The 54,772-nt window shown below is 66.5% G+C and carries 61 protein-coding genes (1 of these 61 cut by a window edge); 21 read left to right on the top strand and 40 right to left on the bottom strand.

Annotated elements, in window-relative coordinates; all coding sequences use genetic code 11:
• Both metW and ABIC17_RS00300 read left to right on the top strand, forming a co-directional pair.
• Nucleotides 1-124, top strand: partial view of a methionine biosynthesis protein MetW gene (gene metW, locus ABIC17_RS00305; RefSeq protein ID WP_354278678.1) — the final stretch only. 509 nt of this gene lie to the left of the window's left edge; 124 of the gene's 633 nt are visible here — the last part of the coding sequence; its start codon lies beyond the left edge, outside the window; the stop codon is at nt 122-124.
• A 28-nt stretch (nt 125-152) separates the two neighbouring features.
• A complete protein-coding gene (locus tag ABIC17_RS00300) occupies nt 153-551 on the top strand; it encodes a response regulator (RefSeq protein ID WP_354278677.1) in 399 nt (132 codons plus the stop codon).
• A 3-nt stretch (nt 552-554) separates the two neighbouring features.
• Here ABIC17_RS00300 and ABIC17_RS00295 read toward each other — a convergent pair whose 3' ends face one another.
• From ABIC17_RS00295 to ABIC17_RS00270, 6 genes are all read right to left on the bottom strand, one after another.
• Nucleotides 555-2,078, bottom strand: a complete 1,524-nt coding sequence (locus ABIC17_RS00295; protein ID WP_354278676.1) for a sensor histidine kinase — start codon at nt 2,076-2,078, stop codon at nt 555-557.
• Nucleotides 2,079-2,110: 32 nt separating this feature from the next.
• A complete protein-coding gene (ssb, locus tag ABIC17_RS00290) occupies nt 2,111-2,683 on the bottom strand; it encodes a single-stranded DNA-binding protein (protein WP_354278675.1) in 573 nt (190 codons plus the stop codon).
• Between the two features lie 29 nt (nt 2,684-2,712).
• Nucleotides 2,713-4,578, bottom strand: coding sequence for a ferrous iron transport protein B (gene feoB / locus ABIC17_RS00285; RefSeq protein WP_354278674.1), 1,866 nt, complete (start codon nt 4,576-4,578; stop codon nt 2,713-2,715).
• Nucleotides 4,579-4,592: 14 nt separating this feature from the next.
• Nucleotides 4,593-4,865: a FeoA family protein gene (locus tag ABIC17_RS00280; protein WP_354278673.1), complete on the bottom strand. Its 273-nt coding sequence runs from the start codon at nt 4,863-4,865 to the stop codon at nt 4,593-4,595.
• A gap of 272 nt (nt 4,866-5,137) precedes the next feature.
• Nucleotides 5,138-5,842, bottom strand: a complete 705-nt coding sequence (locus ABIC17_RS00275; RefSeq protein ID WP_354278672.1) for a COQ9 family protein — start codon at nt 5,840-5,842, stop codon at nt 5,138-5,140.
• A gap of 9 nt (nt 5,843-5,851) precedes the next feature.
• Nucleotides 5,852-6,805, bottom strand: coding sequence for a DMT family transporter (locus ABIC17_RS00270; protein WP_502958378.1), 954 nt, complete (start codon nt 6,803-6,805; stop codon nt 5,852-5,854).
• 53 nt (nt 6,806-6,858) lie between these two features.
• On the opposite strand from ABIC17_RS00270, the gene ABIC17_RS00265 reads away from it, so the two are divergent.
• On the top strand, nt 6,859-7,947 hold the full coding sequence (locus tag ABIC17_RS00265) for an alkene reductase (RefSeq protein ID WP_354278670.1): 1,089 nt from the start codon (nt 6,859-6,861) through the stop codon (nt 7,945-7,947).
• A gap of 301 nt (nt 7,948-8,248) precedes the next feature.
• Here ABIC17_RS00265 and ABIC17_RS00260 read toward each other — a convergent pair whose 3' ends face one another.
• The 11 genes from ABIC17_RS00260 to ABIC17_RS00210 all read right to left on the bottom strand — a co-directional run bounded on the left by ABIC17_RS00260 (nt 8,249) and on the right by ABIC17_RS00210 (nt 16,454).
• Nucleotides 8,249-9,622: a cytochrome P450 gene (locus ABIC17_RS00260; RefSeq protein WP_354278669.1), complete on the bottom strand. Its 1,374-nt coding sequence runs from the start codon at nt 9,620-9,622 to the stop codon at nt 8,249-8,251.
• A gap of 201 nt (nt 9,623-9,823) precedes the next feature.
• The gene (locus ABIC17_RS00255; protein ID WP_354278668.1) at nt 9,824-10,369 is read right to left on the bottom strand and encodes a GNAT family N-acetyltransferase; all 546 of its coding nucleotides are present in this window, start codon (nt 10,367-10,369) and stop codon (nt 9,824-9,826) included.
• Nucleotides 10,370-10,376: 7 nt separating this feature from the next.
• Nucleotides 10,377-10,796, bottom strand: a complete 420-nt coding sequence (ribH, locus tag ABIC17_RS00250; RefSeq protein WP_354278667.1) for a 6,7-dimethyl-8-ribityllumazine synthase — start codon at nt 10,794-10,796, stop codon at nt 10,377-10,379.
• Entirely contained in the window at nt 10,796-11,959 is a 1,164-nt protein-coding gene (ribB, locus tag ABIC17_RS00245; protein WP_354278666.1) for a 3,4-dihydroxy-2-butanone-4-phosphate synthase, read from the bottom strand. The genes ribH and ribB overlap by 1 nt, the downstream gene beginning before the upstream one ends.
• Nucleotides 11,949-12,569: a riboflavin synthase gene (locus ABIC17_RS00240; RefSeq protein WP_354278665.1), complete on the bottom strand. Its 621-nt coding sequence runs from the start codon at nt 12,567-12,569 to the stop codon at nt 11,949-11,951. Before ABIC17_RS00240 ends, ribB begins: the two co-directional genes overlap by 11 nt.
• Before the next feature lie 3 nt (nt 12,570-12,572).
• On the bottom strand, nt 12,573-13,589 hold the full coding sequence (ribD, locus tag ABIC17_RS00235; RefSeq protein ID WP_354278664.1) for a bifunctional diaminohydroxyphosphoribosylaminopyrimidine deaminase/5-amino-6-(5-phosphoribosylamino)uracil reductase RibD: 1,017 nt from the start codon (nt 13,587-13,589) through the stop codon (nt 12,573-12,575).
• A 2-nt stretch (nt 13,590-13,591) separates the two neighbouring features.
• The gene (locus ABIC17_RS00230; RefSeq protein WP_354278663.1) at nt 13,592-13,942 is read right to left on the bottom strand and encodes a hypothetical protein; all 351 of its coding nucleotides are present in this window, start codon (nt 13,940-13,942) and stop codon (nt 13,592-13,594) included.
• A 51-nt stretch (nt 13,943-13,993) separates the two neighbouring features.
• Nucleotides 13,994-14,668, bottom strand: a complete 675-nt coding sequence (locus ABIC17_RS00225; protein WP_354278662.1) for a TonB family protein — start codon at nt 14,666-14,668, stop codon at nt 13,994-13,996.
• Nucleotides 14,669-14,792: 124 nt separating this feature from the next.
• Nucleotides 14,793-15,443: a heme exporter protein CcmB gene (locus ABIC17_RS00220; RefSeq protein WP_354278661.1), complete on the bottom strand. Its 651-nt coding sequence runs from the start codon at nt 15,441-15,443 to the stop codon at nt 14,793-14,795.
• Nucleotides 15,444-15,450: 7 nt separating this feature from the next.
• A complete protein-coding gene (ccmA, locus tag ABIC17_RS00215) occupies nt 15,451-16,050 on the bottom strand; it encodes a heme ABC exporter ATP-binding protein CcmA (protein ID WP_354278660.1) in 600 nt (199 codons plus the stop codon).
• A complete protein-coding gene (locus tag ABIC17_RS00210; protein ID WP_354278659.1) occupies nt 16,047-16,454 on the bottom strand; it encodes a metallopeptidase family protein in 408 nt (135 codons plus the stop codon). Before ABIC17_RS00210 ends, ccmA begins: the two co-directional genes overlap by 4 nt.
• A 50-nt stretch (nt 16,455-16,504) precedes the next feature.
• Between ABIC17_RS00210 and ABIC17_RS00205 the strand changes: the two genes are divergently transcribed.
• Nucleotides 16,505-16,798 carry a 4a-hydroxytetrahydrobiopterin dehydratase gene (locus tag ABIC17_RS00205; protein WP_354278658.1) on the top strand — a complete coding sequence of 98 codons (294 nt, stop codon included), beginning with the start codon at nt 16,505-16,507 and terminating at the stop codon, nt 16,796-16,798.
• A gap of 28 nt (nt 16,799-16,826) precedes the next feature.
• On the opposite strand, the gene ABIC17_RS00200 is transcribed toward ABIC17_RS00205, so the two are convergent.
• Genes ABIC17_RS00200 through ispG form a run of 6 tightly spaced genes read right to left on the bottom strand, consistent with a single transcriptional unit; the run spans nt 16,827 to nt 20,401 of the window.
• Nucleotides 16,827-17,183, bottom strand: a complete 357-nt coding sequence (locus ABIC17_RS00200) for a TfoX/Sxy family protein (RefSeq protein ID WP_354278657.1) — start codon at nt 17,181-17,183, stop codon at nt 16,827-16,829.
• A complete protein-coding gene (locus ABIC17_RS00195; RefSeq protein ID WP_354278656.1) occupies nt 17,183-17,662 on the bottom strand; it encodes a GNAT family N-acetyltransferase in 480 nt (159 codons plus the stop codon). The genes ABIC17_RS00200 and ABIC17_RS00195 overlap by 1 nt, the downstream gene beginning before the upstream one ends.
• Entirely contained in the window at nt 17,659-18,510 is an 852-nt protein-coding gene (locus tag ABIC17_RS00190; protein WP_354279388.1) for a DMT family transporter, read from the bottom strand. Before ABIC17_RS00190 ends, ABIC17_RS00195 begins: the two co-directional genes overlap by 4 nt.
• A 38-nt stretch (nt 18,511-18,548) precedes the next feature.
• Entirely contained in the window at nt 18,549-18,947 is a 399-nt protein-coding gene (locus ABIC17_RS00185; RefSeq protein WP_354278655.1) for a type II toxin-antitoxin system VapC family toxin, read from the bottom strand.
• Nucleotides 18,926-19,222, bottom strand: coding sequence for an AbrB/MazE/SpoVT family DNA-binding domain-containing protein (locus ABIC17_RS00180; protein WP_354278654.1), 297 nt, complete (start codon nt 19,220-19,222; stop codon nt 18,926-18,928). Before ABIC17_RS00180 ends, ABIC17_RS00185 begins: the two co-directional genes overlap by 22 nt.
• A 36-nt stretch (nt 19,223-19,258) precedes the next feature.
• Nucleotides 19,259-20,401 carry a flavodoxin-dependent (E)-4-hydroxy-3-methylbut-2-enyl-diphosphate synthase gene (gene ispG / locus ABIC17_RS00175; RefSeq protein ID WP_242137921.1) on the bottom strand — a complete coding sequence of 381 codons (1,143 nt, stop codon included), beginning with the start codon at nt 20,399-20,401 and terminating at the stop codon, nt 19,259-19,261.
• 133 nt (nt 20,402-20,534) lie between these two features.
• Between ispG and ABIC17_RS00170 the strand changes: the two genes are divergently transcribed.
• The 4 genes from ABIC17_RS00170 (at nt 20,535) to ABIC17_RS00155 (ending at nt 24,768) form a co-directional block, all read left to right on the top strand.
• A complete protein-coding gene (locus ABIC17_RS00170) occupies nt 20,535-21,677 on the top strand; it encodes an acyltransferase family protein (RefSeq protein WP_354278653.1) in 1,143 nt (380 codons plus the stop codon).
• Entirely contained in the window at nt 21,674-22,585 is a 912-nt protein-coding gene (locus tag ABIC17_RS00165; protein WP_354278652.1) for an isoaspartyl peptidase/L-asparaginase family protein, read from the top strand. The genes ABIC17_RS00170 and ABIC17_RS00165 overlap by 4 nt, the downstream gene beginning before the upstream one ends.
• A gap of 70 nt (nt 22,586-22,655) precedes the next feature.
• Nucleotides 22,656-23,825: an ATP-binding protein gene (locus ABIC17_RS00160; protein WP_354278651.1), complete on the top strand. Its 1,170-nt coding sequence runs from the start codon at nt 22,656-22,658 to the stop codon at nt 23,823-23,825.
• A gap of 67 nt (nt 23,826-23,892) precedes the next feature.
• Nucleotides 23,893-24,768 (top strand): S1/P1 nuclease, encoded by an 876-nt coding sequence (locus ABIC17_RS00155; protein WP_354278650.1) that lies wholly within the window; start codon nt 23,893-23,895, stop codon nt 24,766-24,768.
• A gap of 29 nt (nt 24,769-24,797) precedes the next feature.
• Here the strand turns inward: ABIC17_RS00155 and ABIC17_RS00150 are convergent, their stop codons facing one another.
• The 9 genes from ABIC17_RS00150 to ABIC17_RS00110 all read right to left on the bottom strand — a co-directional run bounded on the left by ABIC17_RS00150 (nt 24,798) and on the right by ABIC17_RS00110 (nt 31,335).
• Nucleotides 24,798-25,043 (bottom strand): hypothetical protein, encoded by a 246-nt coding sequence (locus ABIC17_RS00150; protein ID WP_354278649.1) that lies wholly within the window; start codon nt 25,041-25,043, stop codon nt 24,798-24,800.
• Nucleotides 25,036-25,248: a type II toxin-antitoxin system antitoxin gene (locus ABIC17_RS00145; RefSeq protein WP_354278648.1), complete on the bottom strand. Its 213-nt coding sequence runs from the start codon at nt 25,246-25,248 to the stop codon at nt 25,036-25,038. The genes ABIC17_RS00150 and ABIC17_RS00145 overlap by 8 nt, the downstream gene beginning before the upstream one ends.
• Before the next feature lie 8 nt (nt 25,249-25,256).
• Nucleotides 25,257-26,156 carry an SPFH domain-containing protein gene (locus ABIC17_RS00140; protein WP_354278647.1) on the bottom strand — a complete coding sequence of 300 codons (900 nt, stop codon included), beginning with the start codon at nt 26,154-26,156 and terminating at the stop codon, nt 25,257-25,259.
• A gap of 387 nt (nt 26,157-26,543) precedes the next feature.
• On the bottom strand, nt 26,544-27,053 hold the full coding sequence (pal, locus tag ABIC17_RS00135; RefSeq protein WP_354278646.1) for a peptidoglycan-associated lipoprotein Pal: 510 nt from the start codon (nt 27,051-27,053) through the stop codon (nt 26,544-26,546).
• Nucleotides 27,054-27,141: 88 nt separating this feature from the next.
• Nucleotides 27,142-28,563, bottom strand: coding sequence for a Tol-Pal system beta propeller repeat protein TolB (tolB, locus tag ABIC17_RS00130; protein ID WP_354278645.1), 1,422 nt, complete (start codon nt 28,561-28,563; stop codon nt 27,142-27,144).
• A gap of 10 nt (nt 28,564-28,573) precedes the next feature.
• Nucleotides 28,574-29,671 carry a cell envelope integrity protein TolA gene (gene tolA, locus ABIC17_RS00125; RefSeq protein ID WP_354278644.1) on the bottom strand — a complete coding sequence of 366 codons (1,098 nt, stop codon included), beginning with the start codon at nt 29,669-29,671 and terminating at the stop codon, nt 28,574-28,576.
• A gap of 13 nt (nt 29,672-29,684) precedes the next feature.
• On the bottom strand, nt 29,685-30,122 hold the full coding sequence (gene tolR, locus ABIC17_RS00120) for a protein TolR (protein WP_354278643.1): 438 nt from the start codon (nt 30,120-30,122) through the stop codon (nt 29,685-29,687).
• Nucleotides 30,123-30,125: 3 nt separating this feature from the next.
• Nucleotides 30,126-30,818 carry a protein TolQ gene (tolQ, locus tag ABIC17_RS00115; protein WP_354279386.1) on the bottom strand — a complete coding sequence of 231 codons (693 nt, stop codon included), beginning with the start codon at nt 30,816-30,818 and terminating at the stop codon, nt 30,126-30,128.
• Between the two features lie 13 nt (nt 30,819-30,831).
• A complete protein-coding gene (locus ABIC17_RS00110) occupies nt 30,832-31,335 on the bottom strand; it encodes a YbgC/FadM family acyl-CoA thioesterase (protein WP_354278642.1) in 504 nt (167 codons plus the stop codon).
• 90 nt (nt 31,336-31,425) lie between these two features.
• On the opposite strand from ABIC17_RS00110, the gene ABIC17_RS00105 reads away from it, so the two are divergent.
• Together ABIC17_RS00105 and ABIC17_RS00100 are read left to right on the top strand one after the other, a co-directional pair.
• Nucleotides 31,426-32,184 (top strand): ABC transporter ATP-binding protein, encoded by a 759-nt coding sequence (locus tag ABIC17_RS00105; RefSeq protein WP_354278641.1) that lies wholly within the window; start codon nt 31,426-31,428, stop codon nt 32,182-32,184.
• Entirely contained in the window at nt 32,181-33,626 is a 1,446-nt protein-coding gene (locus ABIC17_RS00100) for a hypothetical protein (RefSeq protein ID WP_354278640.1), read from the top strand. Before ABIC17_RS00105 ends, ABIC17_RS00100 begins: the two co-directional genes overlap by 4 nt.
• Before the next feature lie 13 nt (nt 33,627-33,639).
• On the opposite strand, the gene ABIC17_RS00095 is transcribed toward ABIC17_RS00100, so the two are convergent.
• Nucleotides 33,640-35,421, bottom strand: a complete 1,782-nt coding sequence (locus ABIC17_RS00095; RefSeq protein ID WP_354278639.1) for a diguanylate cyclase — start codon at nt 35,419-35,421, stop codon at nt 33,640-33,642.
• A 157-nt stretch (nt 35,422-35,578) separates the two neighbouring features.
• Nucleotides 35,579-36,610, bottom strand: coding sequence for an NAD(P)H-dependent flavin oxidoreductase (locus ABIC17_RS00090; protein WP_354278638.1), 1,032 nt, complete (start codon nt 36,608-36,610; stop codon nt 35,579-35,581).
• 46 nt (nt 36,611-36,656) lie between these two features.
• Between ABIC17_RS00090 and ABIC17_RS00085 the strand changes: the two genes are divergently transcribed.
• The 5 genes from ABIC17_RS00085 (at nt 36,657) to ABIC17_RS00065 (ending at nt 40,572) form a co-directional block, all read left to right on the top strand.
• Nucleotides 36,657-37,073 carry a secondary thiamine-phosphate synthase enzyme YjbQ gene (locus ABIC17_RS00085; RefSeq protein WP_354278637.1) on the top strand — a complete coding sequence of 139 codons (417 nt, stop codon included), beginning with the start codon at nt 36,657-36,659 and terminating at the stop codon, nt 37,071-37,073.
• Between the two features lie 92 nt (nt 37,074-37,165).
• Nucleotides 37,166-38,023: an NAD(P)-dependent oxidoreductase gene (locus tag ABIC17_RS00080; RefSeq protein WP_354278636.1), complete on the top strand. Its 858-nt coding sequence runs from the start codon at nt 37,166-37,168 to the stop codon at nt 38,021-38,023.
• 103 nt (nt 38,024-38,126) lie between these two features.
• Nucleotides 38,127-38,510 carry a hypothetical protein gene (locus ABIC17_RS00075; protein WP_354278635.1) on the top strand — a complete coding sequence of 128 codons (384 nt, stop codon included), beginning with the start codon at nt 38,127-38,129 and terminating at the stop codon, nt 38,508-38,510.
• 312 nt (nt 38,511-38,822) lie between these two features.
• Nucleotides 38,823-39,863, top strand: a complete 1,041-nt coding sequence (locus ABIC17_RS00070) for a hypothetical protein (protein ID WP_354278634.1) — start codon at nt 38,823-38,825, stop codon at nt 39,861-39,863.
• 10 nt (nt 39,864-39,873) lie between these two features.
• Complete coding sequence (locus ABIC17_RS00065; RefSeq protein WP_354278633.1) at nt 39,874-40,572, top strand: hypothetical protein; 699 nt, start codon at nt 39,874-39,876, stop codon at nt 40,570-40,572.
• A gap of 14 nt (nt 40,573-40,586) precedes the next feature.
• Here the strand turns inward: ABIC17_RS00065 and ABIC17_RS00060 are convergent, their stop codons facing one another.
• On the bottom strand, nt 40,587-41,846 hold the full coding sequence (locus ABIC17_RS00060) for an aspartate kinase (RefSeq protein WP_354279384.1): 1,260 nt from the start codon (nt 41,844-41,846) through the stop codon (nt 40,587-40,589).
• Nucleotides 41,847-41,900: 54 nt separating this feature from the next.
• Between ABIC17_RS00060 and ubiG the strand changes: the two genes are divergently transcribed.
• Complete coding sequence (ubiG, locus tag ABIC17_RS00055; protein ID WP_354278632.1) at nt 41,901-42,641, top strand: bifunctional 2-polyprenyl-6-hydroxyphenol methylase/3-demethylubiquinol 3-O-methyltransferase UbiG; 741 nt, start codon at nt 41,901-41,903, stop codon at nt 42,639-42,641.
• 250 nt (nt 42,642-42,891) lie between these two features.
• Here ubiG and ABIC17_RS00050 read toward each other — a convergent pair whose 3' ends face one another.
• On the bottom strand, nt 42,892-44,433 hold the full coding sequence (locus ABIC17_RS00050) for an ABC transporter permease/substrate-binding protein (RefSeq protein ID WP_354278631.1): 1,542 nt from the start codon (nt 44,431-44,433) through the stop codon (nt 42,892-42,894).
• Entirely contained in the window at nt 44,430-45,227 is a 798-nt protein-coding gene (locus ABIC17_RS00045) for an ATP-binding cassette domain-containing protein (protein WP_354278630.1), read from the bottom strand. Before ABIC17_RS00045 ends, ABIC17_RS00050 begins: the two co-directional genes overlap by 4 nt.
• A 326-nt stretch (nt 45,228-45,553) precedes the next feature.
• Between ABIC17_RS00045 and ABIC17_RS00040 the strand changes: the two genes are divergently transcribed.
• The gene (locus tag ABIC17_RS00040) at nt 45,554-46,339 is read left to right on the top strand and encodes an SDR family oxidoreductase (RefSeq protein WP_354278629.1); all 786 of its coding nucleotides are present in this window, start codon (nt 45,554-45,556) and stop codon (nt 46,337-46,339) included.
• 67 nt (nt 46,340-46,406) lie between these two features.
• Here the strand turns inward: ABIC17_RS00040 and ppa are convergent, their stop codons facing one another.
• From ppa to ABIC17_RS00025, 3 genes are all read right to left on the bottom strand, one after another.
• Nucleotides 46,407-46,979, bottom strand: coding sequence for an inorganic diphosphatase (ppa, locus tag ABIC17_RS00035; RefSeq protein ID WP_354278628.1), 573 nt, complete (start codon nt 46,977-46,979; stop codon nt 46,407-46,409).
• 57 nt (nt 46,980-47,036) lie between these two features.
• Nucleotides 47,037-48,962 (bottom strand): M61 family metallopeptidase, encoded by a 1,926-nt coding sequence (locus tag ABIC17_RS00030; protein ID WP_354278627.1) that lies wholly within the window; start codon nt 48,960-48,962, stop codon nt 47,037-47,039.
• A 106-nt stretch (nt 48,963-49,068) separates the two neighbouring features.
• Nucleotides 49,069-49,719 (bottom strand): DUF1345 domain-containing protein, encoded by a 651-nt coding sequence (locus ABIC17_RS00025; RefSeq protein ID WP_354278626.1) that lies wholly within the window; start codon nt 49,717-49,719, stop codon nt 49,069-49,071.
• A 134-nt stretch (nt 49,720-49,853) separates the two neighbouring features.
• Between ABIC17_RS00025 and hisS the strand changes: the two genes are divergently transcribed.
• From hisS to ABIC17_RS00005, 4 genes are all read left to right on the top strand, one after another.
• On the top strand, nt 49,854-51,101 hold the full coding sequence (hisS, locus tag ABIC17_RS00020; protein ID WP_354278625.1) for a histidine--tRNA ligase: 1,248 nt from the start codon (nt 49,854-49,856) through the stop codon (nt 51,099-51,101).
• 43 nt (nt 51,102-51,144) lie between these two features.
• A complete protein-coding gene (gene prfA, locus ABIC17_RS00015) occupies nt 51,145-52,218 on the top strand; it encodes a peptide chain release factor 1 (RefSeq protein WP_354278624.1) in 1,074 nt (357 codons plus the stop codon).
• 244 nt (nt 52,219-52,462) lie between these two features.
• Entirely contained in the window at nt 52,463-53,281 is an 819-nt protein-coding gene (gene prmC / locus ABIC17_RS00010; protein ID WP_354279382.1) for a peptide chain release factor N(5)-glutamine methyltransferase, read from the top strand.
• A gap of 106 nt (nt 53,282-53,387) precedes the next feature.
• On the top strand, nt 53,388-54,772 hold a 1,385-nt coding region (locus ABIC17_RS00005; RefSeq protein WP_354278623.1), incomplete at its 3' end, for a DUF4167 domain-containing protein.

Here is a 54,772-nt window from a genome sequence, read left to right as displayed (position 1 = left end):
CCTGTCGGGTGACAAGCAGACGACCTCCGCGGCCGCGAACTTCCGTGCGGAACATGCTGTATTCTTACTTAGTTCTAAAGATTTTGCGGAACCAAAGCTTTCTGCGCGGGGTTCGCAACATTAACTTACATCATGCAGATCGTGTTCCTGTTATGTCCATCCCCACCGCGCTGATCGTCGAAGACGAGATTTTCGTCGCGCTCGATCTTGAGCGGATCCTGGTCGATGCGGGCTATGCGGTGAAGGCGATCGCGGCGGACAAGCTGGGCGCCCTCGATGCTGCCGAGAATTGCAGTTTCGCGCTGGTCGACATCAATCTGCGCGACGGTCCGACCGGACCCGAGCTCGCGCGGACGCTGGCGGAGAAATACGGGCTGAAGGTGGTATTTGTGACCGCCAACCCGAGTCAGATCGCGCACCCGAGCGGCGCGCTCGGCTATGTGCGCAAGCCGTTCAGCGAATCTGCGATCCTGTGCGCGGCGGCTGCGGCAACCGCGGGGGACACGCCGCGGCAGGAAGCCGTCAACGCCGACTTCGTCCTGCTCGCCTGACCGTCAACCGCGGCTCAGCGCCGCGTTCGATACCTTCAACACGACCCGCAGCCCGTCCTCCGCCCAATCGTGGACGACGGTACCGCCCAATTGCCGCGTCGCGCTCAGGTCGATCAGCTGCGCGCCAAACCCCACGGTTGCGGGATGCGACACCGCAGGTCCCCCATGCTCGTGCCAGGTCAGCGCGACCTGGTCGGCTTCGACATCGATCGTCACCGCGACATGGCCCGAATCGTTCGACAATGCGCCATATTTGACCGCGTTGGTGGCGAGTTCGTGGAACAGCAACGCAAGCGGTGTCGCCGACCGGTCATCGATCGCGACGTCAGTCCCGCTGACGCGGATTCGCGCGGCGTCAGCCGGCTGATACGGCAGGAACAGCGCCTCGAGCAGTCCGTGAAGGCTGTTCTGGTGCGCGTGCGGCCGTGAGTTCGCGCTGTGCGGGCGAACGAAGTCGTGCGCGCGGCCAAGCGCGGTGACACGCGAACGAAGATCGTCCGCGATCGGGCGGAAATCGGGATGCGATCGCGCGGCAAACGAGATCAGTCCCGAGATCACCGCAAAGATGTTCTTGATGCGGTGGCTCAATTCCTGCGCGATGACCTCGCGCTCTTCGCTCGCCAGTTTCTGTTCGTGGATGTCGGTGCAGGTGCCGATCCAGCGCAGGATCGCGCCGCTGTCGTCGGTCATCGGCAACGCGCGGCCGAGCGTCCAGCGATAGGTGCCGTCATGGTGTCGCAACCGATATTCGATCTGATACGGCTCCCCGGTCGCAAGCGAATGCTGCCACACGGCCCACGCACGATCCTGATCGTCGGGGTGGAAAATGTCGTTCCAGCCCGCGCCATCGGTCGATCCTGCGGGCACGCCCGTGAATTCGTACCAGCGCGCGTTGTAATAATCGTGGAAGCCGTCGGGCAGCGTCGACCACACCATCTGCGGCATGCTGTCCGCCAGCGTGCGGAACCGCCCTTCGCGATCCGCGATCACCGCGCGCGCGCTTTCCTTGTCGCGGCTGTCGGTGAGGCGGTTGAGCACGTCGTTCGCCAGAACCTTCAACCCGCGGCGTTGCAGCTGGGTCAGCCCTTCGCGCGTCTCGGTGTCGATGATGCACAGCGACCCCAGCGGAACGCCGTCGTCGCTCACCAGCGGGACACCGGCGTAGAAGCGGATCCCCATCTCGCCGGTGACGAGCGGATTGTCGGTAAAGCGCGGGTCCAACCGGGCATCGGGAACGACCATCACGTCGTCCCCGAGCATGGCATGCGCGCAGAACGACATCTCGCGCGGCGTCTCCGTCGCATCGAGTCCGGTGCGCGAGAGAAAGGTCTGCCGGCTCAGTTCGACAATGCTGACCAGCGCGATCGGCACGTCGCACAATTCTGCGGCGAAATCGGTGATCGTCTTCAGCGCCGCGTCGTCGCGCAGCGTGTCGATCCGGTGCTCGGCAATGGCTGCCGCACGCACGGTCTCATCGACGCGCCAGCCGTGGCCGATCGGCGCGTCGAACGAAAGGGCATTTATCATAGGTTAACCGAACGCCGCGGGACCGGTTCGGTTCAGAACGGAACGTCGTCGTCGAGATCGTCCGCGAACCCGCCGCGAGCCGCGCCGCCGCCGGACGAACCGCCGCCGGACGCGCCGCCGCGGCTTGCGCCACCACGGTTGCCGCCGCCGTAGCCACCACCGCCGCCGCCGCCCGAGCCGCCACCGAAGTCGTCGCCACCGCCGAAGTCGTCACGACCACCGCCGCCGCCGCCCGCACCGCCGCCCGCGCCCGGCGCACCGTCGAGCATCGTCAGCACGCCGTTGAAGCCCTGCAGCACGATCTCGGTCGAATAGCGGTCCTGCCCCTGCGCATCCTGCCATTTGCGCGTCTTGAGCGCGCCCTCGATATAGACCTTCGAGCCCTTGCGCAGATAGCGCTCCGCGACGCCGCCCAGCGCTTCGTTGAAAATCGCGACCGAATGCCATTCGGTCTGCTCTTTGCGCTCGCCGCTGTTCTTGTCTTTCCAACTTTCCGACGTGGCGATGCGCAGGTTGACGACCTTGCCGCCGTTCTGGAAACTCTTGCTTTCGGGATCGCGGCCGAGATTGCCGACGATGATCACCTTGTTGACGCTGCCCGCCATGTTTTTCGCATCCCGCTGCTAGGGGGCCGTTAAAGCCCGAGTCCGATTGCCGCCCAATAGGTGGCTCCTGCAGCGATGTAGGCGAGCGTGAACAAATAGCCAACCATGAAGGCGGGCCAGCGCCAACCGTTGGTCTCGCGCCGGGTGACGGCGATCGTGGAAATGCACTGCGGCGCGAAGACGAACCACATCAGGAAGGCGAGCGCGGTCGGCAGGCTCCAGCGGCCGCGGAGGTTGTCGATCATCTGCCGCCCGCCCGACGCGCTGTCGGGATTGTCGATGGCGTAGACCGTCCCGATCGCGGCGACCGCGACCTCGCGCGCCGCCATCGCCGGGATCAGCGCGAGCACGATGTCGCGATTGAAGCCGATCGGGCGGAACGCAGGCTCGATCGCATTGGCGATGCGGCCCGCGACCGAATAATTGACCGGCGACACGCCGCTCCCGGCAGGCGGCTTGGGGAAGCTCAGCAGCGCCCACAGGATCACGGTCGAGAACAGGATGATCGTGCCGGCGCGCTTGAGGAAGATCTCCGCGCGCGCCCACAGCCCGATCGCGACGTCGCGCAGCCGCGGCATCTGGTACTTGGGCATTTCCATCATGAAGCCCGACGACACGCCCTGCGTCACCGTCCGCCGCAGCACCAGCGCCACGACGAACGCGCCGACGACGCCGAGCAGATAGAGCGAGAACATCACCAGCCCCTGCAACCCGATGAAGGGCAGCACCTGCCGGTTGGGAATGAACGCGCCGATCACCAGCGTGTAGACCGGGAGGCGCGCCGAACAGGTCATCAGCGGCGCGATCAGGATCGTCGTCAGCCGGTCCTTCTCGTCCTCGATCGTGCGAGTCGCCATGATGCCGGGAATCGCGCAGGCGAAACTCGATAGTAACGGAATGAACGCGCGCCCCGACAGGCCGACGCTCGCCATGATCCGGTCCATCAGGAACGCCGCGCGGACCATATAGCCCGATGCTTCGAGCACGAGGATGAACAGGAACAGGATCAGGATCTGCGGCAGGAACACGATCACCGCGCCGACCCCTGCGATCACCCCGTCGGTGACGAGCGAGCGCAGGATCGAATCGGGCAGGTTCGCCTTGATCATGTCCTCGAGCGCCTTGAACCCCGCGTCGATCGCATCGGCGGGGACGGTCGCCCAGCTGAACACCGCCTGGAACATTACGAACAGGATCGTGGCCAGCATGATCAGCCCGAACACCGGATGCAGCGCGACCGCATCCAGCGCGTGCGTCCAGCGCCGCACCGGGGCTTCGGAAATGGTCGCCGCGGTCGCGATGTGGCGTGCGCGGCGTTGCAGCGTGACGATGTCCTCGCCGATCGCATGGTTGCTCGGGCGCAGCCGGATCGCGGCGTCCGCATCGACGATCCCGGCGAGCAGCGTCTTGAGCTCGTCCAGCCCGCGCCGCCGCACCGCGACGGTCGCCACGACCGGGACGCCGAGTTCGACCGCCAGTTTCTGCGGGTCGAGCGTCAGACCGTCGCGCTCGGCAAGATCGAACATGTTGAGCGCGACCACCACCGGGAGTCCCAAAGCGATCAGCTGGAGCGCAAAGCGCAGGTGGTTGTCGAGGTTGGACGCGTCGAGCACCACGACTAGCGCATCGGGCAGCCGCTCGCCGATCTGCGTGCCGGTGACCACGTCGCGCGTGACGCGCTCGTCGGGGCTGGAAGGATCGAGGCTGTACGCGCCGGGAAGATCGACCAGGTCGACGGTCCGGCCATCCGCCAGCACGAGCTTGCCCGAATGCCGCTCGACCGTGACGCCGGGATAATTGCCGACCTTCTGGCGCGCGCCGGTCAGCGCGTTAAACAGCGCGCTCTTGCCGGCATTGGGATTGCCGACCAGCGCCACGAGTGGCGTGGCGGTCATCGTTGAGGAATCACTTATTGCGTGACGGGCGAAACAAGGATCGCGCCCGCAACCGCGCGGCGCAGGGCAACGGTCATCCGCCCGATCCGGCACGCGATCGGCCCCTTGCCGAGGCTTGCGCGGTGCAGCACTTCGACCCCAACGCCTTCATCGAAGCCGAATTCGCGCAAGCGGCGCGCCTCCGGAGTCGACAGATGCGTCCAGTCGATCGCGGAAACGGTCGCGACCTGACGGTGCGGCAGCGATTCGAGGCTGAGGGAATGCTTCACGGGAGTGGACATATCCATGATGCGACTGATTATCAATAACGGGAGCGGATAGCCAGCGATATTTGCGATCGGTTCGCAGCTCGTCGCATTAACACCGCAGGATGGCGCGGTCGCTTTTCGTATCCGTGCGCGCCCCAAAAGCTGGCGTCATGCTGAACTTGTTTCAGCATCCACCATGCAACAAGGACGGACCGGACTCGCGGAGGGCTGGATCCTGAAACGAGTTCAGGATGACGGACGGTTTGGCGAAACGTACGTACCAGGTCGAACGACGCTTGCCCTCCCCGAAGTCACACTGCCGGATAGCGCAACCGCCCGACAAACCGCGAAAAACTCGGGCGCAGCTCCGACTGGCCGACCAGCCGCGCCTTGACGCGTTCGAACCGCATGATCCCCCAGATCCGCCGCGCGAGGAAGGCGCGCGTGTCGGCATGGCCGTCGCTCGCATCGTCCAGGAAAACGGTCACGGTCGCGCCGTAGACGCCTGCGAGCAGCGTCCGCTTGGTATAATGATTATAGTCGGTCGCGGTATCGCCCGCCGCGCGCCACATCACGTCGGCGGCGTGCCAGCCGAGCTTGACCCCGCGCAGTGCATTCTGCGGCAACGCCAGGATCGCCAGCGCGCGCCGCAATGCCTCGCGGTTGGGCGCGACGATATCGAGCCGCGCTTCGACCAGCGCGGTGATCCGGTCGCGGATCTTCATCGTCATCAGCCGTTCCTGCGGCAGCCGCGCGAGCATCTCCGCGTCGATCTGCCCGAACCACGCCTCGATCATGTCGACCGCACCGCCCGGAAAGGCGAGGCGGGCGACATCGCGGTCGACCTCGGCCTGATCCGCCGCCATGTCGCGCGCGGCATCGCCCCAGCCGTCGAACCCGGCATTGTCCGCGATCGACGGCGCGAGCGCGGCGCGGATCTCGTCGAGCGTCGCATCGGCGAGCCGATTGGCGGTGAGGGTGGCGGGGGCTACGGAGAGCGGGATCGGATCGGCCATCCGCCCTATCTAGTCGCGGGCGCGGCGGCTTACCAGCACCAGCGCGACCGCGACGAGCGACGCACCGAACAGGTCGGGCAGGCCGAGCTTCTCGCCGTAAACGGTCCAGCCGATCGTCGCGCCGACCACCGGCTGGACCAGCAGCGCAAGTCCGACGATCAACGGCGGCAGGCGGCCGAGCGCGAAGATCATCAGCCCCTGCCCGATGATCTGGCTGACCAGCGCGAGCCCGAGCAGCGGCCCCCACTGTGTCGGCCACATGCGCTCGCCGAGCAGCAGCGCGAAAATGAGGAGCGGCAGGATGCTGGCGAGCGTGGACAGCGCGAGCGCCGGGATCGGCGCCATCGTCGTGCGGGCGCGTGCCATCAGGATGAAATAGCCGGTGTAGAGCACGCCCGCGAGCAGGCAGAGCATGTCCCCCGCCAGATTGCGGGGATCGAGCTGATACGACCGCCCCATCAACAGAATCGCGCCGACGCCGGCGAGCAGCAGCGCGATTCCCTGGATCCGCGTCGGCCAGGCGCGCGCAACGAGGAAGCCGTAGATCGGGAACATCAGGATCGCGCAATTCCCGAACAGCGTCGCATTGGCGAGCGTGGTACGCAGGATGCCGAGATGCCAGCTCGCCAGATCCGCGGCGAAGCACACCCCCCCGAGTGCGATCACGAACCACAGCATCGGCGACAGGCCGACGTTCGCCGGCCGCGGCGTGCCGCCGCGCTCGCCTGCGCCCGTCGTCCACGGTCGCCAGCCGGTCGACAGCGCCGCCGCCATCAGCACCGGGGCCGCGAACGTGATTCGCCAGAAGGCGGAGGACACCGGCCCGACATCCGCCAGCCGCACGAACCACGGCCCGAACGCCAGCGCGACATTGGCGAGGATCACCGCCGCGATCGCGATCGCGGTCGGCTCGACCGGCATTTTGGACGAGACAGTTTTTCTTTCGGCGGCGCGGCGATGCATGGCGTGCTGTAGCGTCCTATCTGAGTGCGTCATAGCAAAAGGACCTTGCGCATATGCCCAGCCTGTTCGACCCCATCCAGCTTGGCGCCATCAACTCGCCCAACCGCATTCTCATGGCACCGCTGACGCGTGGCCGCTCGACCCGCGAGTTCGTGCCGACCGAGATCATGCAGACCTATTACGAACAGCGCGCGACTGCCGGGCTGATCATCACCGAAGCCACCGGCATCAGCCGTGAAGGGCTCGGCTGGCCGTTCGCGCCGGGCCTGTGGAACGACGAGCAGGTCGCGCAGTGGAAGCTGATCACCGATCGCGTCCATGCCGCCAGCGGCCGGATCATGGTCCAGCTGTGGCACATGGGCCGCCAGGTCCATTCCTCGGTGATCGGCATGCAGCCGGTCTCGTCCTCGGCAACCGCGACCGCGGGCCAGGCGCATACCTATGAGGGCAAGCAGGACTTCGAGACCGCACGTCCGCTCGAGCTGTCGGAAATCCCGCGGCTGATCGACGATTACGAACTGGCGACGCGCAACGCGATGGCGGCCGGGTTCGACGGCGTGCAGATTCATGCTGCAAACGGGTATCTGATCGACCAGTTCCTGCGCGATAACGCCAATTTCCGGGACGATTCCTACGGCGGATCGATCGAAAACCGCGTGCGTCTGCTGCGCGAAGTGACCCAGCGCGTCGTCAGCGTCGCAGGGGCCGACCGCACCGCAGTCCGCCTCTCGCCCAACGGCGACTCGCAAGGGGTCGACGACAGCAACGCGACCGCGCTGTTCACTGCGGCTGCCAAGGTGCTCGACGATCTCGGTATCGCCTTCCTCGAACTGCGCGAGCCCGGCCCCGACGGCACTTTCGGCAAGACCGACGTCCCCAAGCAGTCGCCTGAAATCCGCAAGGTTTTCAAGGGGCCGCTGGTGCTCAACTCGGACTACACGACAGTCGAGGAGGCGCAGGCCGCGCTGGATTCGGGCGTTGCCGACGCGATCGCGTTCGGGCGCACCTTCATCAGCAACCCCGATTTGCCCGAGCGCCTGCGCACCGGCGCGCCGCTTGCGAAGGACAACGCCAAGACCTGGTACAGCCAGGGGCCGGAAGGGTATATCGACTACCCCGCCCTGCAGACCGCCGACGCGTAACCTACAACAGCCGCCGTGCCAGTAATGGCGCGGCGGCCATCCCCCAGATCCGTCATCCGAGACGAAGCATTCCTGCCTGCGCGAAACCTTTGCATACCCACAGTCGGAGGTTTGATCGTAACCTCGCGCCCCAAACGCTACCGTCATGCTGAACTTGTTTCAGCATCCACCGCGCAACAGGCATAGTCCGAGCTCGCGGAGGGCTGGATCCTGAAACGAGTTCAGGATGACGGACGGTTTTGCAGACCTCTCGTCTGTGCGGGAATGACGGACTTGGGATGACGGCATTGCACTCAACCCCCTAACCCAGCGGCACGAACTGCAACGGCAACCCGTCCTTGGGCTGCGGAATCGGCCACGCCTGCCATTCCGCGCCGGACCCAGCATCGAGCTCGATCCGGTAGCGGCTCAGCAACTGCGTCATCAGGATCCTGATCTGCATCGTCGCGAAGTGCAGCCCCAGGCACATATGTGCGCCGCCGCCGAACGGCACCCACGCATATTTATGCCGCGCACGCACCGCATCGGGCAGAAAGCGCAGCGGATCGAACCGCGCCGGATCGGGCCATAGCTCGGGCATCATGTGCGTGTACGCCACGCTGACGCTGACCGTGCTCCCCGCGGGAATATGATAGCCCCCGAAGTCGAAATCCTTGACCGCGCGCCTGGGCAGCGACGGCACCGGCGGAATCATCCGCAGCGCCTCCTTGAACGCCATGTCGGTCAATTCCAGCCGATCGAGCTGGCCGTAAGGCAACGCGCCGCCGTCGTTGAGCCCGATCTCGGCGATCTCGGCACGAAGCTTCTCCTGCCATTCGGGGTTGCGCCCGAGCAACATGACGAGGCTCGTCGCCGAGGAGGTGATGGTATCGTGCGCCGCCATCATCAGGAAGTTCATATGGTCCGCGATGGCATCGGCGGACAGCGGTTGCCCGTCATCCCCGGTCGCGCGGCAGAATTGCGAGAAGAAGTCCTGCCCCTGCCCGGCCCGCCGCGCCGGGATCTCGCGTTTGAACAGGTCGATCAGATAGGCGCGCGCCTTGACGCCCTTGCGCATCTGCGTCCCCGGCAGCGGAATGCGGATCGGGGTGATCGACGCCTGCACCTCGTCGACGAACGCCTGGTTGATGCGGTTCGCTTCCGCGCCGAGCGGCATCCCGAGGAAGCTCTCGGCGGCGAGATCGAGCGTCAACTGCTTGATCGCATCATAGAAGCGCATCGGCCGGTCGCCCCAGGTCGCGACTTCGCGCGCGATTCCGGCGTTGAGCGTCTCGGCATAATGCCGCATCGGCTCGGGCTTGAACGCGACCGCCATCACCTTGCGGTCGGCGCGGTGCTTTTCGAAGTCCATCAGCATCAACCCGCGCGGGAACAGCAGGTTGAGCAGCGGCCCCCAGCCCTGTTCGGACGAGAACACGCGCTCCCGGTCGAACAGCACGAGTTCGTTCGCCTCCGGGCCGACCAGCGTCACGGTCGGGCCGCCGAACGCGTTGTTGCGGAACACCGGACCATATTGCGCGATCATCCGCCGCCCGAATGCACCCGGATCCCGCAGCATCCGGAAGGTGTTGCCGATGAAGGGAAGCCCGTCTTCGCCGGGAATGGCGCGGATCGCGGATTGTTTCTGGCGGGGCAGCCAGTGCGGGTTCGCCTTGAAACTGTGGGCGTAGGCCATCGTGTCGCTCTCCCGCTTATTGACACGAGTATAAGTAAGCGGGGGGATGGTGGGAAGGGGGCAGCCCCCTGTCATGCTTCCCCGGCGAAGGCCGGGGCCCAGTAGCGAGACCTGAGAAGTTCAGGCGCTGCGCTTGCTTACCAGCGCCTGCGCGACTGGGCCCCGGCCTTCGCCGGGGAAGCGCTTACCGTAAAAATCAGATTACCTGGATCGCGCCCGCGCACGCCATTCCGCTGCCGTCTGCCCCCACGCATCCACGGGCAAATGCGCAAGCGGCGCAGGCAATTGCGTTGGCCCGCGATTGACCGACTCAAGCCGAGCCGCCAGCGCGGCGGATTCAACGTTGTCCGGTGCGATCGTGTGGATCACTTCGTCCCAGCCGAGCACGTCGAACGCATAGTCGATCGTCGCCACCGCCGCCTCGCGCGCAAAACCCCGGCCGGCAAATTCCCGCGCGACGCCCCAGCCGACTTCGGTTCCCGGCCAGCCCTCGGGCATCCACGGCCCGACGCGCCCGACCCACCGCCCGGTGGCACGCTCGATCAGCGAGAACATCGAAAACCCGCGGATCTGCCACGCCCCCGCCATGATGCACAGCGAGCGCCACGCGGTCCCACGGTCCTGTACGCCGCCCAGGTGGCGCATCGTCACCGGGTCGGCATTGAAAGCATACCAGCCTTCCGCATCCTCCGCCGCGAGCGGGCGGAGGATCAGCCGTTCGGTAAACAGGATCGGCCCGTTTACCACGCGACGCTCAGCCGAACCGCGTCTTGAGCGTCATCATGGCGATCGCCGCCTTCGCCGCCTCGCCGCCCTTGTCCTTCTCGTCCCGCCGTGCGCGCGTCAGCGCCTGCGCTTCGTTCTCGGTCGTCAGGATGCCGTTGCCGATCGCGAGACCGTCCATCGACAGCGCCATCAGCCCGCGCGCGCTCTCGCCCGCGACGATCTCGAAATGATAGGTCTCGCCGCGGATCACCACACCCAGCGCGACGAACCCGTCATAGTCGCCGCTATCCGCTGCAAGCGCGACCGCGCCCGGAATCTCGAGCGCACCGGGGACGGTGATCGTCTCGTGGCTGTGCCCCGCCTCCTCGATCGCGGCGCGTGCGCCTTCGAGCAGCAGGTCGTTGAGATGGTCGTAAAACCGTGCTTCGACGATGAGGATCTTGGCCATTATTCTCCGCCCGTACCGGGGATGGAACGCTCGTCGACGATCGACAGGCCGTAACCTTCGAGCCCGACGAGCGCGTGATGCGTGTTGGTGAGCAGGATCATTTCCTCGACCCCGAGCTCGGCAAGGATCTGCGCGCCGACGCCGTAATCGCGGAGTTCCTCGACCTCGGGCGCGCCAGCGCCCTTGCCCTCGCCGCGCAGCTTGATGAAGCGCGTGAGCGAATCCTTCATCGGCCGGTTGATCACGACGATCACGCCTGCGCCTTCCTCGCCGATCAGCTCCATCGAGCGTGACAGCAGCCCCGAGCGTTCGTTTTCCTCGCCGAACACATCGACGAAGGTCGACATGGTGTGCATGCGCACCAGCGTGGGCTTGGCGGGGTCGATCCGGCCCTTGACCAGCGCGATCGTCTCGTCGCCGGTCGCCTTGTTGTGGAAGGTCATCGCCTTCCATTGGCCACCCCAGCGCGAGTCGAACGCCATTTCGGCGCGCTTCTCGACGAGATGGTCGTGGCGGCGGCGATAGGCGATCAGGTCGCGGATCGTCCCGATCTTGAGATTGTGGAGTTGTGCGAACGCCACGAGGTCGTCGAGCCGGCTCATCGTGCCGTCCTCGTTCATGATCTCGCAGATCACGCCCGAGGGATTGAGCCCCGCGAGCCGCGACACATCGACCGCCGCCTCGGTATGGCCCGCGCGCACCAGCACCCCGCCATCGCGCGCAACCAATGGGAAGACATGGCCGGGGGTGACGATCTCGTCCTTGCCCTTGGACGAATCGATCGCGACCGAGATGGTCCGCGCACGGTCGGCGGCGGAAATTCCGGTCGTCACGCCGTCCCGCGCCTCGATCGAAGTGGTGAAGGCGGTTTCGTGCCGCGTGCCATTGTGACGGCTCATCAGCCCGAGGCCGAGTTCTTCGACGCGCTTCTTCGTCATCGCGAGGCAGATCAGACCACGGCCGTGCTTGGCCATGAAGTTGATCTTCTCAGGCGTCGCCATCTGCGCGGGGATGACGAGGTCGCCCTCGTTCTCGCGGTCCTCGTCATCGACCAGGATGAACATCCGGCCGTTCTTGGCCTCGTCGATCAGTTCCTCTGGCGAGGACAGGAAGCCGTGGCGCAGCCGCGCGACTTCGGGACCGGAGGACGGGTTAGCGGCCACGATAATGCTCCATGCGCTTGAGATACCTGGCCAGCACGTCGATCTCGATATTGATCGGCGAACCGGCCTTAAGACTGCCGAGGGTGGTGACCGCGGCAGTGTGCGGGATCAGATTGACCCCGATCAGCACGCGTTCGGGCTCGTCGTCGACGCTGTTCACGGTGAGCGATACCCCGTCGAGCGTGATCGATCCCTTGGGCGCGACGAACGGTGCGATGTCCGGCCCCGCCGCGATCACGACACGGTGCGATCCGCCCTCGGCCGTGACCGAGACGATCTCGCCGATCCCGTCGACATGCCCCGTGACGATATGCCCGCCGAGTTCCTCGCCGAGTTTGAGCGCGCGTTCTAGGTTGAGCTTCGCGCCCGCGGTCCATTGCCCCGCGGCGGTGCGCGACAGCGTCTCGCCTGATACATCGGCCGCGAACCAGCCGCCCGCGCTGCCGCCCGCTCCCTTGTCGACGACCGTCAGGCACACGCCCGAACAGGCGATCGACGCGCCGAGATCGACCCCGCTCATGTCATAGCCGGTCGCGACGATGACGCGCAGGTCGCCGCGTTGCTCGACCCGGTCGATCGTGCCGACGTCGGTAATGATCCCGGTGAACATCGCTTATTCTCCTGCGCCCGGCGTTACCGTCCCGGCGCGCTCCCTTACGCATTCGTAAACCTCGAGCCGGTCGCTGCCAAGCGCGCGCGCATCGGTCAAGACCCAGCGGCCATGTGCCGCTGCCAGATCGGTCAGCCCGATGTCGGGCAAGGTGCGCCCCCCGCCGATCAGGATCGGCGCGCGGTACAGCAGCAGTCGGTCCACCAGATCGGCGGCGAGGAAGGCGGCAGCCGTCGTCGGCCCGCCTTCGATCAACAGATGATCGACTGCATCGAGCGCCCCGATCGCATCGGGCGCGGCAAGGTTTTCCCACGCTACCCCGGCATCGGGATGCGCGAACGCAGGCGTATGCGACAGGATCAACCGCCGTGGCGCACGCTCTGCAAGTCCGTCGAGCCGGACGTCGAGCGCTGGCGCATCCGCTTCGATCGTCGCGCGTCCGACCAGGATCGCTTCATGCCGCGCGCGTTCGAGATGCGCGTGCGCGCGCGCCTGCGGGCCGGTGATCCACTTGCTCACACCCGAACCCAGCGCCATCGCGCCGTCGAGCGACAGCGCCAATTTTAGCGTGACATGCGGCCGCTGCCGCGACTGGCGGGTCAGGAACCCCGCGATCTGCCGACGCGCAGCCGCGTCACCAATTCCAACGTCGACCGTGATTCCAGCCTCGCGCAACCGTGCGATCCCGGTGCCGTTCGTCCGGGCGTCCGGATCGCCCATCGCGACGACCACGCGCGCGACATTGGACAGGATCAACAGGTCCGCGCACGCAGGGCCACGCGGCGACAGATGCGCGCACGGTTCGAGTGTCACGTAAACAGTTGCGCCGCGCGACTTTTCGCCCGCCTGTGCGAGCGCCATCGCCTCGGCATGCGGACGCCCGCCCGGCTGCGTCCAGCCGCGCCCGACGACCTTGTGGTCCGCCACGATGATGCAGCCGACGTTGGGGTTGGGCGCAGTCCGCCCGCGCCCGCGCGACGCCAGCGCGAGCGCCGCGTCCATCCAGCGCTGGTTGCTCATGGCTAGATCCCCCAGGCCTTCAGCCCGTCGTTCACCTTCTTGAACTGTGCCTTGCGTTCGTCCTGGAGCCGCTTGAGTTCGGCGTCCTGCTTGGCCTTCTCCGCGCTGTCGATCTTCTGCTGCGCGATGATTTGCGCATCGGTGCGGTCGAGCCGCCAGTTCTGCACATAGATGATGTCGCGGTGATACGGCTTGGGCGGGATCCGCGATTCATAGATCACGCCCATGATCATCACATAGGTCAGCGCGAGCGCGACCCCCATGAAACCGAGCTGATGCGGCCGCCGCGTCGTCACATACGACTTCACATCGCGGAACGCCTGCTTGGGCGAGAGGTACTGCAGGAACTTCATCGCACAGAGATAGGCGTGGGCGGGGGGCTGCGCCAGCCCCGCCCGCGCACGCTATTCCTGCCCGAGCTGGAAGCGCACCGCCATCTGCTGCCATGCCTCGACCGCCACGCCGTCGCGCGTTGCGGGGGTGAAGCGCCATCTGGTCAGCGCCTGGCGGCGGGTGGCTTCAAGGAACGCCGGCGAGGCGGCGCTGATCGCCTCGACCTGCTTCACCCGACCGTCCGCACCAACGAGGACGCGCACGACCACGCGACCCTCATGTTCTGCGAGTCGTTCGTCGGCGGGATAGGCGGGCTGGAACGAGTCGCGATAGCGCGAGTCGATCCGGGGTGCGGTCAGGATCGGTACCGGCGGCAGCGGGATCGTGCCGACATCGCCGGTATCGCCCGTCGTAGCAGTACCCCCGATCGGCGGAAGGTCGACCTTTACCCCGGTGAAGCCGCTGGTGGTGATCGGGATCGGCGGATCGGTGACCTCGACATGGTCGATCGGCCGCGGCACCTGTGTCTTCGGCAGTGCGTTCTGCGGTTGCGGCTTGGGGTGCTCAGGCGGCGGTGGATCGGTCGGGAGCGGAATGTTGGTCGCGGCGATCGTCGGAACGACATTCCGCACGAAATGCGGAGCGGTCAGCGACAGCCCGAACAAAAGCACGCCGCTCGCGCCGAGCGCAAAGGCGAGGCCACCGGGGTTGAGTCCACCGGGCCGGGAATAGCGATCTGCAACCATGCGCTCATCTCCACCTAAGACCACCCGGTCTCTGCCGGGATTAGCGAGGATGTTACATCATAACCTGTCCGGTGCAAGAGACGTTGTCACATGTCATCGATCGGCGCATGTGCGCACGATTCTGTCACTCCATCGCCGAGCGCATCGCCGCACCCGCAACGAACGGTGCCCCCGCAAGCAACAGCAGGCTGACCGCGCCGAGCAGCTTGAGCGCACCCGTTCCCGCATCGCCCCCGACCCCCTCGATCGATCCCGCGCCGAAGATCAGCAGCGGCACCGCGAGCGGCAGCATCACCAGCCCCGCGACCGATCCCGCCCCGCGCAACCCCGTCACCAGCGCCGACGTTGCCACCGCCAGCGCTGCAAGGCCGGGGGTGCCGATCAGCAACCCGATCTCCACCGTCGTCAGCGTCGCAAGCGGCAGCCCGAGCAGCCCCGCCGCGATCACCGCAGCCAGCATCAGCGGCGGCCCAAAGCCGAGCCAGTGCGCGACGATCTTCGCCGCCGCGACCGACGCTAGGCTCATGCCGCGCACCGCCAGCTGATCGAGCACGCCGCTTTCGGTGTCGGGGCCGATCAGCCGCTCGACCGGCATCAGCGCGGCGAGCAGCGCCGCCGCCCAGATCACCCCGCCGCCGATCCGCGCGAGCAGCACCGTGTCGGGGCCAACCGCAAACGGGAACAGGATCGTGACGAGCAGGAAGAAGGCGAGCGCGTTGACGATCCCGCCGCTTCCCCAGCCGATCCGCAGGTCGCGCAGGATCAGCGTCAGCATGATGGCATCAGCATGGCAGGGTGATCCTCTGCGCGCCCGGCAGGTCGAGCGGCATGTGCGTCGCGACCAGCGCGATCCCGCCATTGGCACGGTGGCGCGCGATCAACCGTTCGAGCACCGCAACGCTCGCGACGTCGAGCCCGTTGGCGGGTTCGTCGAGCAGCCACAAGGTCGCGCCGCTGGCGACCACGCGTGCGAGCGCGGCGCGGCGGCGCTGCCCGGTGGACAACAGCCGCACCGGCACTTCGGCAATCGCGGACAGGTGCACCGCCGCCAGCGCATCGGTCGCCCGGTCGCGCGCGCGCGCAGGATCCGCATCGAGCGACGCCCAGAAGGTAAGCGCATCGATCAGCCGCCGGGCCGGATCGAACGCGTGCGTCTCCGCCATCAGCGCGCGCGTCGGCGGATGGGCGATCGTCCCTCCATCGGGACGCAGCAACCCGGCAGCAATGCGGATCAGGCTCGATTTGCCGACGCCATTCGGCCCCGCGACCAGTCCCGCCGCGCCTGCGGGCAGCGAGAAGGACAAGCCATCGAACAGCATTCGCCCGCCACGGACGCAGCGGACGTCCGAGAATGCGAGCGCAGATGGGGTGGGATCGCTCACTGGTCCGACACCGTCGCTTCCAGCGCGTGCATGTCGGCATCCGACAGACCGAAATGATGCCCGATCTCGTGGATCGTGACATGCCGCACCAATTCGGTGAGCCCGACCCCGGTCGCGATCCATTCGTCGAGGATCGCGCGCCGATACAGATGGATCCGGTCTGGCAGCGCGCCCGTCTCCATCGACGATTTCTCCCCGATCGGGTGGCCGTGATAGAGCCCCGTCAGGTCGTACGGATCGTCGATCCCGAGCGCGTCAAGCGTCTCGTCGTCGGCAAAGTCCTCGACCAGCAGCACGACCTCGCCGAGATGATCGAGAAACGCGCGTGGCAGGCCCGCGATGGTCGCGCGGGCGATCGTTTCGATCGTCTCGGCATCGGGCGGGAGTTGATCGGGCGGCTCCATGCGGTAAGCCTTACGGTGATGGCGCACGGTGCGCCAGCGGGAGAGCATGTGTGACGGTGGAGCCGCTCAACGACGAAGACCGGGCAGCAGCGCTCGATACGCTCGACGAATGGGATTATGACGAATCGCGCGACGCAATCACGCGGCGCTTCACCTTCGCCGATTTCAGCGAGGCGTTCGCGTTCATGACCCGCGTCGCGCTGCTGGCGGAGAAAGCGGACCATCATCCCGAATGGTCGAACGTGTGGAACCGCGTCGACATCGCGCTCACCACGCATGATGCAGGCGGACTGTCGCACAAGGACGTCGCGATGGCGGAGGCGATCGAAGCGCTCGCGGAATAGGGGATATCCCGGCGCGTCGGGCGCGGCGTTATTTGGGCGGCTTCTTCCGCTTGACCGGCGCCCGCGCTCCCGCTGCAACGCCCAGCAGCGCCCATTCGCGCAAGGCATCGGCGTCGTCATACACGTCATCCGGCGCGCGGCGGTAGTTCATCGTGCCCGTCCGCCCCTCGCCCATCTCATAGGTGAAGCGCGCACAGCCAGCGTCATCCCAGGCTGCGTCGCTTGTCGCATCCGCCTTGAACCACAGCAGGTCGTCATCGACGATCGCGAAGATCGTGCCGTCGAGATAGAGCGTCGCACCGCCCATCATCGCGCGCTTCGTGACGGTTCCGACCGGAGCGAGCGCTTCCTCGACCCAGGCGAGCAATCCCGGGTCGACCGCCATCAGTTCTTGTCCGCAAGCTTCGCGAGCGCGTCGCCGGTGACGCGGTAGACGGTCCATTCCTCCATCGGCAGCGCGCCGACCGAGCGGTAGAAGGCGATCGCCTTCTCGTTCCAGTCGAGCACCGACCATTCGAACCGCGTGCAGCCGCGCTCGACCGCAAGACCCGCGAGATGCTGGAGCAACGCCTTGCCGACTCCGCTGCCGCGCGCCTCGGGGGTGACGTAGAGATCCTCGAGATACAGTCCGCGCCACCCGGTCCAGGTCGAGAAATTGTGGAAGAACAGCGCCATCCCGACCGGCTTGCCGTCGAGCAGCGCGATCGCCGCTTCCGCCGCCGGATGCGCGCCGAACAGTGCGTCGTGAAGCAACGGCTCGGTCGCGACGACCTTATCCGATGCGCGCTCGAACTCAGCGAGTTCGCGGACGAAATGCATGATCAGCGCAACATCGTCGGCGGTGGCGGGGCAAATTTCGATCATGCAGCGGCCTCGGTCTGGGGTGCGGGAGCGGCGGTGCCGCGAATGGCGAAGATGCAGCCCGCGATGATGAGGGCCGCGCCGGCAAGGGTGTAGAGCGAGACGCGCTCGTCGAACACCCACCAGCCGAACATCCCGGCCCAGACGAACGCGGTATATTCGACCGGCGCGAGCACCTGCGCCTCGGCATGGCTGTACGCCCACGCCAGCGCGATCGCCGAGATCGACCCGAGCACCGCTGCGCCGCCGATCGCCGGGAGTTGCGCCACGCTCGGGACCGCGGCGAACCACCAGGCCCCGACGAGCAACAAAGCGGTGAGCACGATGCTGGTGAACAAGGCGACCTCGAGCGGATCGGCGACCTGCGCCTGTTGCCGCAGCAGGATCAGCGAATAGGCGTAGAAGATCGACGCCGCGAAGATCGCGAGCGAGCCGAGCACATGCGCCGTCGAGGCATGCGCCTGCACTTCCCCCGCCGCGATCGCGAGCACGCCGAGGCTCGCGATAACCGAGCCGAGGATCGCCGCCCGTCGGATCGTCTCGCCGAGCAGCACGGCGGCGAAGAACAAGGCGATTAGCGGCGCGAGGAAGGTCAGCGCGACGCCCTGCGCCATCGGTACGCGGACCAGCCCCCAGAAGAACAGCAGCACCGAGATCCCCCCGGTCGCCCCGCGCAATGCATGGAGTTTCAACGCCGCGCGCCCCGGGAAGGCGCGGCGCTTGAGCAGGAACACCGTGCCGAGCAGCATGACCCCGACGAACGAGCGCCACAGCACCGCGCTATACGCGCCGCTGGTGATGCTGAGGCCCTTCATCAGCACGTCCATCGCCGAATAAGTCGCGATCCCCATCGCGGCGACGGAGAAAGCGTGTTTCGCGCTGCGAACCGTCACCGAATCAACCGTATGTCGAGGTCCAGACCAAGGTTCAGCCATTTGCCGTCGCACGTGAAGATCGGCCCGCCCGTCGCAATGCCGAGCGCCAGACAGGCGCGATCCGCGAAGGACGTTCCGGTACGATCGACTCGCGGATGCAACGCGGCAGCGATACGGGCGTCCGCCGACGCGAATGGCACGATCACGATGCCCAGCTTCGTCAATTGCTGTTCCACATCGGAACCCGCGATGTCGCGCCGCGCGCTCTTGTGCAGGACTTCGTCGAGATTGACGGCAGATAGCAGCGCGCCATCGCTGTGCGCGATCACGAGATCAGCGCCAGGTTCCTCGAAGATGACAGCCAGGATCGACGACGCATCCAGAACCGGGGTCACCGCTTCCCCGCCAGCCATTCGTCCATTTTCCGTTGTTCCAGTCGCGCCTGTTCCTGCCGCTCGGCAAGCAGTTCATCGACGATGCTGCCCGCCCCCTCCGCCGCCGGGCCGCGCAAGGCCCGGAACCTCGATTGCACTTCCTGCACGACCTGGGCGCGGGTCTTGAGGACGATGTGCCCCGCTTCGTCCCGATCCACGGCCAGCGAATCGCCGGGTTCAATTCCCAATTCGCGCCGAAGTTCGGCGGGAATGACGAGCTTGCCGCCAGCGATCACTTTGGCATGGTAGGTCATGGTAGGTCCTCCAGGACCCACCAGGTACCACAGGACCTATTCCGCCGCCACGGGCACCGGCACAGCCGCCGCCAGCGCCGCATCATGCGCCTCGATCGCCGCAGCCTTGTCCTCGACCAGCTTGACGATGTGTTCGAGCATATCCTCGCTGTTGACCGTGTGGTCGGTCACGCCCGACAGATACACCATGTGCTTGCCGTTGCCGCCACCGGTCAGCCCGATGTCGGTCTCGCGCGCTTCGCCGGGGCCGTTGACGACGCAGCCGAGCACCGACAGCGACATTGGCGTCCGGATATGCTGGAGCCGTTCCTCGAGCGCCTGCACGGTGCGGATCACGTCGAACCCCTGCCGCGCGCACGACGGGCACGACACGACGCGCACGCCGCGGTTGCGGATGCCGAGCGCCTTGAGGATCTCGAACCCGACGCGGACTTCGTCCTCGGGCTCGGCCGAGAGCGAGACGCGGATCGTGTCACCGATCCCGGCCCACAGCAGCGAACCGATCCCGATCGACGACTTGACCGTCCCGCCGACGAACCCGCCCGCCTCGGTAATGCCGAGATGGAGCGGGCAATCGACCTGCTCCGCCAGCTGATGATAGGCGGCGACCGCGAGGAAGAAGTCGGACGCCTTCACCGCGACCTTGAATTCGTGGAAATCATGGTCCTGCAGGATCTTGATGTGATCCATCGCGGATTCGACCAGCGCATCCGGGCACGGCTCGCCATATTTTTCGAGCAGATGCTTCTCGAGCGAACCGCCGTTGACGCCGATCCGGATCGCGCAGCCGTTCGACTTGGCGGCGTCGATCACTTCGCGGACGCGCGATGCCGAGCCGATGTTGCCCGGGTTGATCCGCAAACAGGCGGCCCCCGCGTCCGCTGCTTCCAGCGCGCGCTTATAATGGAAATGGATGTCGGCGATGATCGGCACGCGGCTCGCGCGGACGATCTGTTTCAGCGCGGCGGTGCTTTCCACGTCCGGGCAAGAGACGCGGATCAGATCGACGCCGGCATCCTCGCAGCGGCGGATCTGGTCGATCGTCGCACGCGGGTCGCTGGTCGGGGTGTTGGTCATCGTCTGGACGGTGACCGGCGCATCGCCGCCGACGGGGACATTGCCGACCATGATCTGGCGGGACTGACGACGCATGATATCGCGCCACGGACGTAGGGACATGGGGGAGAGTTTCCTTCGCTGTGCGGCTGATATAGCGGCTCAATCGCGAGACGGGAACCTTTTGCCGCGCGAAAGCGGCGGCACCGTCCCGCACGCGCTGGCCAAAGCGCGATCATCGGCTAAGGGAAGCCCGATGGAACGGCATTATGGTCTGGACTGGCTGCGAATCGGCGCGTTCGGCCTGCTCATCTTCTACCATATCGGCATGGTGTTCGTCCCCTGGGGCTATCACGCCAAGACCGCGCACCCGCTTCCCTGGGTCGCGGTGCCGATGCTCGCGCTCAACAGCTGGCGCCTCCTGCTGCTGTTCGTCGTGTCGGGCTATGCCAGCCGCGCATTGCTCGCGCGCGGGCACGGCGCGGCGCGGTTCGCGCGCAACCGGACGTGGCGGCTGCTCGTGCCGTTGCTGTTCGGCGTGCTCGTCATCGTCCCCGTCCAGCCGTGGATCGAGCTGACCACGCAGCGCGGCTACGGCCACGATTTCGGGTATTTCCTGCTGAACGATTATTTCCGCTTCGCGCGTGTGCGCGGGCTGCCGCTGCCCAACTGGCAGCATCTGTGGTTCGTCGGGTATCTCTGGCTCTATACGATGCTGCTCGTGCTCGGCGTCGTGCTGGTCGGGCGGCGCAGCCTCCAGCGCGGGTTCGACTGGGTGTTCGGAACCGTGCTCGTGTGGCTGCTGCCGATGGCGTGGCTGGTGATCGTCAGCGTGTGGCTGTTCCCCGGCAAGGGCCCGACCAACGACCTGATCCGCGATGCGGTGTCGCACGCGCAATATCTGCCCGGCTTCCTGTTCGGCTTCGCGCTCGCGGGCTCGCCCGCTGCGCTGGCGGCGATCCACCGCTGGTGGCCCGTCGCACTGATCGTCGCGCTCGTCAGCTATGCGGTGTCGGCGGGGATCGAATGGCACTGGCCCGGACTCGCACATCCCACGGCCCCCTTCGGCACGGTGTTCGCGGTGGCGCGCCCGGTGCATGGCTGGAGCACCATCGTCGCGCTGATCGGGATAGCCGACCGCTTCCTCAATTTCGACCTGCGCTGGCGCCGGACGCTGACCGAGGCGGTGTTCCCCTTCTACATGATCCACCAGACGATCATCGTCGGAGTCGAGGGCGCGTTGCTCCCGTTCCGGCTGCCTCCGATCGCCGAATTCGCGCTGCTCGTCGTCGCGACGATCGGCGGGTGCTGGATCTTTTATCTGATCGGGCGACGGATCGGCTGGCTTCGCCCGCTAATTGGGCTGCGCCCCTTTGCTCGCAAGGAACACATGACATGAGCTGGACTCTGATGCTCCACGGCGGTGCTGGGCAAATGACGCGCGACACGCTTACACCGACGCAAATCGAGGGCGCGGAGGCCGCGCTTGGGCGCGCGCTTGATGCGGGCGCGGCGGTGCTGGCGAGCGACGGCAGCGCGCTCGATGCGGTCGAGGCAGCGGTGCGCGTGCTGGAGGACGATCCGCACTTCAATTCGGGCCGCGGTGCCGCGCTGACGCACGACGGGATCGCCGAACTCGACGCCGCGATCATGGACGGGCGCGACCGCAACGCCGGGTCGGTCGCGGGCGTCACCGCGACGCGCAATCCCGTGTCGCTCGCCCGCGCGGTGATGGCGCACAGCCCGCACGTGCTGCTCAGCGGCGCAGGCGCGGATATTTTCGCACGCGAGCAGGGCTGCGAGGCGGCGACGCAGGACTGGCTCGTCCTCCCCGAACGCCGCGCGCAATTGGAGGAGATGTTGGCGGGCGGCGGCGCGTTCGATGTCGACATGAAATACGGCACGGTCGGCGCGGTCGCGTGCGATGCGCACGGCCATGTCGCCGCCGCCACCTCGACCGGCGGCGTGACCGGCAAGCGCTGGGGCCGGATCGGCGATTCGCCGCTGATCGGCGCGGGCACCTATGCCGACGATCGCGCGGGCGCGATATCGTGCACCGGCTCGGGCGAATTCTTCATCCGCGTCAGCGTCGCGCACGAAATCTGCGCCCGCGCGCGGGTCGGCGGGGAGCCGGTGGCCGACGCGGCAAAGGCGGTGCTCGACGAAGTCCGAGCGATGGGCGGCACCGGCGGCGTGATCGTCGCCGCACCCGACGGCAGTGCGGCATGGCATTTCACCACCCCCGGCATGTACCGCGCGCGGCTTTCGTCCGAGGGTGAGCGTGAGATCGGGGTGTTCGAGGACTGACCCACGCGCAACGCATATCAAGCGACATTAGCGAGTTTACAGAAATTCTATAATATCCGATAACATTACTATGGATCCCCGCCGCAACCCTTTCGCTCCCGGTGCCGGGACCCCGCCGCCCGAACTCGCGGGACGTGCCGCACTGCTCGACCGCAATGCCGTCGCGCTCGACCGGATTCGCGCAGGGCGGGCCGCGCGCCCGAGCATCCTCTACGGGCTGCGCGGGGTCGGAAAGACCGTGTTGCTGTCCTCGATGCGCGACGCGGCGGAAGGCGAAGGGATGACGGTCGTCACGATCGAGGCCCCCGAGAACCGCTCGCTTCCGGGAATCCTCGTGCCGGCACTCCGCGCGGCATTGCTCAGGCTAGACCGGATGAAACAGGCGACCGCCGGCGTGACGAGGGCGCTGCGCGCCCTTGCGGGTTTCGCGCAACTCAAGGTCAAGTTCGACGATCTCGAAGTCGCGCTCGATTTCGAGCCCGAGGCGGGCCTTGCCGACAGCGGTGATCTCGAGACGGATCTCGCCGACCTGATCGTCGCGGTGGGAGAAGCGGCGAAGGAACGGGGGTCGGCGATGATCCTCGTAATCGACGAACTGCAATATGTCCCGGAGGAACAGCTCGCCGCGCTGATCAGCGCGCTCCACCGCGCGAGCCAGAAGCAGTTGCCGGTGACGATGCTCGGTGCGGGACTGCCGCAATTGCTCGGGCAGATGGGCCGCGCCAAATCCTATGCCGAGCGGCTGTTCGAATTCGTCGCGGTCGGCCCGCTTGAAGCGGACGCTGCACGCGCTGCGATCCGCTTGCCGGTAGAGCGCGAGGAAGAGGCGATCGATGCCGCTGCGCTCGACGCGATCGCGGCGGAGACCCAGGGCTATCCTTATTTCCTGCAGGAGTGGGGCAAGCACAGCTGGGATGCGGCGGATGCCTCGCCAATTACGGCGCAGGATGTCGCCGCGGCGACGCAAAGTGCGCTGGCAGAGCTCGATTCGAGCTTCTTCCGGGTGCGATTCGACCGGCTGACCCCGGCTGAAAAGCGCTATCTGCGCGGGATGGCGACGCTCGGGCCGGGGCCGCACCGCTCGGGCGACGTCGCGGAAGCGCTCGGCGTCAAGGTGTCGAGCGTCGCGCCGACGCGCAACAGCTTGATCGCCAAGGGGATGCTGTACAGCCCTGCGCATGGTGACACAGCCTTCACGGTCCCGCTGTTCGATGCGTTCATGCGGCGCGTGATGCCGTAGCCATACCGGCCCATCCCGCCAGCATTCCCGCTTTCGCCAACCCCGTCAGACGCCTAAAGCGCGGCTCATGACCAGTCTCCGTCGCGTTCGCCCAGCGCTTGTCGCTGCCGCCACCCTGTTTGCCGCGGGCAGCGCCACGCCGGCCGCCGCTTACTGGGAATATGGCCACCAGACCGTCGCGCGAATCGCCGAGGCCAACGTCCGCCCGCAGACCCGCGTCGCGATCCGTCGGTTGCTCAAGCAACAGGCGTTGCTCGATACGCCGACGTGCAAGGCGGGGACGATGGCGGATGCGAGCACCTGGGCGGATTGCGTCAAGCCGATCAAGGGCGCCGACGGCAAGCCGCGTTTCGGTTATGCGTATACGTGGCACTATCAGGACGTGAACATCTGCCGCCCCTTCTCGCTGACCGAGGCGTGCAAGGACGGCAATTGCGTCTCGGCGCAGATCACCCGCGACGTTGCAACGCTCAGGAACCGCCGCGCCGCGCAGAAGGACAAGCTCGAAGCGCTCGTCTTCCTGATCCACTTCGTCGGCGATCTTCATCAGCCGCTTCACGCCGGTGAGAAGGACGACAAGGGCGGCAACGACGTCAAGGCGACCTATGACAGCTATGGTCCGCCGAAGCTCAACCTGCATTCGGTGTGGGACGGGCTGCTGGCCGAGCGTGCAATCACGTCGGGACCATCGCTCGTCCGTCGCTATACGCCTGCCGTCCGCGCCAAGATCGCGGCAGGAACCGTTACCGACTGGAGCCGCGAAAGCTGGCAGGTCGCGCATGACGTGACCTATGCAAGCGTGATGGCAGACCCGTGCGCGCCGACCCCGGAACGCGTGACGCTCGACGAGGCGACGATCGCCAAGCTGGTGCCGGTCGCGCGGCTCGAGGTCGAGCGCGGCGGGTTGCGACTGGCGAAATTGCTGGACGCGGCGTTGGGGTAAGGCGCGGGCCAAAGGTCGGGGTGGTGCCGCTACCTCCGCCGACCCCAATGCCAGCTCCAACCGCCACGCGTCTTGCGGATCGCGATGAGCGTGAACAGCAGCAGCAACGCGACCAGCACGCCGACCCGCGCAACCCGGTCCGGCATCAGCGTCATGTCGAGGATCGCAAGCACCGCGAACCCCAGCGTCAGCGCCCAACCCTGCCACGTCACCGGGGTCGCGCCGATCCCGAACGCCTTGGGTACGAACCAATAGCCGTCTTCTGCATCACGCATCGCCATCTTCCTTCGGTGGCCGTCCCCGCCGCGGCGGGTTGGGCGCGTCGAGCTTGACCCCACGTCGCGCCAGCGCCTCGCGCAGCAGGCATTCGACCTGCGCGTTGACGCTGCGCAGCTCGCCCGCAGCCAGCCGTTCGACCGCCGCATGCAACGCGGGGTCGAGCCGGAGCGCGAACGCCTTCTTCGCGGGGGGATCCGCCATCCGCGCGCCTATTGGTACAGCGAGCCGGCGTTGACGACCGGCTGCGTGTCGCGCTCGCCGCACAGCACGACCATCAAATTGGACACCATCGCCGCGCGGCGCTCGTCGTCCAGTTCGACCACGCCCTTCGCCGACAACAGGTCGAGCGCCATCTCGACCATCCCGACCGCGCCTTCGACCAGCGTCGCGCGCGCCGCGACCACCGCCTGCGCCTGTTGCCGCCGCAGCATCGCACCCGCGATCTCAGGCGCGTAGGCCAGATGCGTAAAGCCGCATTCGTCGACCGTGATCCCCGCCGTCACCAGTCGCGCGATCAGCTCGGCGCGGAGTTCCTGCGCGACCTGGTCGTGATTGCCGCGCAGCGTCACTTCCTGATGCTCGTAATCGTCATAAGGATAGCGCGCGCCGATCGTCCGCACCGCCGCCTCGATCTGGACGATCACGAACGCCTTGTAATCGTCGATGTCGAACAGCGCCTGCGCGGTGTCGGTGACGCGCCACACGACCTGCGCCGCGATCTCGATCGGGTTGCCGCGCAGGTCGTTGACCTTCAACCGCTCCGAAATCATGTTGTTGGCGCGCAGCGACACCTGCTTGCGCCACAGCCACGGCAACACCCAGCGTAAGCCTGTGACGCGGTCGGTGCCCTTATACGCGCCGAACAGGGTGATCGCGGTCGCCTGATTGGGTTGCTGCATGTAGAAACCGCCTGCGACGAACGCGGTGACGAGCGCACCGACCGCGATGAGGATCCCACCAAGATCGGACTCGTCGATTTCGCTGATGCCGAACCCCGCGCACGCGAGCGCGGCGACGATCACCAGCAGCATGACATAGCCGTTCGAGGTCTGCGCGGAGCGTTCGTGCGACAAGGTGAGTGCGGTATTGCGTTCGAGCGACTCGGCCATTCGTACCTCCCGTTATTATGATATCATATTTATATCATTACGGGGTGAGAGGCAATCAGGCACTGGGGTGCCGATGGGATCAAACGTGCCGTCATCCTGAACTTGTTTCAGGATCCACCGGGCCGCGAATTCTATGGGTGTTGGACGCGTACGGCGGTGGATCCTGAAACAAGTTCAGGATGACGGGTGGGTGGTGGAAACGTGGGCTTTCCCCACCCCGTTCGGGCTGAGCGTAGTCGAAGCCCCTTGCGCAACGCAGGCCCTTCGACTGCGCTCAGGGCGAACGGATGGCGGAAACCGCGCGCCCCCCCCCCGCAACAGCGAGCGCACAAAAAAAGGGCGGCGTCCCTGCGGACACCGCCCTTCCCAACGGAACCGCGAGAAGGATCAGTTCAGAACGATCGTCACCGCACGACGGTTCTGCGCGAGGCTCTGGTCATCCGATCCGAGCGCAAGCGGGCGTTCCTTGCCGTAGCTGATCGTCGAGATCCGCCCTGCCGTGACACCGCGCGCCGCGAGATAGTTCTTCGCCGAATTGGCGCGGCGGTCGCCGAGCGCAAGGTTGTACTCGCGCGTGCCGCGCTCGTCGCAATGGCCTTCGAGGCTGACCGTCACGTTGGGATATTTCGCCAGCCACGCCGCCTGGCTGTCGAGGATCGCACGCGCCGAACCATCGATGTCATAGCTGTCGAGCGCGAAGTTGACGGTGTTGCTCGTGACCGAACGCTCGAAGTCCGCACGCGAACCGGGGACGATCGCGCCGTTGCCGCCGGCATTGGGGTCGACCGGTGCGGTATCGCTCGGCGCGGGCGGGATCACGGCGGGGCGCTTCTTGCTGCACGCCGCGGTTGCGAGCAGCGCGGTCGCGATCAGGATCGAGGTCGTTACTTTTGCCATCGGGTTTTCTCCTTGGGGATTGGGAACGAACACATCCGGTTACACGACAAGATTAAACAATCGACCGGCTCACAGTTGGAAATCGATATTAAGGGCGTAACGGTCCCCAGGCCGGATCGGATCCATCGAGCACGGTCGGCACGCGCCGCACATTGACTCCGGTCAGATCGACCGACCACAGATCGGCCTTGCCGCTGCCGCCGCCGGACGAACGGAAGAACATCAGCACGCGGCCATTGGGCGACCAGCTCGGGCCCTCGTCCTGCGATCCGTCGGTCAGCAGTTTCTCGTTGCCACCCGCCGGGCTCATCACCCCGATGCGGAACGATCCACCGATCTTGGTGTAGGCGATCAGGTCGCCGCGCGGACTCCACACCGGGGTCGCATAGCGACCCGAACCGAAGCTGATCCGCTGTTGCTGCGATCCGTCCGCGTTCATCACGTACAGCTGCTGCGTGCCCGAGCGATCGCTCTCGAACGCGATTCGGCTGCCGTCGGGCGAATAGGTGCCGCCGGTGTCGATCGCGGTCGAGGTGGTCAGGCGCTGCGGCGTGCCGCCGCTCAAGGGCACGCGGTAGATATCGGTATTGCTCGACCGCGCCATCGAGAACAGCACCCAGCGGCTGTCGGGCGAGACGCGCGGGGCGAACGTCAGATCCGTATTGCCGACCAGCAGCCGCTGCCGCCCCGACGCCAGATCATAGACATAGATCGCCGGCCGATCGTTGAGATAGCTCATGTACACGATCGAGCGCTGGTCGGGCGACAGCCGCGGGGTCAGCGCGATCGCCTGGCCGTTGGTCAGGAAGCGGTGGTTCTCGCCGTCCTGGTCCATGATCGCGAGGCGCTTGATGCGGCGACCCTTGGGGCCGGTCTCGGAGACATAGACGACGCGACTGTCGAAATACGGGCCTTCGCCGGTCAGCTTGGAATAGACCATGTCGGCGCATTTGTGGCCTGCGCGGCGCCAGTCGCTCGGCGGGACGACGAAGCCCTGCCGCGCGATCTCGTTGCGCGAGGTGACGTCGTAGAGATAGCAACCGACCGTCAGCGTCCCGTCGCCGGTCGCGCGGACATAGCCCTGCACCAGCGCCGAGGCCCCGGCGCCTGTCCAATATTCGAACGTCGGTGCGGTCACTTCGGAGAAGGCGACCGGCTTGACGCCCGCTTCGAGCGGCTTGAACAGCCCCGAATTGCGCAAGTCGGTCGAGATGATCTTCGACAGCTGGACGCCCAGCGCATCGGTGCGTCCAGCCGGCGTATCGACCGGCTCGGTCGTCGGCATCGTCGGAATCGCGATCCCGAGCGGTGCGGCGATCCCGCCGACCACGTCGACGACGAGCTCGCCGCCCTGCTGAGCATTGGGCTGCTGGGGATTTGCCGCCCCGGCCTGGGGGGCAGGCGCGGGTGCCGCTTGCTGCGCGGGAACATCCTGCGCCACCGCGGTCCCGGCCAACAGCGCGGCCCCGGATACGGTCAGCAGGGTCTTGAGCATCGTCTTGGGAAGCATCGGCAGTTCCTCAGCCCGGAAGTTTGTAGCGCAGGATAAACGTCTTCCACCCGCGCGGCACGTCATAAAGTTCGGGTGGCAGACCGCGCAGCGGCGCGCACCCCGTGAACGTCGCGATCGCATTGCGATCGACCACGTCGACATAACGGCGATTCTCGTCATCGACCCCGCCATGATCCGCCGCCACCGTCGGCCGTCCGGCGAGCGAGCCGTCGCGATTGAGCTGCAGCCGGATCGTCACGATGATCCGCGATGCGCCAGGTCCCGGATTGGGCTGGCGATCCGCGCATGGCTGGACCTGCCGCCGGATCGCGGAACCGATGTCGGCGGCGGCCTGCGCGTTCATCGTCGCGCCGGGGGCGGCGTCGGATGCCTTCGCCTTGCTCGGGCTTTGCGTCAGGCCCTTGCGGAAATCGTCGTCGAGCAACGATCCGGTGGCGCGCGCCTTGGTCGACTTGGCGTTCGTGCCATTGCCCTTGGCCGCTGCGCTTTTGGCCGCTGCCGCCTTTGCCGCCGCTGCCGCCGATGCTGCGGCGGCGGCTTTGGCAGCCTTGGCGTCCGCCACGGCCTTGGCCGCGGCATTGGCCTTCGCCTGCGCAGCCTTGGCTTGCGCGGCCTTCTCCTGCGCCTCCCTGGCGAGGTCGGCCTTGCTCGGCTTGGCTTCGGCCTTTGGTTCGGGCTTGGGTTTGGGTTGCGGCTTGGGCACCGGAACGGGTTTGGGGACCGGCTTCGGTTCGGGCTTGGGCTGCGGGACCGGCTTCGGCACCGGTTTGGGTTGGGGCTTTGGTTCTGCCTTGGGTTCCGCCTTGGGTTGCGGCTTTGGCACTGGGGCCGGCACCGGCTCGGGCGCAGGCGCGGCCGGCGCTTCCTCAGCCGGGGGCGCGGCGTCCTCGGGCGGGCCGGCGTCCGGCGCGGCGGATTGCGCGGGCGGCTCGGCTGCGGGCGGCGCGGTCTGCTCGAGCGCGACATTATCGACCAGCGACACGTCGATCGGCTGATTGGCGGGCGGGGGAAGCTTGGCGGCGTTCCAGCTCAGCGACAGGATCGCGAACAGCACGACATGGCCGAGCGCGGCCACGCCCAGCGCGATCCCCTCGCTACGGGTCATCCGCCCGTCCATCTCAGTTGCCGTCCTGGCTGACCGTCACCAGCGCCACGCGGTTGAGCCCGGCGCGATTGAGCTCGCCCATCACGCGCATCACCTTGCCGTAATCGAGCTTGGTATCCGCGCGCAGGAACACCTGCGGCGGCTTGGCGGCATCGCCCTTGGCGGCGAGCTGCGACAGGATGTCGGGCAACATCGCATCGCCGACCAGATCCTTCTCGACGAAGACCTGGCCTTCGTTGTCGATCGAGATCTCGATCGGCTTCTGGTCCTGGTCGAGCGCCTTGGCGCGGCTGTCGGGCAGGTTCACCGGAACACCCGCGGTCAGCAGCGGTGCCGTCACCATGAAGATGATCAGCAGCACGAGCATCACGTCGACCATCGGCGTGACGTTGATGTCCGCCATCGGTGCGCGTCGACCGCGCCCGCGCTGCGAGGGGAGGTTCATCGCCATCGCTTAGCGCCGACCCTCGCTCTCGAGCTGTCGGCTGAGCGTCGCGTGGAACCCGTCGGCAAAGCGGTTGAGCCGCGCCTCGACCCGGTTGATGCCGTGGCTGAAGCGGTTGTACGCGATCACCGCTGGAATGGCGGCGAACAGGCCGATCGCGGTCGCGAACAGCGCCTCGGCGATCCCCGGCGCGACGACCGCGAGCGAAGTGTTCTGCGCCTGTGCAATCCCCGTGAAGCTGCGCATGATCCCCCAAACCGTGCCGAACAGCCCGACGAACGGCGCGACCGAGCCGATCGTCGCCAGAATGTTGAGCCGGTCCGACAGGATGTCGATCTCGTTGGCGACCGAAGCGCCCATTGCGGTTGCAAGCCGTTCGCGCGTCGCCCCGCGATCGACTTGCCCGCCGACCGTCGACCGCCGCCATTCCGCAACGCCTGCGACGAACACGCGTGCGATCGGCAGCTTGCTGTCGACATGCTCCTTGTAGAAGGCGTCGATATCGTCCGCCTTCCAGAATGCCTTTTCGAACGTGCCGACCTTGCGGCGGATCCCGCTCAGCTTGGCGACGAACCCGATGATGATCGCCCAGGTCCACACGCTCGCCAACAACAGCCCGATCATGATTCCCTTCACGACGATATCGGCCTGGAGGAACAACGCGATCGGCGACATGCTCGCGGCGTCGGTATTCAGCATCATCTCGTTCACGACGTCATTTCCCCTGATCGCTTCGCATGTCGCCCATCACCTGCCGAAACGCGGTCACCCAAGCCTTGGGCTGGCGGAGCGGGCGTCCGCCGGGCGAAACCAGTGCCGCGGTGACATCGGCTTCGGTAAGTATCTGGGCACCCAACATGACCTGCTGATGAATATCAACCGACGCCGCACGAATTTGTTGTAATTGTGTGATAATAATCAGCGCATCGTCAAGCCGTGCCGGCGCGCGGTAGCGGATCGCCAAGGCGGTGACCGCATAGGCACCCCCGCCCGCCTCCTGATGCGCGCGCTGGTCGATCCCGGCGCGCATCAGCATGTCCGAGCGGGCGCGCTCCATGTAGCGCAGATAGTTGGCGTGATAGACGATCCCCGAAAGGTCGGTATCCTCGAAATAGACGCGCACCGGAAAGCGGTGCTGCCCGTCGACGATCCGCCCGGCGGCGGGCTGATCGAGCAGAGCGTCCGAAAAGTCGGAAAGGGTCGGATCTTGGATCGGCATCGCACGTCGCTCTAGCCGCAAGCCCCCCCGACGCAAACCCCGCGCGGGCAATCCGCTGGACGAGCCCGGTGTATTGCGTAAACAGGACAGATGACGACATCCGCGCTGCGCATCCGGGGGCTTGCGAAGAGCTTCGACAAGCCCGTCATCGAAGGCCTCGACCTCGATATCGCGGCGGGAGAACTATACGCCTTGCTTGGGCCGAACGGCGCGGGGAAGACGACGACCTTGCGGATGGTCGCAGGTCTTGCCGCGCCCGACGCGGGATCGATCGAGATCTTCGGGATCGACACGCAGCGCGATCCGCTCGGCGCCAAGGCGATCACCGCCTGGCTGCCCGATGAGGCGATGCTCTACGACAAGCTCACCCCCTTGGAATATCTCGCCTTCGTCGCCGGGCTGTGGCGGATGGACCCGGCCCATGCCGCCGCCGAGGCCGACCGGCTGTTGCAATGGCTCGATCTGTGGGAACAGCGCGATACCCGCTGCGAGGGGTTCTCGCGCGGCATGAAGCAGAAGGTCGCGCTGGCGGGCGCGCTGATCCACGATCCACGGCTGTTGATCCTCGACGAACCGCTGACCGGGCTCGACGCGACGATGGCGCGACTGGTGAAGGATGCGCTGCGCGCGCAGGTCGATGCGGGCAAGACCGTGATCGTCACCACGCACATCCTCGAGGTCGCCGAGCGGATGGCGGACCGGATCGGAATCATCGCGGGCGGTCGGCTGCTGGCGGAGGGCACGTTGCAGGATCTGCGCGACCGTGCCGGGACCGCGGGGATGACGCTGGAGGACACGTTCATCCGCCTGACCAGCCCGGCTTCGGCCGCAGCGCCGGTCGCGCCATGACGATCGTGCCCGCGGGGAGTTTCGGCTGGCTCGCGCTGCACGAACTCCGCCTCGCTTTCCGCTCGCGCGCGACACGCGGGGCAGCGCGGTGGATCGGCTATCTGCTGCTCGCCGGTTGGCTCGCGATCGGGTGCCTGACCGGCTGGGCGCTCCGCCACACGCCGATCCCGGTCCCGCCCGAGGCGATGATCGGGGTGCTCGCGGTCAGCGTGCTGGGGCTTACCTTCATGACCGCGCAGGCGATGATCGGCAGCCAGCGGACGCTGTACGAACGCGGCGACCTGCCGCTGCTGCTGTCCGCGCCGATCCCGGGGCGCAGCGTGTTGCTGGCAAAGCTGCTCGGCATCGCTGCGACGATCGCGCTGACCTATGCCGCCTTGCTGTTGCCGATCGTGCTGCCGGTCGCGATCCTCGGGCATCCGCGCTTGCTCGGGCTGGTCGCGCTGCTGATCGCGCTCGCGCTCGTCGCCGCCGCGCTCGGCCTTGCCCTGACACTGATGATCGCGCGCCTCGTCGGCCCGCGCGCGGCGCGGACCGTCGGGCAAGTCGTCGCGGCGGTGCTGGGCGGCGCGCTGTTCCTCGTCACGCAATTGTTGCCGCATGACGAAGGCCGGACGGGGACCTTTGCGGCACTGTTCGATCGGTTGCGCGCCGCACGGATCGGCACCTCGGGAATCAGTGCGCTCCCCGGCCACGCCGCGCTCGGCGATCCGTTCGCAATTCTCGTGGTGCTCGGCGTCGGGGTTGCCGCGTTCGCCGCTGCGGGCGCAACACTCGAACGCGCGTTCCTGTCGGGCTTTCTCGACGGCAGCGCCACCGTGTCGCGCAGCCGCCCGAGCGGGCGCGCGAGCGCACGGCTGTTCCACACCGGGCTGACGCGGACCGTGTTCGCCAAGGAATGGACGCTGCTCGTGCGCGATCCGGCGCTTGCGTTCCAGATCGTGCTCCGGCTGATCTATCTGGTGCCGCTGTTCCTCGGGCTGGTCGGCGGACGGCACGCGCTGCCGATCCCCGCCGCGCTCGCCTTTGCGAGCGTGCTCATCACCAGCCAGCTCGTCGGCAGCTTCGCCTGGCTGACCGTATCGGCGGAGGATGCACCCGACTTGCTCAGCGTCGCGCCGGTCGCGCGCGCGCAGGTCGACCGCGCCAAACTGCTCGCGGCCTTCGCGATGGCGGCACCGTTCGCGCTGCTGTCCCCGGTCGCGATCGGCGTGCAGACGCTTGCCGGCGCCGCGATTACGCTGGTGATGACGGTACTCGGCGGGGGCGCTGCCGGCTATATCGAGCTCAAACTGGGGAAGCCGGGCAAGCGCGGGGCGTTCAACAAGCGGCGCTCGGGGTCGATCGTCGCGGGGATCCTGTCGCTGCTAGTGGCGCTTGTTTTCGGCGGGGGTGCGGCTGGGCTGGTGTTTCTGGTGACCGGCGGGATCGCGGTCCCCTAGTGCAGACCGGATGCTACGCCGCGATCCTGCTGATCAACGCGCGATTCCGCCCCTCGCGCTTTGCCTGATAGAGCGCGCTGTCGGCCGCCTGCATCAGCGTCAATCCGTCGCGTGCCATCGTCTTGTTCCAGGTGGCGATGCCGAAGGACATGCTGGTAGAGCCCAGCGTACTGCCATTGCGATGAAGGGTAAGGTCGCTGATCGCCTGGCGGACGTCGTTGACTCGGCCCATCAACGCCTCGGCGCTGGTTCCCGGCGCGATCACGGTGAATTCCTCACCGCCATAGCGGCAGACGACGTCGCCATCGCGGAAGCGACTGCGCATCACGCCGGCAACCGCCTGCAGGACGATATCACCGGCATCATGGCCGTATTCGTCGTTGAAGCGTTTGAAGTGATCGATGTCGCACATCACCAGGCTCAACGGCGCGTCCGAGCGGCTGGCGCGCGCGATTTCCAGCGTCAGCGCTTCCTCCATGTACCGCCGGTTGAACAAGCCCGTCAGCGGATCGCGGATGGTCTGCTCGCGCAAACTGCGCTGAAGCCGATGATTGACCAGCGCCGAGGAGATGTTTTCGGTGAGAACCCGCAGCGAGAAGCGACTCTCCTTGTTCAGCGCGCCTTGCAGATAGAGCACGCCGATGACCTCGCCCCCTGCGAGCAGCGGCTCGCAGTGATACAGGTCCGGGACATCGGCATGGCCGCAAACGATATCGCCGCCTGCTTCGCTCACACAATGGCTCTGGCCGCGTCGCAGCGCCCAGCACTGGTCCGGCGCGAAACCGTCTTGCGGGACCTCCAGTCCGCCCCAGCTGGCGATCGGGACCAGCAGGTTGCGCGAATGGTTATGCGCGTACAGCGCGCCGGGAAGCTCGGGCAAGACGCGCGGGACGAACACGCAGATGATCTGCGCCAGTTCGTCATCGGTGCGCGCCGCGTGCATCCGGTGCGCCATCGCCCCCAGCAATTCGATCACCTCGCCGCGTTCCTGCAGCATCGCGCCGTTGGTGTGGAGCTCGGCATTGGCGATCTGGAGATGCCGCTCGCTGGTCGCCTGTTCGGCCAGCGCATCCTCGAGCCGGTCCGCCATGACATTATAGCCGGTGGCCAGCCGGGTGAATTCGGTGGATCCCATCGCGGTGTCGATCCGCACCTTTTCGCCCTGGCCAAGATCGGTCATCGCCTGCGTCATCGTACCGAGCGGGCGGCGGATGCTGCGGATCAGCAACGCGAAGCTGATCGCGACGAGCAGCGCCACGACCGACGCCCCGATCAGCGCGAGTTGCTTGCCGCGCGCGAGTCGCTGGTCCGCTGCTGTGGTACGATTCGTTTGAAGGACGCGTTCCTCTTCGAGGAAAGCTTGCGCCCGTACCGTGATGGCGTCCGCCAGGTCGCGCCCCCGCCCGCTGGCAATGATCGCGACGGCGTCCTCGAACCTGCCGCGACGACTGAGCGCGAGCGGTTCGCGCAGGCCGATGCCGCGTTGCGATATCAGGCCGCTGATCGTCCCTGCACGGGCGTGCTGGAGCGGATTGTCCGCCGTCAGCGCCACCACCTGTGCGATGTTGCGTCTGGAACTGGCCATGCGCTCCGCGAAGGAGCGGGCAAACGCGGGGTCATGCGTCAGAATGAAACCGCGCTGCCCGGATTCGGCCTCGCGCAAATCGGCCATCGCCTGCTGGGCGATCTCGATCACCCTGTCCGAATGCCGGACTCGTCCGAAGCTCTGACTGGTCTGGTTCGAAGCATCGACCAGCAGCCCCGCCAGCGAGGCAAGCGCGAAAACGACGATCACGCCGATAACCACGATACGAGTCGATAGGGATGCGAACATTACGGAACGCTAACGCTCAAGGGTTAGCGAGGCATTACTATATGACGACCAACGACTTATTGATCGAAGTTAAAAAAACGGAGGGGTGCGCGACGGTGTCTTTTTACGCCGCGCCCCCTTACGCCGCTCGGAGCGCCAGCGCCGCCGCCGCCTCGTCCATCAGGCTCGCGATGATCTCGGTGACGGGTTCTTCCTTGGTCACCATGCCGACCGACTGGCCCGCCATCACGCTGCCATGCTCGACATCGCCGTCGATCACCGCGCGACGCAGCGCGCCCGCCCAGTAATGCTCGATCTGCAACTGCGCCTCGAGCATCGCGACCTTGCCCTCGTCGAGCGACAGCGCGACTTCGCGCTGCTTGGCGGTAAACAGCTCGGCGCCCGCATTCTTGAGCGCGCGCACCGGAATCACCGGCAAACGCGGGTCGAGCTGGACGCTCGCCACCGCATCGCGGGCCGAGGCGCGCAGGAACGCCTTCTTGAAATTGGCGTGCGCAATGCTCTCGGTCGCGCAGACGAAGCGCGTGCCGAGCTGGACACCCGCAGCCCCCATGTCGAGATACGCCGCGATCGCCTCGCCGCGCCCGATCCCGCCGGCCACGAACACCGGCACCTTGTCCGCGACTTCGGGAAGGATTTCCTGCGCGAGTACGCTGGTCGACACCGGGCCGATATGCCCGCCCGCTTCCATCCCCTCGACGACGAGCGCGTCGACGCCCGAGCGGATCAGCTTCTTGGCGAGGCTCAGCGCGGGCGCGAAGCAGATCAGTTTCGCGCCGTCCGCCTTGATCTTGTCGATCGACCCCGTCGGCGGCAGCCCGCCCGCGAGCACGACATGGCCGACCTGATGCCGCGTGCACACGTCGATCAGGTCGAACAGCGCCGGATGCATCGTGATGAGGTTTACCCCGAACGGCTTGGTCGTAAGCAATTTGGTCGCGGCGATCTCGCGGTCGAGCAGTTCCGGCGTCATCGCGCCGCACGCGATCAGCCCGAAGCCGCCCGCGTTCGAGATCGCGGCGACGAGGTTGCGCTCGGACACCCACGACATCGCGCCGCACACGATCGCGACCTCGCTGCCGAGGAACGCCGCGCCACGCGCCATGCGGCGCTGAAGGCGCTCTGCGCCGATCGAGGATGTCTGGTTCATGCCAGTGGCCTAGCCTTCCCCGGGGGTTTCGGGCAAGTGCGCGCGGATGCGACAGGAAATTGGTGAACTCACCTTCGATACGCCCGGCCAGGGCTTGCACGACTGTACCCGCGCGGTGAACCGCTGGGTGGCGGCGACCGGGATCACGACCGGGCTGCTGACCGTGTTCGTGCGACACACCTCGGCATCGCTGCTGATCCAGGAAAATGCCGCCCCCGCTGCACGCCGCGACGTGGAACGCTATTTCGCGAAGATCGCGCCTGAGAATGCGAGCTACGAGCACGACGACGAAGGATCGGACGACATGCCCGCGCATCTGCGCGCCGCGCTGACCGCGACCAGCCTGTCGATTCCGGTCGCGGACGGCGAGCCGGTCTTCGGCACGTGGCAGGGGCTGTATCTGTTCGAACACCGCCGCGCCGCGCATCGGCGCCTGATCGCGGTGCATCTGATCGGGGAATAACCCCCTTCGGACCGTTGGTGGTCCCGCACGGAACCGACTGCGGGTCCAGGACGCTTGGCCCCACGACCTCTTTCGCTGCGTGGAGCACCAACATGGATATCGGTTTTGTCGGACTCGGGCTGATGGGCGGCCCGATGGCGGCCAATCTCGTCAAGGCGGGCCACCGCGTCGTCGCGTGGAACCGCTCGCCGGTAAAGCCCGAGGATGCGCCCGGCGTGACGATCGGCACGCTCGACGACGTGCTGCGCTGCGAAGCGGTGTTCACGATGCTGTCCGACGATGCCGCGATCCGCAGCGTGCTGCTCGATTCGGGCGCGCTCGACAGCGTGAAGCATGATCTGGTCCACGTCGTGACCGCGACGATCTCGGTCGCCTTCGCGCAAGAACTCGCCGCGGACCACGCCCGCCGCGGCATCGGCTATGTCGCCGCCCCCGTCTTCGGTCGCCCCGATGCCGCCGCCGCCGCGCAACTCAACGTCGTGGTCGCGGGTGAGGAATCCGCGGTCGCACGGGTCCAGCCGCTGCTCGAGGCGATCTCGAGCAAGGTCTGGCCGCTCGGCCCCGACGCGAGCAGCGCCAACGCCGCCAAGATCGCGGGCAACATGATGATCACCATGGCGATCGAGGCGATGGGCGAGGCGTTCGCGCTGGTCGGCGACAACGGCGTCGACAAAGCCGCGTTCCTCGATCTGATGACCGGCACGCTGTTCGGCGCGAAGGCGTATCAGAATTACGGGCCCAAGATCGTGTCGGAGGATTTCACGCCGGGCTTCCGGATGAAGCTGGGATTGAAGGACCTGCGCCTCGCGACCGAACTGGCGGACGCGGCGAACGTCACGCTTCCGGTACTCGATGCGATCCGCACCCGGATGGCGGACGCGGTCGAGGACGGAATGGCGGATCAGGACTGGTCGGGGATCGCGGCGCGACCGTTCACCGCCAAGCGGTAGGGTTGACCACGTCCCCGCCGTCGGTTTGCTGCACTGACGAGAAAACATTCCGCCGTCTTTTCGCCGTCTTGCCCCGACAGGATGCATGCGGGGAGACGGTGGAATGGCGCTGGTGATGCTGATGGTACTGGCCCAGGCCCTTCCGGCTGCGAATCTGCCGGCAACCGAGTTCGATCTCGCACGCGCCACGCCCGCAACCGCCCCGCGCTGCGGCTCGGCAACGCAATCCGACGATATCCTGGTCTGCGGCGGACGGCGCGACCGCTTCCGCCTGCCCTTGCCGGTCGATCACTCGGGCGAACCCAGTCGCAGCGATCAGGGTACGGGCATGGGCGCGCTCACGCCCCCTGCCCCGTGCGGACTCTTCGCCGGCCAGCGCAAATGCGCCAAGCACGAAGCGCGCAAATACGGGTACGGCGGCGGGCGCGATCCGGTCACGCTGCTGTCCCGGCTCGCCACCAAGGTCGTCGACCCCGACTCGGAGTGAGCGGCGGGAATTGCCGCCGGAACGGCGCAAAGCCCTGCGCCACGCCGGGGCGATCGGGTCGTTTCGGTCGCGCTTGACCGGGCGCGCCGACGTAAAGCCGATAAGATGGCGTCACGGATTTCGCGCAGCCTCGAACCGTTTGTCGCGTCCCCCTTCTCGCCGGGATCGCCCCTACGGGCATCACCACCTATCCCGATCCCGGGTCACAACGATCGCATGCCGTCATCGTGCAATCCGCACGATGCGACACTGTCCGCGCAGTCCGTGCGGCCGACGGCCAGTTCCGCGTCTTCCAACATCTCGGAGGATTCCATGACAACGAACTATACAATCTACCTGGTCAACCAGATGAATACCGAACAGAATTTCTGGTTGTTTCTGACCCCGCCGCAGGAACTGGCCGGCGACCCGAACGTCTACGCGAATTCCAGCGTGTCACTGGACATCGACCCGAACGATCCCTCGACCAACTCCTTCACCGTACCGGTGCAATATGTCGTCGCAGCGGGTGCCAGCAACAACGCGGTCGGGCTGAACGTACAGATCAATTCGTCGATCTCGCAGAACAGCGACCTGACCCAGACCTGGGATGCCGTTTATGCCAACGTGCCGCCCAACAAGGGCCCCAAGCTGACGCTGGACGCAGCGTCTTCCCCCGCAAATACGATCAAGATTTCGACCAACCCCTTCGATCAGGCCAGCAACGAAGCATTGAATTGGTATGCGAGCCAGTCGTTCGGTATCCAGACGATGGCCGGGTTCATCGGTATGACATGGTCGCCGACGCCAAATCAAAGCCGTACGCTTACCCCGCAACTGAAATTCTATGTCAGTGCCGGGACCTACGGTGAATCGACGCTGGCCGACTGGACGCAGGTCAGCAACGATGCTGCGCAACTCTCCGTCCCGTCTTCGTTCAGCAACTTTGCAGCGACGGTGACGCTGCTCAACAACGGAACTTGGCGCGTCACCCCCGGCAAGCCGACAAGCGTCGCGCTACTCGACGACCTGTCGCTGCTCACGTCAGCGCGCGTTCGCGAACTCACCGCCGTAGCCTATCTGTCCGACGGATCAGTCCAGCAGGACCAAGTCACGGCTGTGAAATGGTCCGGTTCGAGCGCGGATCTCGCTGCCGTGGAAGATATAATCCTCAGCGGCACGATCACGGTGCTGACGGCGCTTGCCGCAGGATTCGTCTATTTCACGATGAGCGGCGTTACCTTCAACATCACCAGCAGTACCGCTGGCGCAACCACCGTCAATTTCACCTATAACGGAGCGCTGTCCGCGCAAGCGGTCAAGGATATCGTCGTAGCGGGTGCAAACGCGATCTTCCATTCGCAGAAAGCATAGGCGGCGCGCGATGGTCACGGCGGCTGGCGCAGATACGATGGGCCAGCCGTTCGCCATCACGCCGGCCGACCGGGCAGATGCCCGCCGCCGCTTTCCGCCAGTAACCGCGACGTCGACCGTCGCGGCTACTGGCGGAACGTCGGATACCACCGTCGAGATCGTTGCGGAGGTGGACTATGCGATTCCGCTCGTCGCAACCTTCGCCGCCGCGAGCCCCATCCCGCCTTCGGGGCAGCAGATGGTCGCGGCGCTGCAAACCGTCGACACCAAGGTCTACATCGATTTCAACCGGGATCTGCCGCTGTGGTGGTTCGCCGCCGCCTACAAGACGGGTGACATCGCGGCGAACACCGCGGCCTACGTGTATTCCAGCGATGCCGACGCGTTCAGCCTTGCGCTGACCCCGTCCATCACCGTCACCCACGACAGCGCCGGCTGGACGATGCCGGTCTATGACGGGACGCAATATGCCGTCACCGTCGGTTTCGGGCTCGGCACCAGCCTCGTCTTCTTTGCCTACGCCGTGCCCACCAGCCCCAATGCCACCCTATTGGTCAAGGCAGGCGGCTATGGGCTTGCTCAGTCCAGCGGCACGCAGAAGATCGGCGACCCCGTTACCAGCAGCCAGAAGGCGTGGACGATGCCGCTTGGCGACGCATATCTCCTGACCTTCGATTCCACCGGCACGGGAACGCTGACGACGACCTGAGCCTGCACGCGTCGTCAGGCGGCATCCTCGGCGTCGAGTCCGTACGCCGTGTGCAGCACGCGCACCGCAAGCTCGGTATAATCCTCCTCGATCAGCACCGAGACCTTGATCTCGCTGGTCGAGATTGCCTGGATGTTGATCCCGCGCTCGCCGAGCGTCGAGAACATCGTCGAGGCGACGCCCGCATGGCTGCGCATCCCCACGCCAACGACCGAGATCTTGGCGACGCGCGTGTCATGCACCAGCTCACCGAAGCCGATTTCGCCGCGCCCCTGGTTGAGCACCTCGATCGAGCGCGCAAGGTCGGCGGCGGGCACGGTGAAGGTCACGTCGGTCGAACGCGCGGCATGCGCGATATTCTGGATGATCATGTCGACGTTGATGTTGGCCGCCGCGAGCGGCGCGAAGATCGCCGCCACCGCGCCGGGCTTGTCCGGCACCGCGATCAGCGTGATCTTGGCTTCGTTCTTGTCGTGCGCGATGCCGGTGATGAGCTGGCTTTCCATATCGTCGATCTCCTCTTCGCCCACGATCATCGTGCCGGGTAATGTGTCCGCCATCGGCGCGTCCTCGCCGGTGAAGGACGACAGCACCTGGACGCGCACGCCTTCCTTCATCGCAAGACCGACCGAGCGGGTCTGCAACACCTTCGCGCCGACGCTGGCGAGTTCCAGCATCTCCTCATAGGTGACCTTCTTGAGTTTCCGCGCGCGCGGCACGATCCGTGGGTCGGTCGTGTAGACGCCGTCGACGTCGGTGTAGATGTCGCAGCGGTCCGCCTTCATCGCCGCCGCCATCGCGACCGCCGACGTATCGGAGCCACCGCGCCCGAGCGTGGTGACGCGGCCATCGGCGTCGACGCCCTGAAACCCCGGAATCACCGCGACCTCGCCCGCGGCAAGGCTCGCGTCGAGCGCGGCCATGTCGATGTTCTCGATCCGCGCGGAGGCATGCGCATCGGACGTCGCGATCGGCAATTGCCAGCCGAGCCAGCTCCGCGCCGGAACGCCCGCCGCCTGCAGCGCGATCGCGAGCAAGCCCGAGGTGATCTGCTCACCCGCCGAGACGACGACGTCATATTCCTTGGGATCGTAGAGCGACGACGCCTCGCGGCAGAAGCCGACCAGCCGGTCGGTCTCGCCCGCCATCGCCGACACGACGACCGCAACCTGGTTGCCTGCCGCGACTTCGCGTTTCACCCGCGCGGCGACCGAACGGATCCGTTCGATTCCGGCCATCGAGGTGCCGCCGAATTTCATCACGATACGCGCCATGATCTGGGTCACGAAGTCCTTGGGGTGCGGGGGCCGTCCTGATAGGAAGCGGACATGGATAGCGCAACCGTAACGTCTGTAACCACTATCGACCCGGCCGAGGCCAAACACTTCGGCACGATGGCCGCCGAATGGTGGGATCCCAATGGCTCGTCCGCGATGCTCCACCGGCTCAATCCGGTACGGCTGGGGTATCTCCGCACGCAGATCGACGCGCATTGGCATGGCGACGAGACGGGCTTCACGCCTTTGGCGGGCAAGCGCGCGCTCGATGTCGGGTGCGGCGCGGGGCTGCTGTGCGAACCGCTCGCGCGGCTGGGGGCGGACGTCACCGGGCTCGACGCGGCGGCGGAGAATATCGCGGCGGCACAGATCCATGCGGCGGCGTCGGGGCTTTCGATCGACTATCGTACCGGGAGCGTCGAGGATCTCGCCGACGCGACCTATGATCTCGTCACCAGCCTGGAGGTGATCGAGCATGTCACCGATCCGGCGGGCTTCGTCGCGGGCCTCGCGCGCGCGCTGGCGCCGGGCGGCCTGCTCGTGCTGTCGACCCCCAACCGGACCGCACTGTCGCGGCTCGCGCTGATCACCTTCGCCGAGGGCAGCGGGACGATCCCGCGCGGGACGCACGACTGGAACAAGTTCCTCACACCCGACGAGCTGACGCCACTGGTCGAGGCGGCGGGCTTGCGCGTGATCGACGTGCGCGGGCTCGCGTTCTCGGTGGCGAAGGGATTCGTGCTGAGCGACGACACCAGCCTCGATTACTTCGTGACCGCAGTTCGGGGTTAAGGGGAGCCTCCCCCTTCTGCTCCCCTCCCTGGAAGGGAGGGGTCGGGGGTGGGTCGGCCAGCGGCGGCGTCCTCCCGTCCGAAACGCGCGGCGCGCCCGACACGCCTTAAACCGCCGCCCCGCGCCCGGGAGAGCCACCCACCCCCAGCCCCTCCCTTGCAGGGAGGGGAGCAGCGCGCTCAAAACCCATAAGCTATCGGTGAGGTGACCGAGGAAGGTACCCCCGTCGCCGCACCCCACCGTCAGCCAATCACCGCACTGCCCCGATCTTCCGCCCCAGCCACCGCGCCGCCGCCTCGGGCGATTCCTTTGCATCGTCTCGGTCCACCCGGTAATTCGCCGCGCGCATCGCCTCGACCGACACGCGCCCGATCAACGGCTGCACCGCCGCCAGAAACTTCGCGTCACGCGCATGCGCCTTCCCCACCAGCACGATCGCATCATACCCCGGGATCGCCCCGCGCGGATCGCTCAGCACGGTCAGCTGCTGCGCCGCGATCCGTCCATCGGACGAGAACGCCGAGATCACATCCGCCTGCCCGCTCTCCAGCGCGCGGTACATGAAGGTCGGGTTATACGCGCGCGCGCTGGCGAAACGGATCGGATAGGCGCGCTGGATCGCGACCCATTCGGGGCGTTCGAGAAACTCCAGGTCCGAGCCGAACTTGAGCTGCGGCCCCGCGCGGACGAGATCGTCGAGCGACGCCACCCCCAGCTTGCGCGCCGCATCGCCCTTCATCGCAAAGGCATAGGCATTCTCGAACCCGAGTGAGCCGAGCAGTTTCACGCCAGACGTCTTGGCGCTCCACGCGCCGATCGCCGCGACCATCGCCGCGCGCGCGGGCACGTCGCGGCGCTTCATCTCGTTCGCCCAGATCGTGCCCGCATAATCGACGTAAATGTCGATCGCGCCCGTGCCGACCGCGCCATAGATCACCGCCGAGCCCAGCCCGTCGCGATAGCGCACCGTATAGCCCGCCTGCTCCAGCCGATCGCCGATCAGCCGCGCCAGGATATATTGCTCGGAGAAGTTCTTCGCGCCGATCGTGATGACGCTCCCGCCCGACGGCCACAACGGCGCGAGCGCAAGCAATACGCCCGCGATCAGCACCCCGCCCGCGCCGAGCGCGACCCCGCGCTTGCGCCGCGCGATCGACCGCTCGATCAGCCCGAGCAACGCATCCACCGCCAGCGCCAGCGCCGCCGCGCTGAAACACCCCGCCAGCACCAGCGCCCAGTTCTGCGTCTGGAGCCCCGCGAAGATCATGTCGCCCAAGCTCGGCTGGCCCACCGTGGTCGACAGCGTCGCCGCGCCGATCGTCCACACCGCCGCGGTGCGGATTCCCGCCATCAGCACCGGCGCGACCAGCGGGGCCTCGACCAGCCGCAGCTTCTGCCACGGCGTCATCCCGACCCCGTCCGCCGCCTCGATCACCGCGGGGTCGATCCCCGCCAGCCCGGTCACGCTATTACGCAGGATCGGCAGCACCGCATACAGCGACAGCGCAAGCAGCGACGGCAGGAACCCCAGCGCCGGGATCCCCCCGCCGACCAGCCCCGACACGAACAGCAGCAGCGGATAGAAGAGCGCGAGCAGCGCGAGGCTCGGGATCGTCTGGACGAGGCTCGCCACCCCGAGCGTGACGCGCGCGACCCGCGGCGACCGCCCAGACCAGATCGCGAGCGGCAGGCTGATCACCAATCCCAGCGTCAAAGCGGCTGCAGACAGCAGCAAATGCGCTGAAAGCAGGTCAGGAACGCGCGTCATCGCGTCGAGAAACGGGCCATTCATGCTGCGTTTCCGGCCTGTTCGGCGGCAAGTGTGAGCATCCGCGCGGCCTGATCGCGCGGTACCGCGACCAGCGCCTGCGCCACCGCCCCGCCCGCGCCGCCGAGCAGCCCGCGCGGCGTCTCGTCCGCGACGATCCGCCCGGCGTCCATCACCAGCACGCGGTCCGCAAGGATCAGCGCCTCCGCCATGTCATGCGTCACCATGATCGTGGTGAGGCCGAGCCGATCATGTAACGCACGGATTGCGTGGCCCAATTGATCGCGCGTGACCGGATCGAGCGCGCCGAACGGTTCGTCCATCAGCATCAACCCCGGCGCCGTCGCGAGCGCGCGCGCGACGCCGACGCGCTGGCGTTGCCCGCCCGACAGCGCATCGGGCAAACGGGTGGCAAAGTCCCGCGGCAGATCGACCAGATCGAGCAATTCCCCGACGCGCGCGCCATCGTGCTTGCCGCCAGCCAGCCGCACACCGATCGCGATGTTCTCGGCGACCGTCATGTGCGGAAATAGCCCAATGTTCTGAAAGACATAACCAATCTTGCGGCGCAGCATCGGGGGAGGCTCGGCGGCAACGTCCGCGCCGGCGATGCGTGTGCAACCTTCGCTTGGTTCGATCAGCCGGTTGATCATCTTGAGCAGCGTCGATTTGCCCGATCCCGAACTCCCGACCAGCGCCACGAAGCTCCCGCCCGCGATCTCGACCGAGACGCCATCGACCGCGGTCGTTCCGCCGGAGTAGCGTTTGGTGACGGCCTCGAACGTCACCGTCGGGCCGGGGGATTGGGTCTGTGCCATCAGGTCGCTTGTGCGGGACGGTGCCACAGGCGTCAAACCCATTGCAGGCCCTTTAATAAGTCCCGCTTCCCCGGCGAAGGCCGGGGCCCAGGAGCGGGCCGGTCATGATCGGGTGCTGCGCCCGATTCCACAAACCTGCGTTCCTGGGCCCTGGCCTTCGCCGGGGAAGCGGAAGGTAGGAAGGGAGGGAGAATTCAAATGCCCCCGCCCCCGCAAACCGCGGGCTGACCCGGACTTGTCCCAGCGTCCGCCCTGCCGCAGACTCCCCGCCATAGCCCGTGCGGCCCGGTTGGGCGGGACACGTCGGGCAGACAAGGGGAAACGGGATGCAACAGGCGATCTTCATCACCGGCGGCGGCTCCGGCATCGGCCAAGCAACCGCGAAACTGTTCGCCGCGAAGGGCTGGCGCGTCGGGCTCGCCGACGTCAACCGCCAGGGCCTCGCCGAAACCGCCGCGATGCTGCCCCCCGGCATGGCCGAGACCTACGCCATGGACGTCCGCGACCGCGACGCCTGGGTCGCGAGCCTCGACGCGTTCACCGCCGCCACCGGGGGCAGGCTCGACGTACTGTTCAACAACGCGGGAATCGGCACGGGCGGCCCGATCGCCGAGATGAGCTTCGAAGACCTCGACCGCGTCGTCGCGATCAACCTCGTCGGCGTGCTCAACGGTGCGAAGATCGGCTACGCCTATTTGGCGCGGACGCAGGGATCGTGCCTGCTCAATACCGCGTCTGCCTCGGCCATCTATGGCAGCTCAGGCCTGCCGGTCTATTCCGCGACCAAGTTCGGGGTGCGCGCATTGACCGAGGCGCTCGACGGCGAATGGTACGGGGCAGGGATCAAGGTGCGCGACATCGTGCCGAGCTTCATCGACACCCCGTTGCTCCATGCGCCCGCAGGCAACAGCAACCAGTCGATTCGCGAGGTCGTCACCAACGCGGGGCTGGAACTCACCGGGGTGGATGCGGTTGCGAAGGCGGCATGGGACGCGGTGCATGGCGACCGGGTCCACACTTTCGTCGGCAAGACCGCGGACCGCATGGCGTTCGCGGCGCGCTGGTTGCCGGGGCGGCTGCGCAAGATGATGCGCCGGGGCGTGACGGGCTAAGCACCGGCGGCACCAAACCCGTTTCAGCCCGTCGTCGCGCCGATGGCGCGGCGACGGGCCGATGGCGTCAGGCGTCGACGTCCATGCCGGGGGCCGGATCGCCCGCCTTCTTGGCTTCTTCGTAGCGCTCGATCGCTTCGATCACGACCTTGCGCGCCTCGTCACGGTCGCCCCACTTGCCGACGCGGACCCACTTCTTCTTCTCCAGGTCCTTATAGTGGGTGAAGAAGTGCTCGATCTGCTCGAACACGATCTCGGGCATGTCGCCACGCTCGCTGACGTTCGAATAATACGGGAAGGTCGAGTCGACCGGAACGCACACGAGCTTCTCGTCGCCGCCGGCTTCGTCTTCCAGGTTGAGCACCGCGATCGGCCGTGCGCGCACGACGCAGCCCGGGATGAACGGCGAGCGCGCAACGACCAGCGCGTCGAGCGGATCGCCATCGGGCGACAGCGTGTGCGGCACGAAGCCGTAGTTCGCCGGGTAGCGCATCGGCGTGTGGAGGATGCGATCGACGAACAGCGCGCCGCTCGCCTTGTCGAACTCATACTTCACCGGCTCGCCGCCGGTCGGGACTTCGATGATGACGTTGAGGTCGTCCGGCGGGCTCTTCCCAACCGAGATCATGTCGATACGCATGGTGATTCCTGACTTGTTGATTTGGTTAAGGGTTAAGGAACGTTTACTGAGCCTCCCTTAGCGGGGCATCAGCAGACGATCCAGACCACCCTCGCCGGTGCCGCTCTTCTGAAGCCGCGGATAGCGCAGCCCGTCGTGATAATTGATGTTGACAGACGTGATCGTATCGTTCGCCTTCACGAGCAGCACGATCGGCGTCTTGCTTGTCTTCGCTGCGGTGATCGCCGCTTTCAGCGCGCTGTCCGAATAGGCCGTCCCGTTCACCGCGACGATGCTGTCGCCGACCGTGATCCCCGCCTTGAAGGCTGGGCTGTCCCAGCCGACGCCCGTCACGCCGCCGTCCTTGTTGAGCGTGGTGCCGATCGAATAGGTCAAGTCGGTCATCTTGCGCGACGCCTCGGCGTTCTTGAACGAGAGCGTCGGCTCCTCGGTATAGACGAGCTTATAGCCGTTGTTCTCGAACCCGGTGAGCGGCGCGCGTGCGCCGGTTTCGGTGAGCCGCTTGGTGAGCAGCCCCGCCCAGTCATAGGGCTGAATCGCCTGGAGTGTTTTGACGACATCGTCGAACGTGTAGGTCACCTGACCGTAATCCCCGTCCTTCAGCCCGAAGAACGCGCGGCCGAAGTCGTCGATCGACTTCTTGCCCCCGGATTGCTTGCGAAGGATCGAATCGACCTCCATCCACACCAGCAGGCCCTCGTTGTAATAGTCCTCCGACCGCTGATAGCTCAGCCAGCCCTTGGGGCGGCGCTGCGAAATGACGGGGTCGTTGGTGGTATCAACCATGTCGCGCCATTCGCGGGCCGGACGGTTGTCGAGGCTGGCGAGGATCATCGCGTACATGTCCAGCGTGTCCTGTTTCGAGACGATTCCTGACCGCGCTTGCAGCACATACCCCCAGAACTGCGTCTGCCCTTCATACACCCACAGCAGGCTACCGCGCATCGGCGTGCGGAAATCGGGGGTCCACAGGTCGGCGCCGCGGCGGAACTTGCCGTCCCAGCTGTGATTATATTCATGCGGCAGCAGGTTGCGAGATCCCGGGCCGTCGCTCCACTTGGTGAAATAGCCGGGCTTGACCCCGTCTTCCGACGACCGGTGATGCTCGAGCCCGATTCCGCCCATCAGGTCGGAGATCGACAGAAGGAATTCGTACGTGTCGTAATGCTGCGATCCGTAGAGCTTGACCGCCTGCTCGACGAGCCGCTTGTGCGCCGCGATCTGTTCGGGCGTCGCGGCGAGTTCGGCGGGGGTGTCGGCATAGACGTCGAGATTGACCCGCGGGCTGAGCGCCCACTGCTTGTAATAGCGCCCTGCGAGCACGGGGGAGTCGACCAGCACTTCGTAATTGGTCGGCGCATAGCTGTAGACCGCGCCGGCCGCCTTGGACGGCAAGCCCGACGAGGCGGTGAAGCCCGCAGGGTAAGTGACGGTCGCAGTGACCGGGATCTGGCGAGTGAAATAGCCCGCCGGATAGAGGCTCATCGCGTTCCATTGGAGCCGCAGCATGTTGGGCGTCATCACCACCGACCCCTGGTCGGGCGCGGTGGCCGAGAGGAATTGCAGGTCGATGTCGAGCTGAGTCACGCCTGCGGGAATGTCGATGTGATAAGCGTAGACGTCGACCGGATCGCGCGTCCAGGCGAGTTCCTTGCCGCCGCCGTGGATGTGAACCCCGGCGAGCTTGTCGAGTTGGCCCGAGGGTGAATGGTTGCCGGGAAGCCATTTGGGGAAGAGCAGCGTCATCGGTCCGGCGGTGACCCCGGTGAGCGTTTCGCGCGTCTTGAAAATGCCCCGCGTCGTGTCGGTCGCATCGATCGCGAGCGTCATCGTGCCGGGGAAGGGCATGTCCTTCGCGGCGGGGATGGTGTCGACGATCGGCACCGGCTGCGGCTTGGAATTCTGGACGTTCGAAGTCTGGGCGAAGGCGGCGGTGACGGTCGTGGACAGCAACAGGGCGGTGAACGCGGCGCGACGGATCATGCAGGGGACTTTCCGAATAAGGCGCCGATCGCGACGCCAGGAGGAGTGGAGCAAAACTCGGCTGTTGCGGTGATTTAAGCGGGTAACGCGGCGCGCGTCCACCCCATCATCCACCGCTACTGCTGCCGCCCAGGACGTTGATCGTGAAGGCGAGCACGCCGATGTTGAAGACGAAGGCAGCAACGGAATGTCCCAGCACCGTCCGCCGCACCCGCCGCGACGAGATTTCGACGTCGGAGGTCTGGAACGTCATCCCCAGCGTGAAGCTGAAATAGAGGAAGTCCCAGTAATCGGGTTCGTCGCATTTGGGGAAATCGATCCCGCCGTGATCCTTGCCGTCGTCATCGTCGTCGGAATAGAAAAGATGCGCATAATGCATCGCATAGACGGTGTTCGAGAACAGCCACGCCACGACCAGCGTGCCGATGATCAGCAGCGTGCCGATCAAGTTGGTCTTGCCCTGCGTTTCCTTGAACACCGACGTCAGGATGACGAGCATCGTCAGCCCGGTCAGCACGAGCAGCCCCGCGCGATTGGCATCGTTGGCGGCGGCCTGTTTGCGCATCTGGCCCGCTTCGCCCCGGCGCAACAAGGGTATGACCGCGATCAGGAAGACCGTGCCCGCCACGTCGAACGCCGCCATCGTCCCGCGCCCCCAGCCGAGCGGCGGGATCGCGAGGAAGATGCCCGCCACGAACAACAGGGTGAACAGGACAAAGCGGGGTGGGGCAATCCGGTTGCCGATATCGAAGGCCATCACGCGGGTGTTACAGAGCGTGTGCGCTACCGCAATGCTGCGCCGGCTACATGGCAGACTTGTCATCTTGCGGGGGCCCGCCCGTGACAAGTATCTGGCGCAACCGGTGCCGCTCCCCTACAGGATCGCGGGTTATGGCCCGTATCGAAACCCCCAAGCGCATCCGCGGAACGCAGGACATCTTTGGCGACGAGCAGCGTCGCTTCACCCGCGTGGTCGAGGCGTTTGATCGCGTCCGCAAGCTGTACTGCTTCCAGCGCGTCGACATCCCCGTGTTCGAGAGCACCGCGGTGTTCGCGCGTTCGCTCGGCGAGACGACCGATGTCGTCTCGAAGGAAATGTACACGTTCGAGGATCGCGGCGGCGATTCGCTGACGCTGCGCCCCGAATTCACCGCGGGGCTGGCGCGCGCCTATCTGACCGAGGGGTGGCAGCAATATGCGCCGTTAAAGCTTGCGACGCACGGCCCGGTGTTCCGCTACGAACGCCCGCAGAAGGGGCGCTTCCGCCAGTTCCACCAGATCGACGCCGAGGTGATCGGCGCTGCCGAACCCGCCGCCGATGTCGAGCTGCTCGTGCTCGCGGACCAGTTGCTCCATGAGCTGGGGATCGCGGATGGCGTGACGTTGCAGCTCAATACTTTGGGCGATGCGGAGACGCGCGATGCATGGCGCGCCGCGCTGGTCGCGCATTTCGAAGCGCACCGTGACGTGTTGTCGGAGGACAGCCTTGCGCGGCTCGACAAGAATCCGTTGCGCATCCTCGATTCGAAAGACCCGCGCGATCGCCCGGTCGCCGACAGCGCGCCCGATATCGATGCGTATCTGACGGATGAAGCGCGTGGCTTTTTCGATGCGGTGACGGCGGGGCTGGATGCGGCTGGCGTTGCCTGGACGCGCAACGCGCGGCTGGTGCGAGGCTTGGATTATTACCGCCACACCGCATTCGAGTTCGTCACCGACCGGCTGGGCGCGCAAGGCACCGTGCTTGCGGGCGGACGCTATGACGGGCTGGTCGGGTCGCTCGGCGGGCCGGACACGCCCGGTGTCGGCTGGGCGGCGGGGATCGAGCGGCTGGCGATGTTGCTCGAGGAGCCTGCGGTCCAAGGGCCGGACGTCGCGATCGCGGTCGAGGACGATGCTGCGCTGGCGACCGCCTTTCGGGCGCTGAAGCTGTTCCGCGAGAATGGCCTCTCTGCGGAGATGGTCGCGACGGGCTCGCCGCGCAAACGCTTCGACAAGGCGGCGAAGATGGGAGCGAAGGTCGTCGTCGGGCTGCGGCTTGACGGGGATGCACCCGTGTTCAGCACGCGCGCCGCGACAGATGTCCCGGAACATGAAACGGTAAAGACGCTGACTCAGCGACTGGTCGGCGCATGTTGACGCTTTCCTCGCTCGCTTCCCCGGCGAAGGGTATGCGCACCGCATGAGCTCCATCTCCCCCGAACGGATCGCGCAGATCGAGGCGCGGCGTGACGAATTGTCTGCGCTGATGGCAACGGGCGATCTCCCGTCCGACCGTTTCGTCGCGGTGTCGAAGGAATATGCCGAGCTCGAACCGGTCGCGCGCGCGGCGGGCGAAGTGCGGCGTTTGCGCGCAGAACTTGGTGTGCTCGCGGGCATGGAAGCGGACGAGGACCCCGAGATCAAGACGATGGCGCGCGAGGAGATCGAGGCGATCCGCGGCACGCTCCCCGATGCCGAGCGCGCGCTGTCGCTCGCGCTGCTTCCGCGCGACGCGGCGGACGAACGCGCCGCGATGCTCGAAATCCGCGCCGGCACCGGCGGCGACGAGGCCGCGCTGTTCGCCGCTGACCTGTTCCGCATGTACCAGCGCTATGCCGAAGGGCAGGGGTGGAAGGTCGAGCTGATCTCCGCGTCCAGCTCCGAAAGCGGCGGGTTCAAGGAAGCGATCGCCTCGGTCGAGGGCAAGGGCGTGTTCGCCAAGCTAAAGTTCGAAAGCGGCGTCCACCGCGTCCAGCGCGTTCCCGCGACCGAAGCGCAGGGGCGGATCCACACCTCGGCGGCGACGGTGGCGGTGCTGCCCGAGGCGGAAGAGGTCGACGTCAAGATCGACGACAAGGATCTTCGGATCGACGTGTATCGCTCGTCGGGGCCGGGCGGGCAGTCGGTCAATACGACCGATTCCGCGGTGCGGATCGTCCACATCCCGACCGGGCTGGTCGTGATCCAGCAGGACGAGAAGTCGCAGCACAAGAACCGCGCCAAGGCGATGAAGGTCCTTCGCACCCGCCTGTACGAGGCCGAGCGTGAGCGGCTCCACACCGAACGCGCAGGCGCGCGCAAATCGATGGTGGGGTCGGGCGACCGGTCGGAGCGGATTCGCACCTATAATTTCCCGCAGGGGCGCGTCACCGATCATCGGATCAACCTGACGCTGCACCGGTTGCCGGAGATTTTGCAGGGGGAAATGGAAGAATTGCTTGGCGCCTTGATCGCGCAGGATGAAGCGGAGCGGCTGGCGTCGCTGGATGGCTGAGCCGGTGGATACGTCTAAGCACCTCCCCTTCAGGGGAAGGGTTGGGGTGGGGCCGTCCAGCACGCCCGACCTCGGCAGTCTCTGCGAGGCTCCCCCCACCCCCATCCCCTCCGCTGAAGGGGAGGGGCTAGAAGAAGACGCAGAGGGTAAGCCCCTCCCCCTCGGGGGAGGGGTTGGGGTGGGGCCGTCCAGCGCACCCGACCTCGGCAGTCTTCGCGACGCCTCCCCGCGAGGAGAGGGCAAAATCAGAACAGCGCTCGCCTCCGCCAGCCAACACCTCGCGACATTCAGCCACACCCCGCGGCTCGATGCCGAACTGCTGATGGCGCACGCGCTCGCCATCCCGCGCGAACGGCTGCTGCTCCATCATCTCGATGCCGCCGTGCCCGATACCTTCGCCCCGCTGCTCGCGCGCCGTCTCGCTCAGGAACCGATCGCCTATATCACCGGCACGCGCGCCTTCTGGACGATCGAGCTCGCGGTCGGCCCTGGCGTGCTCGTTCCCCGCGCGGACAGCGAGACGCTGCTCGACGCAGCGGTCGCGCATTTTGCAAAAAGCCCGCCAGCCCGGATCCTCGATCTCGGCACCGGGCCCGGTACGCTCCTGCTCGCGGCGCTCGCCGAATGGCCGGGCGCGACTGGCCTCGGGGTCGACCAGTCCAACGTCGCCTTGGATTACGCTAGGCGCAACGCGGTCACGCTGGATCTGGCAGACCGCGCGACTTTCGCGCTTGGCAATTGGGCGGACAACGTGACCGGGCGGTTCGATCTTATCCTCGCCAATCCCCCTTATATCGGGACAACCGAAGTCCTGCCGCGCGAAGTCGCCGAGCATGAGCCCAGCGCGGCGCTGTTCGCCGGAGCGCATGGGCTGGACGACTATCGTACCCTCATCCCGCAACTTGCGGCCTTGCTTGGCGACGGTGGCGCAGCGATCCTTGAGATCGGTGCTACCCAGTCGCAACCGGTCACGGACTTGCTGGTAGAACAGGGGTTTGCGGTGCGGCTCGAGAAGGATCTCGGGGGGAATCCACGCTCGCTGGTGGCGACATGGCTGTCATGACCGATCGCACGGCTGCCCTAATATTCCGCTTGGAGAATGCGCCGCAAACCGCTATTGCAGCCCTTAGGGGCTCGCATTTTCATCGTAATGTGTTGAAAATGGGCTGTTGCCCGCTCCCTTCGTCATGCAGTTGCCCGGTCCGGCGACGCTGGCAAGCGCACTTCGCCGATGGTCGGCGGTCGGTGCGCAAGGGGCATTTGCATCCATATTTCTGGAGCACGACCCGGTTGGTTTCCAAGGACAGGACAACAAGAACTTGATCAACAATCGTCAGGCCGGTCGCCGTCGCGGCCGTGGCGGGCAGCAGCAGCGCTCGCAAGGTGGAAACCCGGGACGTCTCGATACCGGAAACCGCATCGACAACCGCGCACGCGGCAATGCCGCCCAACTGCTTGAGAAGTACAAGACGCTCGCGCGCGACGCGCAGATGCAGGGTGACCGCGTCAACGTCGAATATTATCTGCAGTTTGCCGATCATTACTTCCGCGTGCTGGCCGAGACCCGCGCCCGGATCGAAGAGAATGGCGGCCCGGTCCAGCGCCGCATCCAGGGTGCCACGCTCGACGAGGACGACACCGAATTCGAGGACGAAGGCGAGCGTATCGCTCCCGCGGAACAACAGCGCGGCAGTCAGAACGGCTATCGTCAGGACGGGCGCCAAGAGGGTCGTCAGGAAAACCGCGATAGCAACCGCCAGGATGGCAACCGGTCGGATTCGCGCCAGGAGCCCCGTCAGGATACTGGCCGTCAGGAGGGCAACCGTCCCGACGTGCGGCAGGACACATATCGCAACGACAATCGCAGCGATGCCGATCGCGGCTATGCCCGCAACAGCACCCGTTCACTGGGTGATACCCAGAATGGCGCGACGGACTCGCGCGGAGGCGACGACCAGAACGAACGTCCGCGGCGTGCCTCGAACGGCAACGCTCAGGACGAAGGCGGTTACGATCGCTCCCGTGAGGATCGCTCCCGTGAGGATCGCCCGCGTGAGGACCGGAAGCGCGACACCGCACGCACTGAAGAACGCGCCCCGCGCGATGTGCGCAGTGAGGACGCTCCTTTGCCATCCGCAAGGGAAGCGCAACCCGAAGCGATGGAAGCGGTCGTGCCGATCCAGCCCGAAGCCAGCGAGCCACCCCGTCGTGGCCGCGGTCGCCCGCGGCGTGACGCAACCGCAGTCGCACCCGAGCCTGTTGCAGCAACCACCGATAGCTCCGATGAGGGGGAAGATAACGGCTTTTCTGCCGATCTCCTCCCGCCGTCGCTCAACGTGTCGGCGGTGACGCCCGGCGATGCGGATGGCGAAGCTGAAAAGCCGCGTCGTCGGCGCGGTCGTCCGCCGATCGTCCGCGAGACCGATCCGGTCGCGTGTCCCCAAGTGGGGGGGGGGGGGGGGGGCCGGCGCCCGGGCGCCCCCCGGGAGCAAAACCGCGGGGGGGGGGGAGCCCCCCCCCCCCCCCCCCCCCCAAAAGCAGCAAATCAATCAGG

It is taken from the genome of Sphingomonas sp. PvP056 (genome assembly GCF_040549155.1).
In the GTDB taxonomy this organism is placed as follows: domain Bacteria; phylum Pseudomonadota; class Alphaproteobacteria; order Sphingomonadales; family Sphingomonadaceae; genus Sphingomonas.
This window is presented reverse-complemented; position numbering and strand designations above follow the sequence as displayed.

Bases quoted from the DNA above. Each gene is read 5' to 3' on its own strand.
- ABIC17_RS00300 (WP_354278677.1), top strand. From the start codon at position 153: ATGTCCATCCCCACCGCGCTGATCGTCGAAGACGAGATTTTCGTCGCG.
- ABIC17_RS00295 (WP_354278676.1), bottom strand. From the start codon at position 2,078: ATGATAAATGCCCTTTCGTTCGACGCGCCGATCGGCCACGGCTGGCGC.
- ssb (WP_354278675.1), bottom strand. From the start codon at position 2,683: ATGGCGGGCAGCGTCAACAAGGTGATCATCGTCGGCAATCTCGGCCGC.
- feoB (WP_354278674.1), bottom strand. From the start codon at position 4,578: ATGACCGCCACGCCACTCGTGGCGCTGGTCGGCAATCCCAATGCCGGC.
- ABIC17_RS00280 (WP_354278673.1), bottom strand. From the start codon at position 4,865: ATGGATATGTCCACTCCCGTGAAGCATTCCCTCAGCCTCGAATCGCTG.
- ABIC17_RS00275 (WP_354278672.1), bottom strand. From the start codon at position 5,842: ATGGCCGATCCGATCCCGCTCTCCGTAGCCCCCGCCACCCTCACCGCC.
- ABIC17_RS00270 (WP_502958378.1), bottom strand. From the start codon at position 6,805: ATGCATCGCCGCGCCGCCGAAAGAAAAACTGTCTCGTCCAAAATGCCG.
- ABIC17_RS00265 (WP_354278670.1), top strand. From the start codon at position 6,859: ATGCCCAGCCTGTTCGACCCCATCCAGCTTGGCGCCATCAACTCGCCC.
- ABIC17_RS00260 (WP_354278669.1), bottom strand. From the start codon at position 9,622: ATGGCCTACGCCCACAGTTTCAAGGCGAACCCGCACTGGCTGCCCCGC.
- ribH (WP_354278667.1), bottom strand. From the start codon at position 10,796: ATGGCCAAGATCCTCATCGTCGAAGCACGGTTTTACGACCATCTCAAC.
- ABIC17_RS00240 (WP_354278665.1), bottom strand. From the start codon at position 12,569: ATGTTCACCGGGATCATTACCGACGTCGGCACGATCGACCGGGTCGAG.
- ribD (WP_354278664.1), bottom strand. From the start codon at position 13,589: ATGAGCAACCAGCGCTGGATGGACGCGGCGCTCGCGCTGGCGTCGCGC.
- ABIC17_RS00230 (WP_354278663.1), bottom strand. From the start codon at position 13,942: ATGAAGTTCCTGCAGTACCTCTCGCCCAAGCAGGCGTTCCGCGATGTG.
- ABIC17_RS00225 (WP_354278662.1), bottom strand. From the start codon at position 14,668: ATGGTTGCAGATCGCTATTCCCGGCCCGGTGGACTCAACCCCGGTGGC.
- ABIC17_RS00220 (WP_354278661.1), bottom strand. From the start codon at position 15,443: ATGCTGACGCTGATCCTGCGCGACCTGCGGATCGGCTGGGGAAGCGGC.
- ABIC17_RS00210 (WP_354278659.1), bottom strand. From the start codon at position 16,454: ATGGAGCCGCCCGATCAACTCCCGCCCGATGCCGAGACGATCGAAACG.
- ABIC17_RS00200 (WP_354278657.1), bottom strand. From the start codon at position 17,183: ATGGCGGTCGACCCGGGATTGCTCGCCTGGGTCGAGGAAGCGCTCGCT.
- ABIC17_RS00195 (WP_354278656.1), bottom strand. From the start codon at position 17,662: ATGATCGAAATTTGCCCCGCCACCGCCGACGATGTTGCGCTGATCATG.
- ABIC17_RS00190 (WP_354279388.1), bottom strand. From the start codon at position 18,510: ATGGGGATCGCGACTTATTCGGCGATGGACGTGCTGATGAAGGGCCTC.
- ABIC17_RS00185 (WP_354278655.1), bottom strand. From the start codon at position 18,947: ATGGCTGGCGGGGAAGCGGTGACCCCGGTTCTGGATGCGTCGTCGATC.
- ABIC17_RS00180 (WP_354278654.1), bottom strand. From the start codon at position 19,222: ATGACCTACCATGCCAAAGTGATCGCTGGCGGCAAGCTCGTCATTCCC.
- ispG (WP_242137921.1), bottom strand. From the start codon at position 20,401: ATGTCCCTACGTCCGTGGCGCGATATCATGCGTCGTCAGTCCCGCCAG.
- ABIC17_RS00170 (WP_354278653.1), top strand. From the start codon at position 20,535: ATGGAACGGCATTATGGTCTGGACTGGCTGCGAATCGGCGCGTTCGGC.
- ABIC17_RS00165 (WP_354278652.1), top strand. From the start codon at position 21,674: ATGAGCTGGACTCTGATGCTCCACGGCGGTGCTGGGCAAATGACGCGC.
- ABIC17_RS00160 (WP_354278651.1), top strand. From the start codon at position 22,656: ATGGATCCCCGCCGCAACCCTTTCGCTCCCGGTGCCGGGACCCCGCCG.
- ABIC17_RS00155 (WP_354278650.1), top strand. From the start codon at position 23,893: ATGACCAGTCTCCGTCGCGTTCGCCCAGCGCTTGTCGCTGCCGCCACC.
- ABIC17_RS00150 (WP_354278649.1), bottom strand. From the start codon at position 25,043: ATGCGTGATGCAGAAGACGGCTATTGGTTCGTACCCAAGGCGTTCGGG.
- ABIC17_RS00145 (WP_354278648.1), bottom strand. From the start codon at position 25,248: ATGGCGGATCCCCCCGCGAAGAAGGCGTTCGCGCTCCGGCTCGACCCC.
- ABIC17_RS00140 (WP_354278647.1), bottom strand. From the start codon at position 26,156: ATGGCCGAGTCGCTCGAACGCAATACCGCACTCACCTTGTCGCACGAA.
- pal (WP_354278646.1), bottom strand. From the start codon at position 27,053: ATGGCAAAAGTAACGACCTCGATCCTGATCGCGACCGCGCTGCTCGCA.
- tolB (WP_354278645.1), bottom strand. From the start codon at position 28,563: ATGCTTCCCAAGACGATGCTCAAGACCCTGCTGACCGTATCCGGGGCC.
- tolA (WP_354278644.1), bottom strand. From the start codon at position 29,671: ATGACCCGTAGCGAGGGGATCGCGCTGGGCGTGGCCGCGCTCGGCCAT.
- tolR (WP_354278643.1), bottom strand. From the start codon at position 30,122: ATGGCGATGAACCTCCCCTCGCAGCGCGGGCGCGGTCGACGCGCACCG.
- tolQ (WP_354279386.1), bottom strand. From the start codon at position 30,818: ATGATGCTGAATACCGACGCCGCGAGCATGTCGCCGATCGCGTTGTTC.
- ABIC17_RS00110 (WP_354278642.1), bottom strand. From the start codon at position 31,335: ATGCCGATCCAAGATCCGACCCTTTCCGACTTTTCGGACGCTCTGCTC.
- ABIC17_RS00105 (WP_354278641.1), top strand. From the start codon at position 31,426: ATGACGACATCCGCGCTGCGCATCCGGGGGCTTGCGAAGAGCTTCGAC.
- ABIC17_RS00100 (WP_354278640.1), top strand. From the start codon at position 32,181: ATGACGATCGTGCCCGCGGGGAGTTTCGGCTGGCTCGCGCTGCACGAA.
- ABIC17_RS00090 (WP_354278638.1), bottom strand. From the start codon at position 36,610: ATGAACCAGACATCCTCGATCGGCGCAGAGCGCCTTCAGCGCCGCATG.
- ABIC17_RS00085 (WP_354278637.1), top strand. From the start codon at position 36,657: ATGCGACAGGAAATTGGTGAACTCACCTTCGATACGCCCGGCCAGGGC.
- ABIC17_RS00080 (WP_354278636.1), top strand. From the start codon at position 37,166: ATGGATATCGGTTTTGTCGGACTCGGGCTGATGGGCGGCCCGATGGCG.
- ABIC17_RS00075 (WP_354278635.1), top strand. From the start codon at position 38,127: ATGGCGCTGGTGATGCTGATGGTACTGGCCCAGGCCCTTCCGGCTGCG.
- ABIC17_RS00070 (WP_354278634.1), top strand. From the start codon at position 38,823: ATGACAACGAACTATACAATCTACCTGGTCAACCAGATGAATACCGAA.
- ABIC17_RS00065 (WP_354278633.1), top strand. From the start codon at position 39,874: ATGGTCACGGCGGCTGGCGCAGATACGATGGGCCAGCCGTTCGCCATC.
- ABIC17_RS00060 (WP_354279384.1), bottom strand. From the start codon at position 41,846: ATGGCGCGTATCGTGATGAAATTCGGCGGCACCTCGATGGCCGGAATC.
- ubiG (WP_354278632.1), top strand. From the start codon at position 41,901: ATGGATAGCGCAACCGTAACGTCTGTAACCACTATCGACCCGGCCGAG.
- ABIC17_RS00050 (WP_354278631.1), bottom strand. From the start codon at position 44,433: ATGAATGGCCCGTTTCTCGACGCGATGACGCGCGTTCCTGACCTGCTT.
- ABIC17_RS00045 (WP_354278630.1), bottom strand. From the start codon at position 45,227: ATGGCACAGACCCAATCCCCCGGCCCGACGGTGACGTTCGAGGCCGTC.
- ABIC17_RS00040 (WP_354278629.1), top strand. From the start codon at position 45,554: ATGCAACAGGCGATCTTCATCACCGGCGGCGGCTCCGGCATCGGCCAA.
- ppa (WP_354278628.1), bottom strand. From the start codon at position 46,979: ATGCGTATCGACATGATCTCGGTTGGGAAGAGCCCGCCGGACGACCTC.
- ABIC17_RS00030 (WP_354278627.1), bottom strand. From the start codon at position 48,962: ATGATCCGTCGCGCCGCGTTCACCGCCCTGTTGCTGTCCACGACCGTC.
- ABIC17_RS00025 (WP_354278626.1), bottom strand. From the start codon at position 49,719: ATGGCCTTCGATATCGGCAACCGGATTGCCCCACCCCGCTTTGTCCTG.
- hisS (WP_354278625.1), top strand. From the start codon at position 49,854: ATGGCCCGTATCGAAACCCCCAAGCGCATCCGCGGAACGCAGGACATC.
- prfA (WP_354278624.1), top strand. From the start codon at position 51,145: ATGAGCTCCATCTCCCCCGAACGGATCGCGCAGATCGAGGCGCGGCGT.